Origin of the sequence: Streptomyces sp. NPDC058632 (assembly GCF_042717095.1) — a bacterium.
In the GTDB taxonomy this organism is placed as follows: domain Bacteria; phylum Actinomycetota; class Actinomycetes; order Streptomycetales; family Streptomycetaceae; genus Streptomyces.
This window is the reverse complement of record NZ_JBHXQZ010000028.1, coordinates 1-57170: the sequence shown is the minus strand read 5'-3', so window position 1 is coordinate 57170 and position 57170 is coordinate 1. Positions and strand designations below refer to the sequence as shown.

At 71.6% G+C, this 57170-nt stretch carries 45 protein-coding genes, 1 tRNA gene and 1 pseudogene (1 of these 47 running past the window's edge); 22 read left to right on the top strand and 25 right to left on the bottom strand.

Annotated elements, in window-relative coordinates:
• From trpB to lgt, 4 genes are all read left to right on the top strand, one after another.
• Window positions 1–1076, top strand: partial view of a tryptophan synthase subunit beta gene (gene trpB / locus ACFWVE_RS13465; RefSeq protein WP_384012410.1) — the 3' portion only. It extends 211 nt beyond the left edge of the window; 1076 of the gene's 1287 nt are visible here — the last part of the coding sequence; the start codon falls outside the window, past its left edge; the stop codon is at window positions 1074–1076.
• On the top strand, window positions 1073–1942 hold the full coding sequence (trpA, locus tag ACFWVE_RS13460; RefSeq protein WP_384012408.1) for a tryptophan synthase subunit alpha: 870 nt from the start codon (window positions 1073–1075) through the stop codon (window positions 1940–1942). The genes trpB and trpA overlap by 4 nt, the downstream gene beginning before the upstream one ends.
• A 119-nt stretch (window positions 1943–2061) precedes the next feature.
• Window positions 2062–2838: a DsbA family protein gene (locus ACFWVE_RS13455; protein ID WP_384012406.1), complete on the top strand. Its 777-nt coding sequence runs from the start codon at window positions 2062–2064 to the stop codon at window positions 2836–2838.
• A gap of 82 nt (window positions 2839–2920) precedes the next feature.
• The gene (gene lgt / locus ACFWVE_RS13450) at window positions 2921–4030 is read left to right on the top strand and encodes a prolipoprotein diacylglyceryl transferase (RefSeq protein WP_384012403.1); all 1110 of its coding nucleotides are present in this window, start codon (window positions 2921–2923) and stop codon (window positions 4028–4030) included.
• 163 nt (window positions 4031–4193) lie between these two features.
• Here lgt and ACFWVE_RS13445 read toward each other — a convergent pair whose 3' ends face one another.
• The 6 genes from ACFWVE_RS13445 to ACFWVE_RS13420 are packed head-to-tail and all read right to left on the bottom strand — an operon-like array spanning window position 4194 to window position 11327.
• Window positions 4194–5036: an HpcH/HpaI aldolase/citrate lyase family protein gene (locus tag ACFWVE_RS13445; protein WP_384012399.1), complete on the bottom strand. Its 843-nt coding sequence runs from the start codon at window positions 5034–5036 to the stop codon at window positions 4194–4196.
• Window positions 5033–6268, bottom strand: coding sequence for a CaiB/BaiF CoA transferase family protein (locus ACFWVE_RS13440; RefSeq protein WP_384012395.1), 1236 nt, complete (start codon window positions 6266–6268; stop codon window positions 5033–5035). Before ACFWVE_RS13440 ends, ACFWVE_RS13445 begins: the two co-directional genes overlap by 4 nt.
• Window positions 6265–7704, bottom strand: coding sequence for an ADP-ribosylglycohydrolase family protein (locus tag ACFWVE_RS13435; RefSeq protein WP_384012392.1), 1440 nt, complete (start codon window positions 7702–7704; stop codon window positions 6265–6267). Before ACFWVE_RS13435 ends, ACFWVE_RS13440 begins: the two co-directional genes overlap by 4 nt.
• A complete protein-coding gene (locus ACFWVE_RS13430) occupies window positions 7692–8873 on the bottom strand; it encodes an ADP-ribosylglycohydrolase family protein (RefSeq protein WP_384012389.1) in 1182 nt (393 codons plus the stop codon). The genes ACFWVE_RS13435 and ACFWVE_RS13430 overlap by 13 nt, the downstream gene beginning before the upstream one ends.
• A 7-nt stretch (window positions 8874–8880) precedes the next feature.
• Window positions 8881–10305, bottom strand: coding sequence for an ADP-ribosylglycohydrolase family protein (locus ACFWVE_RS13425; protein WP_384012386.1), 1425 nt, complete (start codon window positions 10303–10305; stop codon window positions 8881–8883).
• Window positions 10302–11327: an ADP-ribosylglycohydrolase family protein gene (locus ACFWVE_RS13420; RefSeq protein ID WP_384012383.1), complete on the bottom strand. Its 1026-nt coding sequence runs from the start codon at window positions 11325–11327 to the stop codon at window positions 10302–10304. The genes ACFWVE_RS13425 and ACFWVE_RS13420 overlap by 4 nt, the downstream gene beginning before the upstream one ends.
• Before the next feature lie 309 nt (window positions 11328–11636).
• Between ACFWVE_RS13420 and ACFWVE_RS13415 the strand changes: the two genes are divergently transcribed.
• The 3 genes from ACFWVE_RS13415 to ACFWVE_RS13405 all read left to right on the top strand — a co-directional run bounded on the left by ACFWVE_RS13415 (window position 11637) and on the right by ACFWVE_RS13405 (window position 18963).
• Complete coding sequence (locus ACFWVE_RS13415; RefSeq protein WP_384012380.1) at window positions 11637–12368, top strand: VIT1/CCC1 transporter family protein; 732 nt, start codon at window positions 11637–11639, stop codon at window positions 12366–12368.
• Between the two features lie 465 nt (window positions 12369–12833).
• The gene (gltB, locus tag ACFWVE_RS13410) at window positions 12834–17507 is read left to right on the top strand and encodes a glutamate synthase large subunit (protein ID WP_384012476.1); all 4674 of its coding nucleotides are present in this window, start codon (window positions 12834–12836) and stop codon (window positions 17505–17507) included.
• Window positions 17500–18963, top strand: a complete 1464-nt coding sequence (locus tag ACFWVE_RS13405) for a glutamate synthase subunit beta (protein WP_384012377.1) — start codon at window positions 17500–17502, stop codon at window positions 18961–18963. The genes gltB and ACFWVE_RS13405 overlap by 8 nt, the downstream gene beginning before the upstream one ends.
• Window positions 18964–19141: 178 nt before the next feature.
• Here ACFWVE_RS13405 and ACFWVE_RS13400 read toward each other — a convergent pair whose 3' ends face one another.
• Both ACFWVE_RS13400 and ACFWVE_RS13395 read right to left on the bottom strand, forming a co-directional pair.
• On the bottom strand, window positions 19142–20047 hold the full coding sequence (locus tag ACFWVE_RS13400; protein ID WP_384012374.1) for a chitosanase: 906 nt from the start codon (window positions 20045–20047) through the stop codon (window positions 19142–19144).
• Window positions 20044–20973, bottom strand: a complete 930-nt coding sequence (locus ACFWVE_RS13395; RefSeq protein WP_384012371.1) for a rhomboid family intramembrane serine protease — start codon at window positions 20971–20973, stop codon at window positions 20044–20046. The genes ACFWVE_RS13400 and ACFWVE_RS13395 overlap by 4 nt, the downstream gene beginning before the upstream one ends.
• 145 nt (window positions 20974–21118) lie before the next feature.
• Here ACFWVE_RS13395 and ACFWVE_RS13390 point away from each other — a divergent pair, with 145 nt between their 5' ends.
• A complete protein-coding gene (locus ACFWVE_RS13390; RefSeq protein WP_384012368.1) occupies window positions 21119–21880 on the top strand; it encodes a vWA domain-containing protein in 762 nt (253 codons plus the stop codon).
• Here the strand turns inward: ACFWVE_RS13390 and ACFWVE_RS13385 are convergent.
• A pseudogene (locus ACFWVE_RS13385) lies at window positions 21874–22080 on the bottom strand (hypothetical protein); the annotation flags it as partial. The gene ACFWVE_RS13390 and the pseudogene ACFWVE_RS13385 sit on opposite strands and share 7 nt — an antisense overlap.
• Window positions 22081–22192: 112 nt before the next feature.
• On the opposite strand from ACFWVE_RS13385, the gene ACFWVE_RS13380 reads away from it, so the two are divergent.
• From ACFWVE_RS13380 to pyk, 3 genes are all read left to right on the top strand, one after another.
• Window positions 22193–22546, top strand: a complete 354-nt coding sequence (locus ACFWVE_RS13380) for a chorismate mutase (RefSeq protein WP_384012365.1) — start codon at window positions 22193–22195, stop codon at window positions 22544–22546.
• 263 nt (window positions 22547–22809) lie between these two features.
• Window positions 22810–25440 carry an aminopeptidase N gene (pepN, locus tag ACFWVE_RS13375; RefSeq protein WP_384012362.1) on the top strand — a complete coding sequence of 877 codons (2631 nt, stop codon included), beginning with the start codon at window positions 22810–22812 and terminating at the stop codon, window positions 25438–25440.
• A 184-nt stretch (window positions 25441–25624) separates the two neighbouring features.
• Window positions 25625–27061: a pyruvate kinase gene (gene pyk, locus ACFWVE_RS13370; RefSeq protein ID WP_384012359.1), complete on the top strand. Its 1437-nt coding sequence runs from the start codon at window positions 25625–25627 to the stop codon at window positions 27059–27061.
• A gap of 18 nt (window positions 27062–27079) precedes the next feature.
• Here pyk and ACFWVE_RS13365 read toward each other — a convergent pair whose 3' ends face one another.
• Both ACFWVE_RS13365 and ACFWVE_RS13360 read right to left on the bottom strand, forming a co-directional pair.
• On the bottom strand, window positions 27080–27859 hold the full coding sequence (locus tag ACFWVE_RS13365) for a helix-turn-helix domain-containing protein (RefSeq protein ID WP_384012356.1): 780 nt from the start codon (window positions 27857–27859) through the stop codon (window positions 27080–27082).
• Between the two features lie 82 nt (window positions 27860–27941).
• Window positions 27942–28025 (bottom strand) — tRNA-Leu (locus ACFWVE_RS13360).
• Window positions 28026–28126: 101 nt separating this feature from the next.
• On the opposite strand from ACFWVE_RS13360, the gene ACFWVE_RS13355 reads away from it, so the two are divergent.
• Complete coding sequence (locus ACFWVE_RS13355) at window positions 28127–28783, top strand: ANTAR domain-containing response regulator (RefSeq protein ID WP_384012354.1); 657 nt, start codon at window positions 28127–28129, stop codon at window positions 28781–28783.
• A 75-nt stretch (window positions 28784–28858) separates the two neighbouring features.
• On the opposite strand, the gene ACFWVE_RS13350 is transcribed toward ACFWVE_RS13355, so the two are convergent.
• The 9 genes from ACFWVE_RS13350 to ACFWVE_RS13310 form a co-directional block, all read right to left on the bottom strand.
• On the bottom strand, window positions 28859–29575 hold the full coding sequence (locus ACFWVE_RS13350) for an ABC transporter ATP-binding protein (protein ID WP_384012352.1): 717 nt from the start codon (window positions 29573–29575) through the stop codon (window positions 28859–28861).
• Window positions 29572–30525 carry an ABC transporter ATP-binding protein gene (locus ACFWVE_RS13345; protein ID WP_384012349.1) on the bottom strand — a complete coding sequence of 318 codons (954 nt, stop codon included), beginning with the start codon at window positions 30523–30525 and terminating at the stop codon, window positions 29572–29574. The genes ACFWVE_RS13350 and ACFWVE_RS13345 overlap by 4 nt, the downstream gene beginning before the upstream one ends.
• 3 nt (window positions 30526–30528) lie before the next feature.
• Window positions 30529–32355 carry a branched-chain amino acid ABC transporter permease gene (locus ACFWVE_RS13340; RefSeq protein WP_384012346.1) on the bottom strand — a complete coding sequence of 609 codons (1827 nt, stop codon included), beginning with the start codon at window positions 32353–32355 and terminating at the stop codon, window positions 30529–30531.
• A gap of 5 nt (window positions 32356–32360) precedes the next feature.
• Window positions 32361–33293: a branched-chain amino acid ABC transporter permease gene (locus tag ACFWVE_RS13335; RefSeq protein ID WP_384012343.1), complete on the bottom strand. Its 933-nt coding sequence runs from the start codon at window positions 33291–33293 to the stop codon at window positions 32361–32363.
• Between the two features lie 109 nt (window positions 33294–33402).
• The gene (locus tag ACFWVE_RS13330; RefSeq protein ID WP_384012340.1) at window positions 33403–34638 is read right to left on the bottom strand and encodes a branched-chain amino acid ABC transporter substrate-binding protein; all 1236 of its coding nucleotides are present in this window, start codon (window positions 34636–34638) and stop codon (window positions 33403–33405) included.
• A gap of 289 nt (window positions 34639–34927) precedes the next feature.
• The gene (locus ACFWVE_RS13325; RefSeq protein WP_384012335.1) at window positions 34928–35551 is read right to left on the bottom strand and encodes a Tat pathway signal sequence domain protein; all 624 of its coding nucleotides are present in this window, start codon (window positions 35549–35551) and stop codon (window positions 34928–34930) included.
• Window positions 35548–36042 (bottom strand): hypothetical protein, encoded by a 495-nt coding sequence (locus tag ACFWVE_RS13320; protein WP_384012333.1) that lies wholly within the window; start codon window positions 36040–36042, stop codon window positions 35548–35550. The genes ACFWVE_RS13325 and ACFWVE_RS13320 overlap by 4 nt, the downstream gene beginning before the upstream one ends.
• A gap of 101 nt (window positions 36043–36143) precedes the next feature.
• Window positions 36144–36638 (bottom strand): PaaI family thioesterase, encoded by a 495-nt coding sequence (locus tag ACFWVE_RS13315; protein WP_384012330.1) that lies wholly within the window; start codon window positions 36636–36638, stop codon window positions 36144–36146.
• A gap of 71 nt (window positions 36639–36709) precedes the next feature.
• Window positions 36710–38989 carry an FdhF/YdeP family oxidoreductase gene (locus ACFWVE_RS13310; RefSeq protein ID WP_384012327.1) on the bottom strand — a complete coding sequence of 760 codons (2280 nt, stop codon included), beginning with the start codon at window positions 38987–38989 and terminating at the stop codon, window positions 36710–36712.
• 262 nt (window positions 38990–39251) lie between these two features.
• On the opposite strand from ACFWVE_RS13310, the gene polA reads away from it, so the two are divergent.
• Both polA and ACFWVE_RS13300 read left to right on the top strand, forming a co-directional pair.
• Complete coding sequence (polA, locus tag ACFWVE_RS13305; RefSeq protein WP_384012325.1) at window positions 39252–41978, top strand: DNA polymerase I; 2727 nt, start codon at window positions 39252–39254, stop codon at window positions 41976–41978.
• Between the two features lie 199 nt (window positions 41979–42177).
• The gene (locus ACFWVE_RS13300; RefSeq protein WP_384012322.1) at window positions 42178–42621 is read left to right on the top strand and encodes a hypothetical protein; all 444 of its coding nucleotides are present in this window, start codon (window positions 42178–42180) and stop codon (window positions 42619–42621) included.
• On the opposite strand, the gene ACFWVE_RS13295 is transcribed toward ACFWVE_RS13300, so the two are convergent.
• A complete protein-coding gene (locus ACFWVE_RS13295; RefSeq protein WP_384012319.1) occupies window positions 42539–43399 on the bottom strand; it encodes a DUF4184 family protein in 861 nt (286 codons plus the stop codon). The genes ACFWVE_RS13300 and ACFWVE_RS13295 overlap by 83 nt on opposite strands.
• 344 nt (window positions 43400–43743) lie before the next feature.
• Here ACFWVE_RS13295 and ACFWVE_RS13290 point away from each other — a divergent pair, with 344 nt between their 5' ends.
• A complete protein-coding gene (locus tag ACFWVE_RS13290; RefSeq protein WP_384012316.1) occupies window positions 43744–45555 on the top strand; it encodes a lytic transglycosylase domain-containing protein in 1812 nt (603 codons plus the stop codon).
• 102 nt (window positions 45556–45657) lie between these two features.
• On the opposite strand, the gene hrpB is transcribed toward ACFWVE_RS13290, so the two are convergent.
• Both hrpB and ACFWVE_RS13280 read right to left on the bottom strand, forming a co-directional pair.
• Window positions 45658–48210, bottom strand: a complete 2553-nt coding sequence (hrpB, locus tag ACFWVE_RS13285) for an ATP-dependent helicase HrpB (RefSeq protein WP_384012313.1) — start codon at window positions 48208–48210, stop codon at window positions 45658–45660.
• Between the two features lie 4 nt (window positions 48211–48214).
• Window positions 48215–49045: a class I SAM-dependent methyltransferase gene (locus tag ACFWVE_RS13280; protein WP_384012309.1), complete on the bottom strand. Its 831-nt coding sequence runs from the start codon at window positions 49043–49045 to the stop codon at window positions 48215–48217.
• Between the two features lie 428 nt (window positions 49046–49473).
• On the opposite strand from ACFWVE_RS13280, the gene rpsA reads away from it, so the two are divergent.
• The 4 genes from rpsA to ACFWVE_RS13260 all read left to right on the top strand — a co-directional run bounded on the left by rpsA (window position 49474) and on the right by ACFWVE_RS13260 (window position 53308).
• Entirely contained in the window at window positions 49474–50991 is a 1518-nt protein-coding gene (rpsA, locus tag ACFWVE_RS13275) for a 30S ribosomal protein S1 (RefSeq protein WP_384012306.1), read from the top strand.
• Window positions 50992–51220: 229 nt separating this feature from the next.
• Window positions 51221–52159 (top strand): PAC2 family protein, encoded by a 939-nt coding sequence (locus tag ACFWVE_RS13270; RefSeq protein WP_384012300.1) that lies wholly within the window; start codon window positions 51221–51223, stop codon window positions 52157–52159.
• An 82-nt stretch (window positions 52160–52241) separates the two neighbouring features.
• Window positions 52242–52862 carry a dephospho-CoA kinase gene (gene coaE / locus ACFWVE_RS13265; RefSeq protein WP_384012297.1) on the top strand — a complete coding sequence of 207 codons (621 nt, stop codon included), beginning with the start codon at window positions 52242–52244 and terminating at the stop codon, window positions 52860–52862.
• A gap of 50 nt (window positions 52863–52912) precedes the next feature.
• Window positions 52913–53308 (top strand): tetratricopeptide repeat protein, encoded by a 396-nt coding sequence (locus ACFWVE_RS13260; RefSeq protein ID WP_384012295.1) that lies wholly within the window; start codon window positions 52913–52915, stop codon window positions 53306–53308.
• Between the two features lie 31 nt (window positions 53309–53339).
• On the opposite strand, the gene ACFWVE_RS13255 is transcribed toward ACFWVE_RS13260, so the two are convergent.
• A complete protein-coding gene (locus tag ACFWVE_RS13255; RefSeq protein WP_384012292.1) occupies window positions 53340–53603 on the bottom strand; it encodes a DUF6343 family protein in 264 nt (87 codons plus the stop codon).
• 155 nt (window positions 53604–53758) lie between these two features.
• On the opposite strand from ACFWVE_RS13255, the gene ACFWVE_RS13250 reads away from it, so the two are divergent.
• A complete protein-coding gene (locus ACFWVE_RS13250) occupies window positions 53759–54448 on the top strand; it encodes a class I SAM-dependent methyltransferase (protein ID WP_384012290.1) in 690 nt (229 codons plus the stop codon).
• Between the two features lie 42 nt (window positions 54449–54490).
• On the opposite strand, the gene ACFWVE_RS13245 is transcribed toward ACFWVE_RS13250, so the two are convergent.
• Window positions 54491–55153, bottom strand: a complete 663-nt coding sequence (locus tag ACFWVE_RS13245) for an RNA-binding S4 domain-containing protein (RefSeq protein ID WP_384012288.1) — start codon at window positions 55151–55153, stop codon at window positions 54491–54493.
• Between the two features lie 126 nt (window positions 55154–55279).
• On the opposite strand from ACFWVE_RS13245, the gene ACFWVE_RS13240 reads away from it, so the two are divergent.
• The gene (locus ACFWVE_RS13240) at window positions 55280–56053 is read left to right on the top strand and encodes a uracil-DNA glycosylase (protein WP_384012285.1); all 774 of its coding nucleotides are present in this window, start codon (window positions 55280–55282) and stop codon (window positions 56051–56053) included.
• Window positions 56054–56089: 36 nt separating this feature from the next.
• On the top strand, window positions 56090–57070 hold the full coding sequence (gene pip / locus ACFWVE_RS13235) for a prolyl aminopeptidase (RefSeq protein ID WP_384012282.1): 981 nt from the start codon (window positions 56090–56092) through the stop codon (window positions 57068–57070).
• The last annotated feature ends 100 nt before the right edge of the window (window positions 57071–57170 follow it).

Below are 57170 nucleotides of genomic sequence, written 5' to 3'. Positions count from 1 at the left end.
TCACCGAGGTGCCCCGGTTCGCCGGACACGCCGGACACGCCCGGGTCTTCCTCAAACGCGAGGACCTCAACCACACCGGCTCCCACAAGATCAACAACGTGCTCGGCCAGGCCCTGCTCACCCGGCGCATGGGCAAGACCCGGGTCATCGCCGAGACCGGCGCCGGCCAGCACGGCGTCGCCACCGCCACCGCCTGCGCCCTGTTCGGCCTCGACTGCACCATCTACATGGGCGAGATCGACACCGAGCGCCAGGCCCTCAACGTGGCCCGGATGCGCATGCTCGGCGCCGAGGTCATCGCCGTGAAGTCCGGCAGCCGCACCCTCAAGGACGCCATCAACGAGGCGTTCCGCGACTGGGTCGCCAACGTCGACCGCACGCACTACCTCTTCGGCACCGTCGCCGGACCCCATCCCTTCCCCGGCATGGTCCGCGACTTCCACCGCGTCATCGGCGTCGAGACCCGCCGCCAGCTGCTGGAACGCACCGGACGGCTGCCCGACGCCGCGATCGCCTGCGTCGGCGGCGGCTCCAACGCCATCGGCCTCTTCCACGCCTTCATCCCGGACACCTCGGTCCGGCTCGTCGGCTGCGAACCCGCCGGACACGGCATCGAGAGCGGCGAGCACGCGGCCACCCTCACCGCGGGCGAGCCCGGCATCCTGCACGGCTCGCGTTCCTACGTCCTCCAGGACGACGAGGGCCAGATCACCGAGCCGTACTCCATCTCGGCCGGGCTCGACTACCCGGGCATCGGACCCGAGCACTCCTACCTCAAGGACTCCGGCCGCGGCGAATACCGCGCGGTCACCGACGACGCCGCCATGCAGGCCCTGCGGCTGCTGTCGCGCACCGAGGGCATCATCCCGGCCATCGAGAGCGCCCACGCGCTGGCCGGCGCCCTGGAGGTCGGCAGGGAACTGGGCAAGGACGGGCTGATCGTGGTCAACCTGTCCGGCCGCGGCGACAAGGACATGGACACCGCCGCCCGCTACTTCGGCCTGTACGACACCGACAGCGAGGTCGCCGCCGACGCGGACGCCGGCACCGCCGAGATCGAGGGAGACGTCAAGTGAGCGGCACCGCACAGACCGGCACCACGGCACGGACCGGCACCACGGCGACCGGTGGAAACCGCAGACTGCTGACGGACACCCTCGCCGCGGCGAAGTCCGAGGGCCGCGCCGCGCTGATCGCCTACCTCCCGGCCGGGTTCCCCACCGTCGACGGCGGCATCGACGCCGTCAAGGCCGTCATCGACGGCGGCGCCGACGTCGTGGAGGTGGGCCTGCCGCACAGCGACCCCGTGCTCGACGGGCCCGTCATCCAGACCGCCGACGACATCGCGCTGCGCGGCGGCGTGCGGATCGCAGACGTGCTGCGCACGGTCCGGGAGGCCCACCGGGCCACCGGGAAGCCGATCCTCGTCATGACGTACTGGAACCCCATCGACCGCTACGGAGTCGAGCGGTTCACCGCCGAACTCGCCGAGGCGGGCGGCGCCGGCTGCATCCTGCCCGACCTGCCCGTCCAGGAATCGGCGCTGTGGCGGGAGCACGCCGACAAGCACGGGCTCGCCACCGTCTTCGTCGTCGCACCCAGCAGTAAGGACGAGCGGCTCGCCGAGATCACCGCGGCGGGCAGCGGCTTCGTCTACGCCGCCTCCCTCATGGGCGTCACCGGCACCCGCGAGTCGGTCGGCGCGCAGGCCGAGAACCTCGTCGCGCGGGCTCGGGCAAGCCGCGCCGACCTGCCGGTGTGCGTCGGGATCGGCGTCTCCGACGCCACCCAGGCCGCCGAGGTCGCCCGCTTCGCCGACGGTGTGATCGTCGGATCCGCCTTCGTCAAGCGGCTGCTGGACGCCCCCGACCCGGCCGCGGGCCTCCAGGCCGTGCGGGCCCTCGCGGGCGAGCTGGCCAAGGGCGTGCGCGGCCGGACATGACGGCGGCACCGATGCCCAGGCCTCGGCAGGCGCTCCGCAATTAGTCGTACGAATCCCTCGTACGGGTGGACCTAGGGCCGGGGAGGCGCGTTGCGCCTCCCCGGTTCGTTCTGCGGGGTGTGAGCGAGAAGAACCGTGAGGGAAAGCGCACCGCTCGTGAGCGGCTGGCGGTCGAGCGTGAGAAGCAGAAGGCGGCGGACAGGCGGCGCCGCACCCTGATCGTGGGTGCGAGCGTGGTCTGTGTCCTGGCACTCGCGGCGGTGATCGGCCTCGTCGCCGCCAACGCGGGCAAGGACGACGGCAGCGAGGAGGCAGGCCCGGTGGTGGCGCCCTCGGGGGCGCTCGGCAAGGACGGTCTGGCCATCCCGGCCGGCAAGGAGAGCGCCAAGTCCACCCTCACCGTGTGGGAGGACTTCCGCTGCCCCGCCTGCAAGTCCTTCGAGCTGACGTACCGGCCCACGCTCCACGAGCTGACCGAGTCCGGTCAGCTGAAGATCGAGTACCACCTGGTCACGCTCATCGACGGAAACATGGGCGGCACCGGCTCCCGCAACTCCGCCAACGCGGCGGCCTGCGCCCAGGACGCCGGCAAGTTCACCGAGTACCACGACGTGCTGTTCGACAACCAGCCCCCGGAGCCGGACGACGCCTTCGCCGACAACGCCAAGCTCATCGAACTGGCCGGCAAGGTCGAGGGCCTCGACACCCCCGCCTTCCGCAGCTGCGTGGAGGACGGCACACACAACAGCTGGGTCGCGAAGTCCAACGAGGCCTTCCAGAAGGGCGGCTTCTCCGGCACACCGACCGTCCTGCTCGGCGACAAGAACATCTACCAGGACCAGTCGATGACCCCGGCGAAGCTCAAGGAGATGGTGGAGGAGGCCAATCGGCAGTAGGGCTGCGCGCCTTCCCGTTATGGACCCGTAGCCGGGCCGCCCGCCGTGCGGCCGGTCCGGCTACGGTAGCGTCGACCCTGCCATGGAACTTGCCTACATTCCCAGCCCGTCGAGCGGGGTGCTGTATCTCGGCCCCGTTCCGCTCCGCGGCTACGCCTTCAGCATCCTCGCCGGCCTCTTCGTCGCCCTCTGGATCGTCGACCGCCGGTGGGTGGCGCGCGGCGGCCAGAAGGGCACCGCCTGGGACATCGCGTTCTGGGCCGTCCCGTTCGGCCTGGTCGGTGGTCGCCTCTACCACGTGATCACCGACTACCAGCTCTACTTCGGTGAGGGCCGGAACCCGGTCGACGCCTTCAAGATCTGGGAGGGCGGCCTCGGTATCTGGGGCGCCGTCGCGCTGGGCGCGGTGGGTGCCTGGATCGGCTGCCGGCGCCGGGGCATCGCCCTGCCGCCGTACGCCGACGCCCTGGCCCCCGGTCTGGCGCTGGCACAGGCGATCGGACGCTGGGGCAACTGGTTCAACCAGGAGTTGTACGGGCGGGAGACGGACCTTCCCTGGGCCCTGCACATCACGTCCACGGACGGCGGCCGGGTACCGGGGTACTACCACCCGACGTTCCTGTACGAGTCGCTGTGGTGCGTCGGTGTCGCCCTGCTGGTCATCTGGGCGGACCGCCGCTTCAAGCTCGGACACGGGCGGGTGTTCGCGCTGTACGTCGCCGCGTACTGCGCGGGCCGGTTCTGGATCGAGTACATGCGCGTCGACGAGGCCCACCACATCCTCGGCCTGCGGTTGAACAACTGGACCGCGTTGATCGTGTGTGTGCTCGCGGTCGTGTACTTCGTGGTGTCGGCGAAGCTGCGTCCTGGACGCGAGACCGCGGTGGAACCGGACGCGGCCGCCGCCGGTGGTACGGCAGTGGGCGCGGCGGACGGTTCCGCCGGGGGCGACGGGTCGGAGGCCGCCGGCAAGGACGGCAAGGCGGACTCCCCGGAGGCGGAGCAGGAAAAGGGAGAGGCCGAGCCGAAGAAGCCGGACACCGGGCCGGGTGACGCGAAGGCCGAGGACGCCAAGGCGGAGACGGCCCGGGTGGATTCCGAGGACGGTGATTCAGCGGACACGGACTCCGGACCCGCGGAATCCGGGGATGTGCGGTCCAAGGACGATGCCGGGTCGGCGAAGAAGAGCTGACGGTCCGCCCGGCCGGCCGTTGTGCCGCCGACCGGCGGCCCGTTGCACAGGTACGACGCCGTGGGGGGGGGGTGGGGGCCCCCGCCGGGGGGCCTGTTCCACTGGTCCCCGGGGGGGGGGGGCCGGGTCGCCCGGGCCCCCCCACGGCGTGTGTGCGGGGGCCTCAGACGCGGCGGGCCAGGGAGAGCACCCGCTGGGCGGCCGTCACCACCGCCACGTCGATGAAGCGGCCGTCGGGAAGCGCCTGGGCGCCCCTCTCGCCGGCCGCAGCCTTGACGACCGTCTCCGCCCGTTCGATCTCCTCCTCCGTGGGCAGAAAGGCGCGCTCGATGACCGGCAGCTGACGCGGGTGGATGGCGGCGCGGCCCAGAAAGCCCAGGGAGCGGCCACGGACGCAGGAGGCGAGGAGACCCTCCAGGTCGCGGGTGTCGGGATGGACGGACTGGGCGGGCGGGGCCAGACCCGCCGCCCGCGCGGCGACGACCACGCGGGAGCGGGCCCAGTCGAGGCCCGCGTCGTCGCGTACACCCAGGTCGGTCCGCAGGTCCTCCTCGCCGATCGAGATGCCGCGCAGGGACGGGTGGGCGGTGGCCACGTCGTGCGCCCGCTCGATGCCGAGGGCCGTCTCCAGCAGCGCGTACAGGGCGAGCGCGCCGCCGTGGGCGGACACGGTCCGCCGCGCGACCCGGACGACGTCGGCGGGCGAGGACACCTTGGGCAGCCGCAGACCGGCCAGGCCCGCCAGGCCCCCGGCCGGGGCGACGGCCGCCAGGTCTGCCTCGCCCCAGGGGCAGGCCGGGGCATTGACACGGACGTGGACCGGGACCGGCTGCGGGTCGCGCAGCAGCTCGGCGGTGGCGGCACGGGCGTACGCCTTGCGGTCGGGGGCGACCGCGTCCTCCAGGTCGATCACCACCACGTCGGCCCCGGACACGAGCGCCCTCGCCACCACACGCGGCCGGTCGCCCGGCGCGTACAGCCAGGTCAGCGGGGACTCCGCCGTCACAGCGCGCCCTGTTCGCGCAGGGCCGTCAGCTCGGCCGGGGTGAGCCCCAGTTCGGTCAGGACCTCGTCCGTGTCCGCGCCGTGCGGGCGGCCCGCCCAGCGGATCGCGCCGGGGGTGTGGGAGAGCCGGAAGAGCACGTTCTGCATGCGCAGCGGGCCCAGCTCCGGGTCGTCGACCGTGGTGATGGTGTTCAGGGCCTGGTACTGCGGGTCGGCCATCACGTCCCGTACGTCCTGCACGGGGGCCACCGCGGCCTCGGCCTTCTCGAAGGCCGCGAGCACGTCGGTACGGGTGCGGCGGGCGATCCAGCCGCCCACCGCCTCGTCCAGGACGTCCGCGTGCCGGGCGCGGCCGGCGCCGGTGGCGAACCACGGTTCGTCGATCAGTTCGGGCCGCCCCACCAGCCGCATCACCCGCTCGGCGACCGACTGGGCCGAGGTGGAGACGGCGACCCAGGTGCCGTCGGCGGTGAGGTAGGTACCGCGCGGGGCGTTGTTCTGGGAGCGGTTGCCGGTCCGCGGCTGGACGTGGCCGAGCTGGTCGTACCAGGTCGGCTGGGGGCCGAGCGCGGTGAGGATCGGTTCGATGAGGGCCATGTCGACGACCTGGCCCTCGCCGGTGCGCTCCCGCCCGGCGAGCGCCGTCATCACCGCGTACGCCGTGGTCAGGCCCGCGATGGAGTCGGCCAGGCCGAACGGCGGCAGGGTCGGGGGCGCGTCCGGCTCACCGGTGATGGCGGCGAAGCCGCTCATCGCCTCGGCGAGCGTGCCGAAGCCGGGACGGTGCGCGTACGGGCCGAACTGGCCGAAGCCGGTGACCCTGACCAGGACGAGACGGGGGTTGACGGCGGACAGTTCGCTCCAGCCCAGGTCCCACTTCTCCAGGGTGCCGGGCCGGAAGTTCTCGATGACCACGTCGGCGGTCCCGGCGAGGCGCAGCAGGGTCGCCCGGCCGCCGCGGGTGGACAGGTCGAGGGTGATGGTCCGCTTGTTGCGGCCGAGCATCTTCCACCACAGCCCCACGCCGTTCTTCGACGGGCCGTGCCCGCGGGAGGGGTCGGGCTTTTTCGGGTGCTCGACCTTGACGACCTCCGCGCCGAAGTCGCCGAGCAGGGTCGCGGCGAGGGGGCCGGCGAAGAGGGTGGCGAGGTCCAGGACGCGCAGGCCGGCCAGCGGGGGCGGGGGAGCAGTGGTGGTGGGGGAGGGGGCGGTGGGTGTGGTGGGCCGGGTCATGGGCGGGAGGCCTCCAGACGGGTCAGACGGGCCAGGGTGTCGAAGCCGACGCCGTTGAAGTCGCCGACGGAGGTGGCCAGCCGGTTCTTCAGCGGGGCCGTCCAGCGCTCGGGGAGCGCGGCGGGGGAACCGGCGAGCAGGCCGGCGATGCCGCCGGCCGTGGCACCGTTCGAGTCCGTGTCCCAGCCGCCGGACACCGCACGGCAGACGGCGCCGGTGAAGTCGCCGTCCGCGTGGGTGAGGGCGGCGGCGATCAGGGCGGTGTTGGGGACGGCGTGCACCCAGTGGATACCGGCGTGCAGGGCGTGGAGCCGGTCGACGACGTCGGCGAAGTCGTCGTGCTCGTGCGCCAGTCGTACGGCCTCGCGCACGGCGCGGGCGAGCCGGGAGCGCGGTGGTACGACGGTGAGGCCTGCGCGCACGCAGGCGTGGATGTCAGGGCGGCCCGTGCCCGTGCCTGTGTCCCTGCCTGTGCCTGCGGCGGTGGCGATGACGGCCGCGCCGAACATCGCGGCGTGGACGCCGCCCGCGGTGTGCGTGAGGGTGGCGTCGCGGTGGGCCTGTTCGGCGGCGCCCGCCGGGTCGCCGGGGTGGGTCCAGCCGTGCACGTCGGCGCGGATCAGGGCGCCGATCCACTCGCGGAACGGGTTGCGGTGGCGGGCGGTGCGCGGGGGCTCGAGACCGTCGAGGAGGTTGCGGTAGGCGACGCGTTCGGCGGTGAAGGCGCGGCCCGCGGGGAGTTCGTCCAGCCAGATCCGGGCCACGTCCGCAGTGGTGAACGCCTTGCCGTACCGCTGGAGCAGCAGCAGGTTGAGGAGCGGGTAGTCGAGGTCGTCGTCCTCGGGCATCCCGTCGATGTTCTCGGCGAGCGAGGTGGCCGCCGAGCGACGGTTCCAGGGGTAGCGCGCGGCCAGCTCCTCGGGGACTCCGCGGGCGGTGAAGTAGCCGTTCAGAGGCCAGTTCCCGGTGGCCCGGGCGAGTTGGCGGATGCCGTCGAGGGGGAGCTTCTCCACCGGCTTGCCGAGCAGGCAGCCGACGGCACGGCCGAGCCAGGCGGCTTCCAGACGGCCGGTCTCGAGGTGCTCGGTGGTGAGGTCGGCTTCGAGCTGGTCAGGGACGGCCGGGGGAGCGGCGTCGACGGGCGAAGGCCAGTGAGGGCAGAGGGACTTGATGGCGGTGAGGTCCGTCGGTTCGTCGTCCGCCAGGCCGCTGGGCAGGTCGGCGAGTTCGTCCAGCAGGTCCCCGGCCAGCAGCCGGAGGTAGCCGGACACCGGCCGCGGGGAGGCGCCCGCACGGGGCGGGGCCTCGGGGCCGCCCGCCGCGCGCCACCGGGCCGCGACGGCGGCGACGGCCGTGGCCGCCCGGCCGTCCTGGGCGGCCTGGCGCAGCTCGTGCCCGATCAGGTCCTCCGGCTGGACCCAGGTCAGTCGGAGCATCCCGCGCCTCCCAGCCCGGCGAACGCCCTCTCGTGTGCCCGGCGTCGGGACACGTCGCGCGCGAAGACCTCGCGGGCCACCTCCGTCAGCGCGGCCGCGGGTTCCAGGAGGTCGAGACGGCTGGCCTCCGCCACCGTCTTCGCCCAGTCCTCGGGGACCGGCGAACCGAGGGCACCCGTCACGGCGCCGGCCATCGTGGCGATGGAGTCGCAGTCCCGGCCGTAGTTCACCGAGCCCAGCACCGCGTGCCGGAAGTCGCCGCCGGCCACCACCACCATGCCCAGCGCGACCGGGAGTTCCTCGATCGCGTGCAGCCGTGACGGACGGCGGGCACCCAGCGAGGGCGCGCGGTAGTCGGGGCCCACGGTGTCGTACGGGGTCACCGCCTCCCGCAGCGGGCGCAGCGCGGACTCGAAGTCCGTATGGCGGGACGCCACTTCGCAGACCCGCTCGATCGCCGTCCGCGTGCCGTCCTTCGCCAGGGACAGGCAGGCCGTGACGACCGAGTCCGGTGTCGCCCCCGGTGCGCACGCCGCCGCCACGGCCGCCGCGAGGACGCCGGCCGCCTCCCGGCCGTACGACGACTGGTGGGCCCCCGCGACATCCAGCGCCTCGGCGTAGGCGGCCGCCGGGTGGGCCACGTTGACCAGGCCGACCGGGGCCATGTACATCGCGGCACCGCAGTTGACGATGTTGCCGACGCCCGCCTCGCGCGGGTCGACATGGCCGTAGTGGATCCGGGCCACCAGCCACTTCTCCGCGAGGAAGATCCGCTGCAGGGGGAGCGCCTCCGCCTCCAGCTCCGGGATCCAGCGCGGGTGCGTCATCAGGTCCGGGACCAGGTGGTCGGCGACGGCGTGGGCGTCCAGATGGTCCCGGACCCGCGCGTACACCCGGACCAGGGCGTGCGTCATGAGGGTGTCGTCGGTGACGTGACCGTCGCCCTTGTGGTACGGGGCGACGGGGCGGGCGGTGCGCCAGGCGTCGCCGTGCCAGGGGCCGACGACGCCCTGGACACGGCCGCCGTGGCGCTCGGCGATCTGCTCGGGGGAGTACCCCTCGACCGGGCCGCCGAGCGCGTCGCCGACCGCGGCACCCACCAGCGCGCCGGTGATCCGCTCGTCCAGGGAGGCACCCCGGACCTGATTTTCCTGCTCTTTGAGCGTCATGTCCGAATCATCCTCCGGGAGGAGGCGGTTGTGCCGCTTCCAGGAGCCCGGCGAGTTCCACCAGGTCGGTGCCGGTGAGCCGGGGGAGCGTGCAGCCGGAGAGGGTGCGGCAGCTCTCCCGCCAGGACTCCGGGATCGCCGTGCCGCCGCCGAGCGCGCCGGTCAGCGCGCCGACGAGGGCGGGTGCCGAATCCGCCACCCGGGACAGACAGGCCGCCGCGGGGACCGCCTCCGCGATCCGGCCGTGCGCGGCGGTCGCCAGCGCGAGGGCCACGGGGACGGTCTCGGCGGCGGCGATGCCGTAGCTGTAGACATGATCGACGATCTGGTGCTCCAGGAGCGGTACGAGAGCGAAGGCGGCGTCGGCGTCCGCGGCGAGCCGCAGCGCGTGCCGGGTGTTGCGGCCGATCTCCGTCTTCTCGGGCAGCTCGGCGACCGCGGCCGCCACGCATGCCTCCACGTCCGCTCCGGCCAGCGCGAGGGCGACGGCGGCGGCCATCGCGCGGGCACCGTGCACACCGTCGCCGTCCTGGGTGTAGCGGGCGTCGAACTCGGCGAGCGCGGCGGCGCCTTTGGGATCGCCGGGGTGGGCCACGGCCAGGACGCAGGCCCGTACGCAGGCCGCGTCGTCGAAGTAGTGCGGGTTGTCGTGGCCGGTGGCGGGCGGGCGCAGACCGGCGGCGAGGTTGCCGAGCCCGGCCCGTACGGAGATACGGGCGCGCAGCGGGAGGACGGCCGACTCGATCTCGGGTGCCCGCTCCGCCGCCGCGGCGACCTCGCTGGCCACGGCGTTCCAGGTGAGGTCGATGGCCGCCCGGGTACGGCGCTCGCGGCTCAGGTCGCCGAGCGCGCCGTCGTCGCCGGCCCGCAGGACCGCCTCGGCGGCGAACACCGCCCACTCGGCGTCGTCGGAAGGGCCGAGGCGCAGGGGTTCCGAGGGCTGGTTGAGCGCGATGGGCACGGGAAGGGTGGTGGTCGCGTTCTGCTCGGCGAAGGTGTCCAGCTCCCGGGTGAGGCGCCGGGTCCACTCGGGCATCCGGGCGGCACGGTGCCGTGCGGCGGGCCAGCCGGCGGCGTCTCCGGCGGCGAGACCGAGGAGGAGGCCCTCGATCCGGAGCGCCTGCGGCGGCGGGACGGGGGGTGTGGTGCGGGTCCGGCGGGTTGTGGAGGCCTCGGCTTCGCCTTCGGCCCGGTGTTTTTCGCCCGCACCGCCCGTGCGGGTTTCGTGGCCGGGCGCGGGTGGCCCCGGTGGGGCTTGGCCGTGGGCGGCGGCCCCGGGGGCGCCTTCGGGGAGGGGGGGCCCGGCCGGGCCGGTCGTGCGGGGTTCGTGGTCGGACGGGGGCGGTCCCGGCGGGGGGTTTTCGGCCGGGGGCGCCGGCGGCTGGTCCGGTGGTGTGGATGTGGAGGTCGTTGCTGGTGGGGAGAGGGTCATGACGGGGTCTCCGTGGCGTTGTCGGCCGGTGTCGGAGTGAGCAGGTCCGCGATGTCCAGGACGTGGTGGCCCGCCATCGCCGGGAGGCAGCTGCCGCGGGCCGGGCCGATGGCGGCCGCCCATGCCTCCGGGATCGCGGCGGCGCCCCGGGTCGCGCCCGCGAGGGCGCCCGCCACCGCCGCCGTGGTGTCCGCGTCGCGGCCCATGTTGACGGCCGTCAGCACGGACTGCTCGAAGTCCCCGTCCGCCGCCGCGTACGCGCCGAAGGCGAGGGCGACGGCCTCGGGGGCCAGGTCGGTCCAGGGGTAGCCGCCGATCACGACCGCGGAGCGGACCGCGCGTTCGCCCCGGTGGGCGGCGGTGACGGCGCGGCGCAGGGAACGGGCGGTCCAGGAGTCCTCGGGCACCAGCGCCAGCGCGGTGGCCACGACGGTGACCACCGGTGCTCCCGCCATCGCCGCCGCCACGCCCGCCGCGACCGCCTGGCCTCCGTAGATGCCCTCGCCGTCGTGGCTGACCGAGCCGTCGACCGCCGCCAGCCGGGCCGCCTCGGCGGGACGGCCGGCCGCGAAGACGCCGTGCGGTGCCGCCCGCATCGCCAGCCCGTCGCTCCAGGCGTGGCGGTGCTGGGCGGAGACCGGGGCGGCCAGTCCCCGGCGGAGGTTCTCCAGGGTGCCGCGCTCGCTGAAGCCGGCCCCGCGGAACCGCCCCTCGGCGCGGTCCGCGATCCACTCGTGCCAGGCCGCCCCGACCTGTGCCGGGGTGAGCGCCGACCCGTGCCGGGCCAGCAGCAGACCGGAGAGGATCGCGTACTCGGTGTCGTCCGTGCCCGCGGGATGCTCCGCCACGTACCCGGTGATGCGGCCCCACCGGGCGCGGATCTCGGAGGGTTTCATGTTCTCGGCCGGGGCGCCCAGCGCGTCGCCGACGGCCAGGCCGAGCAGCGCGCCGCGTGCCCGTTCGCGGTGCCCGAGGCAGTCCCCGGGGACCGGGGCCGAGGGGATGCGGGCGATCGATGCCATACGCGGCTCTCCTCTCAGGGGCGCCCCGAGAGGCGCGAAGCCCTTTGCGGAACTGTCCCCGGTGTGATGTCCGGCACAGCCTCACAGGCCTCGGTGTCACCCGGTCGACATCGGTGCGGGCCTTCCCGCACGCGAGCGGCGATGGGGGCAAAGCCGCAGGTTAGCGCAGCCTTTCCTGGCTGGCGGGAGGGGATCGGGGAACGTAGATTGGGTACAGTCGAGAAGTGGAAACTGTCTAAAACTGGGTCTGTACCGGCCGTTTTCACCGGCGGTTTTGCAGGCGCTTTCGCGAACTCCCTGGGGGACGGCATGGCGATCATCGAGACCGAGGCGACGCTGCACGAGGCGCACCGCGACAACCACACGCACCGCGATGTCAGCGGCGGCTGGCTGCGCCCCGCCGTGTTCGGCGCGATGGACGGCCTGGTCTCCAACCTCGCGTTGATGACCGGCGTCGCCGGCGGCTCGGTCGGCCAGCAGACCATCGTCATCACCGGTCTCGCGGGCCTGGCGGCCGGCGCCTTCTCCATGGCCGCCGGCGAGTACACCTCCGTCGCCTCCCAGCGCGAGCTCGTCGAGGCCGAGCTGGACGTCGAGCGACGCGAGCTGCGCAAGCACCCCAAGGACGAGGAGGCCGAACTCGCCGCCCTCTACGAGGCCCGGGGCGTCGAGCCGGGGCTCGCCGCCGAGGTGGCCCGGCAGCTGTCGCAGGACCCCGAGCAGGCACTGGAGATCCATGCCCGCGAGGAACTGGGCATCGACCCCGGCGACCTGCCCTCTCCCACCGTGGCCGCGGTCTCCAGCTTCGGCGCCTTCGCGCTCGGCGCGCTGCTCCCCGTCCTGCCGTACCTGCTCGGCGCGAGCGCTCTGTGGCCCGCCGTGCTGGTGGCGCTGCTGGGGCTCTTCCTGTGCGGCGCGGTGGTCGCCAAGGTGACCGCGCGGACCTGGTGGTACAGCGGTCTGCGGCAGCTCGCCCTCGGTGGCGCGGCGGCCGGTGTGACGTACGCCCTGGGCACATTGCTCGGAACGGCCGTAGGATGAACCGGATCGGACGACTGTGCTCGCACGGCCCGGCACGGCTGCCCCGACCGGGCACCGGCACGGCGCCCGTACGGACGGGCGGCACCGACGCCCCGGCTCCGCTTCTGCGCGAGGGACCGCACAAGTAGTTGTTACTCGTTGGTTTCGACCGCGTGACGACGGGGCATGAGCCGAAAACACTGTGGGCAACGAGGCCCACGACGCAGCCGCGGGAGTGGGCGAAACCGCCCGCCCCCGCCCCCGGACCGGCGGACACCGATCTGCCCGCCCCGGTCCCCCCAGCTTCCACCGCCAGGCGCGGAACCTCCGCCGTGACCTGCATGGTGTCCACATGGTGGAACGGAATATCCCGCTTACCGGGAACCGGTCCATCGTGTAACCTGCACGAAATTTTGCAGTCACGCAGAGGGCCAACGTCGTCCCTCGGCACTTTGCACATGCCACATGACGACGACGGGAGAGCCGATGCGTACGCCGCGCCAGCCGTCCCAGCATTTCGCGCAGGGCCAGAACTGGTCCTTCATGGATGCTCGCCCTGCCCCGCAGGGCATGTACGACCCCCGCGACGAGCACGACGCCTGCGGCGTCGGCTTCGTCGCCACTCTCACCGGCGAGGCGTCCCACACCCTGGTCGAGCAGGCCCTCACCGTCCTGCGCAACCTGGAACACCGCGGTGCCACCGGCTCCGAGCCGGACTCCGGTGACGGCGCGGGCATCCTCTCCCAGGTCCCCGACGCCTTCTTCCGCGAAGTGGCCGGATTCGACCTGCCCGAGGCCGGCGCCTACGCCGTCGGTACCGCCTTCCTCCCCGCGGCCGCCACCGACGAGACCGTCGCCCGCATCGAGGAGATCGCCGCCGCCGAGGGCCTGACCGTCCTCGGCTGGCGCGAGGTGCCCGTCGCGCCCGACCTGCTCGGTGCCACCGCCCGCTCCACGATGCCGGTCTTCCGCCAGATCTTCGTCACGGACCACGCGTCCCGCGGCATCGACCTCGACCGGACCGCCTTCGTGCTGCGCAAGCGCGCCGAGCGCGAGGCGGGCGTCTACTTCCCGTCGCTGTCCGCGCGGACCATCGTCTACAAGGGCATGCTCACCACCGGTCAGCTCGAGCCCTTCTTCCCGGACCTGTCCGACCGCCGCTTCGGCTCCGCGCTCGCGCTGGTGCACTCCCGGTTCTCCACGAACACCTTCCCCTCGTGGCCCCTCGCACACCCCTACCGCTTCGTCGCCCACAACGGTGAGATCAACACCGTCAAGGGCAACCGCAACTGGATGCGCGCCCGCGAGTCCCAGCTGGCCTCAGATCTGTTCGGCTCCGCCGACCGTGGGCACAGCGGCTCCGCCGACCGTGGGCACAGCGGCTCCGCCGGCCGTGGGCACAGCGGCTCCGCCGGCCTCGAGCGGACCTTCCCCGTCTGCACCCCCGACGCCTCCGACTCGGCGTCCTTCGACGAGGTCCTCGAACTGCTGCACCTCGGCGGCCGCTCCCTGCCGCACTCGGTGCTCATGATGATCCCCGAGGCGTGGGAGAACCACGGCTCCATGGACCCCGCACGCCGCGCCTTCTACCAGTACCACTCCACGATGATGGAGCCCTGGGACGGCCCCGCCTGCGTCACCTTCACCGACGGCACCCAGGTCGGCGCCGTACTCGACCGCAACGGCCTGCGCCCCGGCCGCTACTGGGTCACCGACGACGGCCTCGTCGTCCTCGGCTCCGAGGTCGGCGTCCTCGACATCGACCCCGCGAAGGTCGTCCGCAAGGGCCGCCTGCAGCCCGGCCGCATGTTCCTCGTCGACACCGCCGAGCACCGCATCATCGAGGACGACGAGATCAAGGCCCAGCTCGCCGCCGAGCACCCCTACGCCCAGTGGCTCGAGGCCGGCGAGATCGAGCTGTCCGACCTGCCCGAGCGCGAGCACATCGTGCACACCCACGCCTCGGTCACCCGACGCCAGCAGACCTTCGGCTACACCGAGGAGGAACTGCGCGTCCTGCTCGCCCCGATGGCCAAGGCCGGCGCCGAGCCCATCGGCTCCATGGGCACCGACTCGCCCATCGCCGCCCTGTCGGAACGGCCCCGGCTCCTCTTCGACTACTTCACCCAGCTGTTCGCCCAGGTCACCAACCCGCCGCTGGACGCGATCCGTGAAGAACTGGTCACCTCCCTGCGCAGCCCGCTCGGCCCCCAGGGCAACCTGCTCGAACCGAGCGCCGCGGCCTGCCGCACCGTCGTCCTGCCCTTCCCCGTCATCGACAACGACGAGCTCGCCAAGCTCATCCACGTCAACGCCGACGGCGACCTGCCCGGCTTCAAGGCCGCCACCCTCTCCGGCCTCTACCGCGTCTCCGGCGGCGGCGACAGCCTCGCCGCCCGCATCGACGAGATCTGCGCCGAGGCCGACGCCGCCATCGACAACGGCGCCCGCCTGATCGTCCTGTCCGACCGGCACTCCGACGCCGAGCACGCGCCGATCCCGTCGCTGCTGCTCACCTCGGCCGTCCACCACCACCTCATCCGCACCAAGCAGCGCACCCAGGTGGGCCTCCTCGTCGAGGCCGGAGACGTCCGCGAGGTCCACCACGTGGCCCTCCTCATCGGCTTCGGCGCCGCCGCCGTCAACCCCTACCTGGCGATGGAGTCCGTCGAGGACCTCGTCCGCGCCGGCACCTTCCTGTCCGGCATCGAGTCCGAGCAGGCCATCCGCAACCTGATCTACGCCCTCGGCAAGGGCGTCCTGAAGGTCATGTCCAAGATGGGCATCTCCACCGTCGCCTCCTACCGCGGCGCCCAGGTCTTCGAGGCCGTCGGCCTCGACGCGGCCTTCGTCGAGAAGTACTTCCACGGCACCGCCACCAAGATCGGCGGCGTCGGCCTCGACGTCGTCGCGAAGGAGGTCGCCGCCCGCCACGCCAAGGCGTACCCCGCCACCGGCATCGCCCCCGCGCACCGCGCACTCGACATAGGCGGCGAGTACCAGTGGCGCCGAGAGGGCGAACCGCACCTGTTCGACCCCGAGACGGTCTTCCGCCTCCAGCACTCCACGCGCTCCGGCCGCTACGACGTCTTCAAGCAGTACACCGACCGCGTCAACGAGCAGTCCGAGCGCCTGATGACGCTCCGCGGCCTCTTCGGCTTCGCCTCCGGCCGCAAGCCGATCCCCCTCGACGAGGTCGAGCCGGTCTCCGCGATCGTCAAGCGCTTCTCCACCGGCGCCATGTCGTACGGCTCCATCTCCCAGGAGGCGCACGAGACCCTCGCCATCGCCATGAACCAGCTCGGCGGCAAGTCGAACACCGGTGAGGGCGGCGAGGACCCGGAGCGCCTGTACGACCCGGCCCGCCGATCCTCCATCAAGCAGGTCGCCTCCGGCCGCTTCGGTGTGACCTCCGAGTACCTCGTCAACGCGGACGACATCCAGATCAAGATGGCCCAGGGCGCCAAGCCCGGCGAGGGCGGCCAGCTGCCCGGCCACAAGGTCTACCCGTGGGTCGCCAAGACCCGCCACTCCACGCCCGGCGTCGGCCTCATCTCCCCGCCCCCGCACCACGACATCTACTCCATCGAGGACCTCGCCCAGCTCATCCACGACCTGAAGAACGCCAACCCCCAGGCGCGCATTCACGTCAAGCTGGTCTCCGAGGTCGGCGTCGGCACCGTCGCCGCGGGCGTCTCCAAGGCCCACGCCGACGTCGTGCTCATCTCCGGCCACGACGGAGGCACCGGCGCCTCCCCGCTGACCTCCCTCAAGCACGCCGGCGGCCCCTGGGAACTCGGGCTCGCCGAAACCCAGCAGACCCTGCTCCTCAACGGCCTGCGCGACCGGATCGTCGTCCAGACCGACGGCCAGCTCAAGACCGGCCGCGACGTCGTCATCGCCGCCCTCCTGGGCGCCGAGGAGTTCGGCTTCGCGACCGCCCCGCTGGTCGTCTCCGGCTGCGTCATGATGCGCGTCTGCCACCTGGACACCTGCCCGGTCGGCATCGCCACGCAGAACCCGGTCCTGCGCGACCGGTTCTCCGGCAAGGCCGAGTACATCGTCAACTTCTTCCGCTTCGTCGCCGAAGAGGTCCGCGAACTCCTCGCCGAACTCGGCTTCCGCTCCATCGAGGAGGCCGTCGGCCACGCCGAGGTCCTCGACGTCGCCCGCGCGGTGAACCACTGGAAGGCACAGGGTCTCGAACTCGCCCCGCTGTTCCACGTGCCCGACCTGCCCGAAGGCGCCGTCCGCCACCGGACCGTCACCCAGGACCACGGCCTGGCGAAGGCCCTCGACAACGAGCTGATCAAGCTCGCCGCCGACGCACTCGCCGCCGACGGCGCGAGCGAGGCCCAGCCCGTACGCGCCCAGGTCGCCATCCGCAACATCAACCGCACCGTCGGCACCATGCTCGGCCACGAGGTGACGAAGAAGTTCGGCGGCGCCGGCCTGCCCGACGACACCATCGACATCACCTTCACCGGATCCGCCGGCCAGTCCTTCGGCGCCTTCGTGCCGCGCGGCATCACGCTGCGCCTGGAGGGCGACGCCAACGACTACGTCGGCAAGGGCCTCTCCGGCGGCCGGATCGTCGTCCGCCCCGACCGGGGCGCCGACCACCTCGCCGAGTACTCCACCATCGCCGGCAACACCCTCGCCTACGGCGCCACCGGCGGCGAGATGTTCCTGCGCGGCAAGGTCGGCGAACGCTTCTGCGTCCGCAACTCCGGCGCGCTCGTCGTCTCCGAGGGCGTCGGCGACCACGGCTGCGAGTACATGACCGGCGGCCAGGCGGTCGTCCTCGGCGAGACCGGCCGCAACTTCGCGGCCGGCATGTCCGGCGGCACCGCCTACGTCATCGACCTCGACCGGGACAACGTCAACCCCGGCCACCTGGACGCCGTCCACGAGCTCGACGACACCGACCGAGCCTGGCTGCACGACGTGGTGCGCCGGCACCAGGAGGAGACGGGTTCCACCGTCGCCGCCAAGCTGCTGGCCGAGTGGGACAGCCCCGACGGGGGCGCCACCCGCTTCAGCAAGATCATCCCCAGCACGTACCAGGCAGTGCTCGCCGCCAAGGACGCCGCCGAGCGAGCCGGACTCTCCGAGTCCGACACCCACCGGAAGATGATGGAGGCGGCGACCAATGGCTGATCCGAAGGGCTTTTTGAACCACGGCCGCGAGGTCGCCACCTCCCGACCGGTCACCGAACGCGTCAAGGACTGGAACGAGGTCTACGTCCCCGGCTCCCTGCTGCCGATCATCAGCAAGCAGGCCAGCCGCTGCATGGACTGCGGCATCCCGTTCTGCCACAACGGCTGCCCGCTCGGAAACCTCATCCCCGAGTGGAACGACTACGCCTACCGCGAGGACTGGTCGGCGGCGAGCGAGCGCCTGCACGCCACCAACAACTTCCCGGAGTTCACCGGCCGCCTGTGCCCCGCCCCGTGCGAGTCGGCGTGTGTGCTCGGCATCAACCAGCCGCCGGTCACCATCAAGAACGTCGAGGTCTCGATCATCGACAAGGCGTGGGAGACCGGCGACGTCGCCCCGCAGATCCCCGAACGCCTCTCCGGCAAGACCGTCGCCGTCGTCGGCTCGGGCCCGGCCGGCCTCGCCGCCGCCCAGCAGCTGACCCGGGCCGGCCACACCGTCGCCGTGTACGAGCGGGCGGACCGCATCGGCGGCCTCCTGCGGTACGGCATCCCCGAGTTCAAGATGGAGAAGCGGCACATCAACCGCCGTATCGAGCAGATGCGCGCGGAGGGCACCAAGTTCCGCACCGGTGTCGAGATCGGCCGGGACATGCCGGCCACCGCGCTGCGCAAGCGGTACGACGCCGTCGTCCTCGCCGTCGGCGCGACGACCGCGCGCGACCTGCCGGTACCGGGCCGCGAACTGAGCGGCATCCACCAGGCCATGGAGTACCTGCCGCTGGCCAACAAGGTCCAGGAGGGCGACTACGTCGCCCCGCCGATCACCGCCGAGGGCAAGCACGTCGTCGTCATCGGCGGCGGCGACACCGGCGCCGACTGCGTGGGCACCGCCCACCGCCAGGGCGCCGCCTCCGTCACCCAGCTCGAGATCATGCCCCGCCCGAACGAGGAGCGGGACGCCCTCTCCCAGCCGTGGCCGACCTTCCCCATGCTCTACAAGGTCACCTCCGCGCACGAGGAGGGCGGCGAGCGGGTCTACTCCGTCTCCACCACCCACTTCGAGGGCGACGAGGACGGCAACGTGCAGTGGCTGCACCTGACCGAGGTCGAGTTCGTCGACGGCAAGCTCACCCAGAAGCCCGGCACCGAGCGCAGGATCCCGGCCCAGCTGGTCACCCTCGCCATGGGCTTCACCGGCACCGACCGGGACAACGGCCTGGTCGAGCAGTTCGGCCTGGAACTCGACGCACGGGGCAACATCGCCCGCGACGCCGACTTCCAGACCAGCGTGCCGGGCGTCTTCGTCGCCGGTGACGCCGGACGCGGCCAGTCGCTCATCGTCTGGGCGATCGCCGAAGGCCGCTCCGCCGCGCGCGGCTGCGACCGCCACCTCACCGGGACGAGCGAACTGCACGCACCGATCCGCCCGACCGACCGCTCCCTGATGGTGTGACCGGCCGCCCCGCACCCCACCACGCGCTCCGGACCGCACCGGCCCGGACCGCGCACCACGGGACCTGACGGTCCCCCGCAGAGGTCCCGTACAACGGCGTACGGAACAACAGGTGGCGCCTGCCCGCCAGTCCCCGACCGGACGAACCGGGCAGGCGCTGCCGCATGCGCTCACACGCTCAGGGAACCCGGAAGGTCTCCCCGTACACCTGCCACGTCAGCGGCGCGGACAGCTCCAGGTTCCCCTCCCGCAGGAACCGGCGCTGTGCGGTGTCGATCCGCGACGTGTCGGCGCCCGCGTCCCGCGCCAGCACGGCGGTGCGGCGCACCTCGAGGAACGCCTCCAGATACGCCTTCTCACCGCCGCCCCCGTCCGGCGCCTTCGCCTCGCGCAAAGCCTGCTCCCGGATGCCGTAGAAACCCTCGGGGCCGGTGTCGGGGCCGTGCGTGACCATCGCGTCGTAGTACACGAACTGGCCGAGCGTGCCGAGTCCGTCGAGCTTCGCCATCCGCACCGCCGGGTCGAAGTAGACCCGGTCGCGCTCGGCCTCCTGAGCCGCCCGGAACGCCGGCACGCCCGCCTCCGCCCGCCAGGCGTCCGTGAAGCCCGGGTCCAGACCCTCGTGCGAGTCCGTGCCGTCCACCTCGCGCAGTGCCGGCAGATACCCCGCCAGACCGTTGTCCGGGTGGTCCTCGGTGTAGCGCTCGACGAGGGCGAGCAGGTCGTGGGTGCCGCTGCAGAAACCGACGATGCCGGCCGTGTAGCCGTCCCCGTCACCGGCGTCCCCGATGACACCGTAGGTCTCGCGCCAGCGCAGCGTCGCGTTCTCGGCGCTCGCCAGGATCTGCTGGGCGAGTTCCTTCTTCGCCGGGTCGGCCAGCCCCGGCGGCCGGCTCGCCACCAGCCTGTCGTCCTTGGCCGACTCCGACTCGGCGCGCTCCTTGGCCGCCTCGCCCGCACGCGGCGAGGCGGACATGGCCGGGCCCCGGCCCACGGCCGCGCCGTCGGAGCCCCCGGGCACCAGCAGGTACACGGCCGTCGCCACCACGGGCACGGCCGCGACCAGCAGGGCTGAACGTTTCACCGGGGAACACCTCCACCCTTCAGTTCCGCCACCTTGACCACCGCCAGGACGACGAGCAGCCCGAGCAGCACCAGACAGGCTCCCGCCTGCAGCACCATACGGCGCCCGCCCCTGGGCACGTACGCGAAGACCGCCGCCACCGCACCGCCCGCCAGCAGCCCGCCGAGATGCCCCTCCCAGGACGTGACCACCGCGGAGATCACCAGCCACAGCAGCAGTCCGCCCATGAACCGGTTGACCGCCCGCATGTCGGCACCGATCCGACGGGCCAGCACGTAGTACCCGGCACCCAGCCCGAAGATCGCCCCGGACGCGCCCACCACGGAGTCCTGCGGAGCCAGCAGCAGCACCAGCACCGAACCGCCCAGCGCCGACAGCAGATACAGGGCGAGATAGTGGCCCCGGCCGAGCATCGGCTCGACGGCCCGGCCCAGGTTCCACAACGCCACCATGTTCATGACGATGTGCAGGATGCCGAACGTGCCCTCGGTGGGCGGCAGATGCAGGAAAGCACCCGTCAGCAGCCGGTACCACTCCCCGTTCACCAGGCCCTCCGGACGGAAGTCCCCGAACAGCGGCCCCTCGACCCACAGATAGTGACCGCCGTCCGGCCCGACCAGCCCCGCACCCAGCATCGCGAACCGGTCCACGACCTCCGGCCGCGCCAGCTCCGCCAGATACACCAGCACGCTGACGGCGATCAGTACGTACGTCACCACCGGCACCGCCGAAACACGGCCACCGACCACGGTACGGGCCTGCCGTACCGACCGCATGCCCTCCTTCACACAGTCCGGACACTGGTGGCCGACGGCCGCCTCGCGCATGCAGTCCGGGCAGATGTACCGGTCGCAGCGCACGCAGCGGACACGGCACTCCACCTTGGCATGGCGGTAACAGGTGGTGACGGTGGACTCGGAATCCACGAGCCGGCTCCTAGCGAAGAACGGGACGGACGAGCCGGTGGGGACGGCGGCGAACAAAATAGCGAACAAGGGGGGAGCGGCACGGAGGCGGGGTCGGGATGCCGTACCCTCGGGGCCGGTTCCGGTGACCGGGAGAGGAGCGCGCATGGCCGCGATCAGCCTGACCAGGATCGAGGAAACCGCGCCCAAGCTGGTCAGCCTGTACAAGACCGCAGGGCACGCCGTGTCCGGACACGGACTGGACGGCCTGCGCGCCGCGGTCTACCTCGTGCTCGACTACTCCGGATCGATGAGGCCGTACTACAAGGACGGCAGCGTCCAGGCGCTCGCCGACCGGGTACTGGGCCTGTCCGCCCACCTCGACGACGACGGCATCGTGCCGGTGGTGTTCTTCTCCACGGACGTCGACGCCGTCACCGACATCGCCCTCGCCGACCACGACGGGCGCGTCGAACGGATCGCGGCCGGCCTCGGCCACATGGGAAGGACCAGCTACCACCTGGCCATGGACGCCGTCATCGACCACTACCTCGACAGCGGACCGACCGAACCGGCCCTCGTCGTCTTCCAGACCGACGGCGGCCCCGTCAACCGGCTCGCCGCGCAACGGTACCTGTGCAAGGCGGCGAAACTACCGCTGTTCTGGCAGTTCATCGGCTTCGGCGACCCGGACAGCCGGCAGTTCGACTACCTGCGCACACTGGACGACCTGGCCGTGCCGGACAAACGGGTCGTCGACAACGCCGGGTTCTTCCACGCGGGCACCGCCCCCCGCAAGGTGCCCGACGCCGAACTGTACGACCGGCTGCTGGACGAATTCCCCAAGTGGCTGGCGGACGCGCGGACGCGCGGGATCGTGCAGCCACAGGGCGGCGGCCGCGGCCCCGGGCACCAGGCACACCGGTAGTGCCGCACCATCTCCCGCGCCACCCGCTGCCCCCCCAGATGCAGATCCTCCGTGTCGCGGAACGCCACATCGACAGGCGCCACACTCACCGAGAACGTCCGCACCGTGTCGCACGACAAACGCCGGTACACCGCGGTCACCGCCGACCGCACCGTCTCCAGATGCGGAAAGCCCCGCTCCACCACCCCGTCGCCCACCACGCCTCACCCCCAAGACGCCCAAAAACCCCTTCCACTGTACGAGCCCACCCCGAAAACCGACCCCGACCGCGGACACCCGGCACCCCGCCACCGCCCCGTAGGCTGACTCCCCATGACCACCAGCAGCACCGGTACCGGTGACGTCGACCCCGCAGTCCGCGAGGAACTCGCCGCGTTGCGCGACAGCATCGACAACATCGACGCCGCCGTCGTCCACATGCTCGCCGAACGCTTCAAATGCACCCAGCAAGTCGGCCGCCTCAAAGCCGAACACCGGCTGCCCCCCGCCGACCCGGCCCGCGAAGCCCGCCAGATCACCCGGCTGCGCACCCTCGCCGAGAACGCGAAACTCGACCCGGCCTTCGCCGAGAAGTTCCTGAACTTCATCATCGCCGAAGTGATCCGTCACCACGAACGCATCGCCGACGGCAGCCCCACCGGCGCCCCCGCACCCACCACCCACTGACCCCCCGCCCCCCACACCGGGGCGTGATCACGAACACCACGACCTGCCGGGCCGGACCCCGCCGCACCCCTCGCGTGCGCACCCCCCCACGCGGCCCGGCAGGCCCCGCCCCCCACGTGACGGCACTCACATGCCGCACCCTCCGCACGCCCCGCACACCCCAAAACCCCCGCACGCGGGCGCACATCCGGAACCCCGGCCCAGGGCCGGACATAAGCCGTGTACCGATCCGCCTCTGTGCCACACCACCGCCATCAGGCAGCATGGCCCGCATGTCCGTACTGACGCGCGACGAAGCGCAGAGCCGAGCACAGCTCCTCCACGTCCACCGCTACGCGATCGAACTCGATCTCACCACCGGTGACGACACCTTCGACTCCCGCACCGTGATCCACTTCACCGTCCTCCCGGACCAGGACAACACGGACACCTTCGTCGAAGTCAAGCCCGCCGAGCTGCGCTCCGTCACCCTCGACGGACACCCCCTCGACCCCGAGACCCTCGACGGCAACCGCCTGCCGCTCAAGGACCTCGCCCCCGGCGAACACGAACTCCACATCGACGCCGCCATGCACTACTCCCGCACCGGCGAAGGCATGCACCGCTTCACCGACCCCGCCGACGGCGAGACCTACACCTACACCCAGCTCTTCCTCGACGACGTCCAACGCGTCTTCCCGGCCTTCGACCAGCCCGACCTCAAGGCCGTCTTCGACCTCACCGTCACCGCCCCCCACACCTGGACCGTCCTCGCCAACGGCATCACCGAACACCTCGGCGACGGCCGCTGGAAAGCGGCAACCACCCCCCTCATCTCCACCTACCTCGTCGCCGTCGCCGCCGGACCCTGGCACTCCGTACGCACCGAACACCACGGCCTCCCCTTCGGCCTCCACTGCCGCCGCTCCCTCGCCCCCCACCTCGACGCCGACGCCGACGAACTCCTCGACGTCACCCGCGCCTGCTTCGACCGCTACCACGAGAAATTCGCCGAGCCCTACCCCTTCGACTCCTACGACCAGGCATTCGTCCCCGAATTCAACGCCGGCGCCATGGAAAACCCCGGCCTCGTCACCTTCCGCGACGAATTCGTCTTCCGGTCCGCCGTCACCGACACCCAACGGCAGACCCGCGCCATGGTCATCGCCCACGAAATGGCCCACATGTGGTTCGGCGACCTCGTCACCCTCACCTGGTGGGACGACATCTGGCTCAACGAGTCCTTCGCCGAATACATGGGCTACCAGATCACCGCCGAAGCCACCCTCGGGAGGTCTGGAGGGATCCCCCCCAGAAAATGGGGCACCGACACCTGGACCGACTTCGGAGTCACCCGCAAACCCTGGGGCTACGACGCCGACCAGCGCCCCTCCACCCACCCCGTCGCCCCCGAAGACGTCCAGGACACCGCCTCCGCCCTCCTCAACTTCGACGGCATCTCCTACGCCAAGGGCGCCTCCGCCCTACGCCAACTCGTCGCCTGGCTCGGCCAGGACGCCTTCCTCGCCGGCATCAACACCCACATCGACCGGCACAAATTCGCCAACGCCACCCTCACCGACTTCATCGACTCCCTCGCCTCCGCCACCGACCGCGACGTCCAGGCATGGGCCACCGCCTGGCTCACCACCACCGGAGTCGACACCCTCACCCCCCACCTCCACACCGAACACGGCCACTGGCACCTCACCATCCAGCACGAACCCAGCCCCTCCCAACCCTCCGAACCCGCCCCGGCCAAGGACCGCGACGGCCGCGAACCCCTCACCACCCCCAAGCCGGACGCCGGCATCCGCCCCCACCGCATCACCCTCGGCCTCTACGACCACGACCTCCACGACGCCCACGGCCTCACCCTCCGCAAACACCTCGACGTCGACCTCCCCACCACCGACGGCATCGACATCAGCGCCGCCGGCCCCCGCCCCGCCCTCCTCGTCCTCAACGACGGCGACCTCACCTACGCCAAAATCCGCTTCGACCACGAGTCCACCCACACCCTGCGCACCCGCCTCTCCGGACTTCCCGACCCCCTCACCCGCGCCGTCGTCTGGAACGCCCTGCGCGACGCCGTCCGCGACGGCGAACTCCCCCCCACCGACTACCTCGACATCGCCCGCACCCACCTCCCCCACGAAACCGACCTCGCCCTCGTCCAGGGCGTCCTCGCCTTCGCCGCCACCCACGTCACCGACCACTACCTCACCCCCGGCGGGCGGCCCGCCGCCCTCGCCACCCTCACCGACCTGTGCCGCGACCTCATCCGCCGCACCGAGGACGGCGACAACCCCGGCCTGCGCCTCATCGCCGTACGCCACCGCATCGACACCGCCGCCCACCCCCACACCATCGCCGCCTGGCTCACCGAGGGCACCGTCCCCGGCGGCCCCGAACTCGACCCCGAACTGCGCTGGCGCATCCTCACCCGACTCGCCGTCCTCGACGCCACCGACGAAGCCGCCATCACCGCAGAACTCGCCAACGACCCCAGCGCCGCCGGCCAGGAAGGCGCCGCCCGCTGCCGCGCCGCCCTGCCCCACGAAGACGCCAAAAACCGCGCCTGGGACGCCATGTTCCACACCGACAACCTGTCCACCTACCTGTTCACCGCCACCGCCCAAGGCTTCTGGCAACCCGAACAGGCCGACCTCACCCGCCCCTACGTCGCCCGCTACTACAAGGACGCCGTCGCCCTCGCCGCCCGCCGCGGCCCCGCCATCGCCGAAGCCGCCGGCCACTGGGCCTTCCCCGCCCACGCCATCGACCCCGAAACCCTCCGCCTCGGCCAGAAATGCCTCCGCAAGGCCGACCCGACCCCCGCCCTCCACCGCAAACTCGTCGACCAGCTCGACGACCTGGCCCGCGCACTGCGCATACAGCAGACACAGGCATGAACCGGCAGACACACCGCACGACCGGGGGTGCCGCGCCACGCGGCACCCGGCCCGCGATCCGGTGTGCTCACCGGAGCACCCGGTCGCGCAATTCAACACCTGTCAATAACCATTCATACCCAGTCCGTCGAATGGTCACGTGTGACCTAATCGCTACCCGTCGGTAAGCCCCTAGGGTCGAACCATGCGCCGAGCAAAAATCGTCTGCACACTGGGGCCCGCCACCCACACGTACGACCAGATCAAAGACCTGGTCGACGCCGGAATGGACGTCGCCCGATTCAACCTCAGCCACGGCACCCACGCCGAACACGAGGAGCGCTACCACCGGGTCCGAAAAGCCGCCGACGAAACCGGCCGCAGCGTCGGCCTCCTCGCCGACCTCCAAGGCCCGAAAATCAGACTCGGCCACTTCACCGAAGGCCCCGTACTCCTCGAACGCGGAGACACCTTCACCATCACCGTCGAAGACGGAACCCAAGGCGACCGCCACACCTGCGGCACCACCCACGCAGGCCTCGCCGACGACGTCACCACCGGCGAACGCATCCTCATCGACGACGGCAGAGTCACCCTCCACGTGGACGCCGTCGACGGCCCCCGCGTCCACACCACCGTCATCGAAGGCGGCATGGTCTCCGACCACAAAGGCCTCAACCTCCCCGGCGTCGCCGTCTCCGTCCCCGCCCTCTCCAAAAAGGACGAGGACGACCTCCGCTGGGCCCTGCGCACCGGCTTCGACACCATCGCCCTCTCCTTCGTACGCAGCGGACACGACATCAAAGACGTCCACCGCATCATGGAAGAAGAAGGCCGCCGCCTCCCCGTCATCGCCAAAATCGAAAAACCCCAAGCCGTCCAGAACATCGACGACATCGTCGCCGCCTTCGACGGCATCATGGTCGCCCGCGGAGACCTCGGCGTCGAAATGCCACTCGAACAAGTCCCCATCGTTCAAAAGCGCGCCATCAAACTCGCCAAACGCAACGCCAAACCGGTCATCGTCGCCACCCAAATGCTCGACTCGATGATCGACAACGCCCGCCCCACCCGCGCCGAAGCCTCCGACGTCGCCAACGCCGTCATCGACGGCACCGACGCCGTCATGCTCTCCGGCGAAACCAGCGTCGGCAAACACGCCATCAGCGCCGTCCGCACCATGGCCCGCATCGTCGAAGCGGCCGAAGAGGACATCCTCGCCAAGGGCCTCCCACCCCTCACCGAGACCGACAAACCCCGCACCCAGGGCGGCGCCGTCGCCCGAGCCGCCGCCGAAATGGGCGACTTCCTCAACGCCACCCACCTCATCGCCTTCACCCAGTCGGGCGACACCGTCCGCCGCCTCTCCCGCTACCGCTCACCCATCCCCCTCCTCGCCTTCACCCCCGACCCCGCCACCCGCTCCCAGCTCAGCCTCACCTGGGGCGTCGAAACCTTCCTCGGCCCCCACGTCGACTCCACCGACGCCATGGTCGACCAGGTCGACGAACTCCTCCTGACCTACGGCCGCTGCAAGAAGGGCGACATCGTCGTCATCACCGCCGGCTCCCCGCCCGGCGTCTCCGGCACGACCAACCTCGTCCGCGTCCACCGCATCGGCGAGGACGACAGCCCCAAGTGACCCGAGCGGGGCCCCGGTTCAGTACTTGGGACCCACGTGAAGATCCATCAGGGCGACGGACGCCTTCTTGGCGACGGATATGTTGAACGGCACACCGTCACGCGTGCAGTGCGTCCACTCGACGCCGAGGCGGTCGAGGGTGTCGGTGTAGAGGGTCCGGATGTCGTCGGACTTGTTGGCGAAGAAGTACCGCGGGTATTCGTAGCGTTTGTGTTCGCCGCGGACCACTTTGGTGGTCCAGTTGGTGATTCGACATCCATCGGAGTGGATTAGACCCCGAACGAACTTCCAGGGGTGAATGTCGACAATGACCCGTTGCCATGGGGCGAGGGTGATCGACCGATCGTGCTTCTTGCCAGGACCGTGCTGGGGGAACATGCAGACCCAGTGCCTGGTGAAGGACTGCACCTCGACACAGCCGGGCTTGGGCCGCAGCGCCACACTGGTCGACGGCATCACCCTGCGCTGGGCATCCGCCGCAGCGGCGATCAGGCCGCCCTGGGTGGCGTTGCAGTAGATCGACAGATGATGTTGCTTGCGCTTCGAGATGATGTGCCCGTCGCCGAGGTACAGCCCCAGCAGGTATGCGTACGCTTCTTCGTCGAGCGTGCGGCCGGTGCACCTGGGGCAGTCATTCGGTGGCTGATACAGCTCGCCCCGCGCTTTGCGGTCCTCGCTGCGCCACCAGCCAACAGTTCCCCCGGGAATGCTGAGCCGCTCCGCGACGACACGGTTCGGAACGCCTTGGCGCATCATGGTGACAGCCTGTGCGCGGATCGAAGGGCCGTGCTGATCCATGTGGCCACCGTGTGTGACTGCCCGCAGCTAGGTGCAGCAAAAAGTGGAGAACCACGCGAACGTGATCCTCCACTTCTGGGAGTGCCCGGTGTGGGATTCGAACCCACATGCCCAAAGGGCACGGCATTTTGAGTGCCGCGAGTCTGACCAGTTCCTCCAACCGGGCGGGTCATAGGGACCGGGCAAAAGTGTACCGGTTCACGGACTCTCCCCGCTGCTGGGTACCCTGCTGGAAGCAGTACGTCTGCCCCGCACCAAGGAGCCCACGTGAGCGTCCCCGAGTCGCCCCAGCCAGTAGACGCGTCCGACGACGACAAGTCGCACGTGCCTCCGATGACGACGCGCGTCGTCATCGCCGAGGACGAGGCGCTGATCCGGCTCGATCTCAAAGAGATGCTGGAGGAGGAGGGGTACACCGTCGTCGGTGAGGCCGGTGATGGTGAGCGGGCGGTGGAGCTGGCCCGTGAGCACCGTCCTGACCTGGTGATTCTCGATGTGAAGATGCCGAAGCTGGACGGTATCTCGGCGGCGGAGAAGATCGCTGAGGAGAGTATCGCGCCGGTGTTGATGCTGACGGCGTTCTCGCAGCGTGATCTGGTGGAGCGGGCGCGGGACGCGGGAGCGATGGCGTATCTGGTGAAGCCGTTCTCGAAGAGTGATGTGGTGCCGGCGATCGAGATGGCGGTGTCGCGGTTCACGGAGTTGCGGGAGCTGGAGCGTGAGGTCGCGGATCTGAGTCTGCGGTTGGAGACGCGGAAGCTGGTGGACCGGGCGAAGTCGGTGTTGCAGACGGTGTACGGGTTGTCGGAGCCGGCGGCGTTCCGGTGGATTCAGAAGACGTCGATGGATCGGCGGATGTCGATGCAGCAGGTGGCGCAGGCGGTTATTGATGACGCGGCGGAGAAGAAGGCGTCGAAGGAGTAGGTGTCGGTGGTGTTGCCGAGGCCCGCGTCCCTCCTGGGGGGGCGCGGGCCTCGGTGCTGTGTCGTGTGGGGTGGGTCAGTCGACGCCGAGGTAGGCGTTGCGGACGGATTGGTCGTGGAGGAGGTCCTGTCCGGTTCCGGAGAGGACGATTTTGCCGATTTCCATGACGTGGGCGTGGTCGGCGAGGGAGAGGGCGGCTTGGGCGTTCTGTTCGACGAGGAGGATGGTGGTGCCTTGGGATTTTAGTTCGGTGATGGTGGTCATGATTTTCTGCATCATGATCGGTGAGAGGCCCATGGAGGGTTCGTCGAGCATGAGGAGTTTGGGTCGGGACATGAGTGCTCTGCCCATGGCGAGCATTTGTTGTTCTCCGCCGGAGAGGGTTCCGGCGGCTTGTTTGCGGCGTTCTCCGAGGATGGGGAAGAGGTCGTAGGCGCGCTGGATGTCCTTTTCGATGCCTGTTTTGTCGTTGCGGAGGAAGGCTCCGAGGCGGAGGTTGTCCTCGATGGTCATGCGGGGGAAGATGTGGCGGCCTTCGGGGGAGTGGGCGAGGCCGTGGGCGACGATTTGGTGGGCGGGGATTTTTTTGAGGGATCTGCCGTTGAATTTGATGTGGCCGCCGACGGGCTTGAGGAGGCCGGAGAGGGTGCGGAGTGTGGTGGTTTTGCCTGCGCCGTTGGTTCCGATGAGGGTGACGACTTCGCCGGCTTCGACCTTGAAGGAGATGCCTTTGACGGCTTCGATTTTGCCGTAGGCGACTTTGAGGTCTTCGACTTCGAGGAGTGCGGTCATCGGTCGTTCTCCTTGCCGGGTGCTGCGTCCGTGCCGGGTGCCGTGTCCTTGTGGGGGGTTTCGGCGGTGGTGGCGGCTTTGGCTGCTGCGGCTTCGGCGGCTTCCACTTCGGCTGCTTCTTCGGCGCCGGGGTCGTTGTCGAGGGGTTCGCCGAGGTAGGCGGCGATGACGCGTTCGTCGTTCTGGACGGTGGTTGCGTCGCCTTCGATGAGTTTTTGTCCTTGGACGAGGACGGCTACGCGGTCGCAGAGGTTCATGATGAACCGCATGTCGTGTTCGATGACGAGGATGGCGATGCCCATGTCCCGGATGGCGAAGATGAGTTCTTCGGCGGCGCGGGTTTCCTGGGGGTTCATGCCGGCGGTGGGTTCGTCGAGGAGCAGGAGGCCGGGTTCGCTGGCGAGGGCGCGGGCGATCTCGAGTTTGCGTTGTTCGCCGTAGGAGAGGTTGCGGGAAAGGTGTTCGGCTTTGTCGGCGAGGCCGATGAACTCGAGGAGTTCCATGGCGCGTGCGCGGGACGCGGCTTCTGCTTTGTGGAAGCCGGGGCCGCGGAGGAGGGCGGACCAGAGTCCTTCTTTGGTGCGGGTGTGGCGGCCGACGAGGACGTTTTCCAGGACGGTCATGTTGCTGAAGAGGCGGATGTTCTGGAAGGTGCGGGCGATGCCGGCGGCGGTGACTTTGAAGGATTTGGGCGGCAGTATGTTGCCTTTGTAGCGGACTTCGCCTTCGGTGGGGATGTAGAGGCCGGTGAGGCAGTTGAAGAAGGTGGTTTTGCCGGCTCCGTTGGGTCCGATGAGGCCGACGATTTCGCCGCTGTTGACGGTGAGGTCGACGTCGCGGACGGCGGTGAGGCCGCCGAAGCGCATGGTGACGCCGCGGGCGTCGAGGACGGTTTCGCCGGGGGCGGGGGTGCCTGGGGTGGTGTCCTTGGTGGTGGTGTGGGTGGTCATGTGTCAGGCCCCTGTCTTGCTCAGGACTGCGGGCGCGTCGTCCTCTGTGTGGAATTCCAGTTTGCGGCGGCGGTTGGGGATGAGTCCTTCGGGGCGGAAGCGCATGATGAGTACGAGTGCGAGTCCGAAGGCGAAGAGCTGGTAGTCGCCGAGGAATTGGAGTTTGTTGGGGATGAGGAAGAGGAGTGAGGCGCCGATGAGGGGTCCGGCGATGGTGCCCATGCCGCCGAGGACGACTGCGGCGAGGAGGAAGGCGGAGTTGGGTGGGGTGGTGCCGGCGAAGAGGTACTGCTCGGGTGTGACGGTGTAGGTGACGTGTGCTTGGACGGTGCCGGCGAGGCCGGCGAGGGTGGCGCCGAGGGCGAAGGCGATGAGTTTGACGCGGAAGCCGTTGATGCCCATGGCGAGGGCGGCGGTTTCGTCTTCGCGGATGGCGACCCAGGCGCGGCCGATGCGGGAGTCGCTGCTGCGTCGGAAGACGAGGACGACGACGGCGGTGATGGCGAGCATCAGGAAGAAGTAGTTGGCGAATCGGCCGATGGTGAAGCCGGCGATGTCGTGGGGGATGCCGAGGTCGAAGCCGAGGATGGTGAGGTCGGGGATGGAGGAGATGCCGTTGGAGCCGTTGGTGAGGTCGGGTCCTGAGGTGCCGTCGAGGTTGTTGACGGTGATGCGGAAGATTTCGCCGAAGCCGAGGGTGACGATGGCGAGGTAGTCGCCGCGGAGGCGGAGGGTGGGGGCGCCGATGAGGACGCCGAAGATGAGGGAGGCGATGGCTCCGACGAGTACGGCTGCCCAGAAGGGGAAGTGGACGCCGAAGGGGGAGCTGGGGGAGCCGGAGACGAGTGAGGCGGCGTAGGCGCCGACGCCGAGGAAGGCGACGTAGCCGAGGTCGAGGAGGCCTGCGAGGCCGACGACGATGTTCAGGCCGAGGGCGACGGTGGCGAAGATGAGGATGTAGACGCCGAGGGTGGCGTACTGGTCGTCGGTCTGGGTGAAGGGGAAGCAGGCTGCGGCGATGAATGCGCCGCAGACGGTGATGTTCTGGTGCCGGGCGGTGATGTAGGAGGCCTGGGTGATGAGTCCGGACTTGTTGAGTGCGGCGAAGCCGAAGCCGGCGGTGATGAGGAAGCCGACGAAGAGTTCGTCGTATTCGGTGCCGATGCCGTAGGTGAAGACGGTGAGGGCGAGGGCGAGGACGCCGACGATGATGAGGATTTCGGCGTAGGAGGGCAGGGGGGGTACGGGGCGTGGGGTGCCGGTGGTGAAGGCTGCCTTGATGGTCTGCCAGGTGTGGCCGGCGTTGTGTTTGAAGTGTGCCCAGCCGTTTTCGTCGGGGTCGATGGGGTCGGGTTCGGGGCGTTCGAAGGGGAGGGCGAGTGCGCCGAGGAGGGTGAGGAGGGTGGCGGCGGCTGCGAGGTAGCCGCCGGGTTCGAGGTTGACGAGGCCGCCGAGCTGGAAGCTGATGGCGAGGATCGTGTACCAGGTGGTGGTGAAGGCGGCGAGTGCGGCGAGTTTGATGGCGGCGTCGGCGCCGGCGGGGGTGAGCCAGCGTAGTCCTCGGGTGCCGTAGGAGGAGAGGGCGAGGAGGGTGGTGAGGGTGCCGGCGATGAGGACGAGGACTTGGAGTCCGCCGGGGTAGCCGTAGTAGGTGAGGTCGCCGGGGAATTCGGAGGTCCAGGTCCAGGCGAGGAAGGTGGAGACGATGGTGAGGGCGGCGCCGCCGGTGGTGAGGGCGCGGCCGGTGTGCGGGGGGATGCCGATGAGGCCGGTGGGGGTGTTCGCCGCGGAGGGGGCGGGGTTTTTCGTGGTGCTGGTCTGTGTGGTCATGGGTGTCACGCCCTGTCCGCAACGCGTTCGCCGAGCAGGCCTTGGGGCCTGAGCAGCAGTACGAGGATGAGGAGGATGAAGGCCCAGACGTCGGCCCAGGACTGGCTGCCGAACTGGTCGAGGCCGGGTACGTCGGCGATGTAGGCGGTGGCGAGGGTTTCGGCGAGGCCGAGGACGAGGCCGCCGATCATGGCGCCGTAGATGTTGCCGATGCCGCCGAGGACTGCTGCGGTGAAGGCTTTGAGGCCGAGGATGAAGCCCATCTTGAATTCGATCTGGCCGTACTTGAGGCCGTAGGCGACGGATCCGACGGCGGCGAAGATGGCGCCGAGGGCGAAGGCGACCACGATGATGCGGTCGGTGTTGACGCCCATGAGTTTGGCGGTGTCGGGGTCCTGTGCGGTGGCCTGCATGCCGCGTCCGGTGCGGGTGCGCATGACGAAGTAGGCGAGGATGCCCATGCTGATGGGGGCGGCGATGAAGAGGAAGATGTCGCCGGTCTGGAGGGTGACGCTGCCGATGTGGAAGGGGCCGCCGTCGATCTGGGGGAAGGTGCGGGCCGATTTGGCTTCGGGGTACCAGGCCCATACGGCTTGTTGGAGGGCGAGGGAGAGGCCGATGGCGGTGATGAGGGGGGCGAGGCGGGGTGAGCCGCGGAGGGGGCGGTAGGCGAATCGTTCCGCGCCGACGGCGACGGTGGTGGAGATGAGCATCGCCCCGAGGAGCATGAGGGGGAGGGCGATGAGCATGGAGGTGCCGTCGGGCAGGATGTAGAGGTAGACCGTGAGTGCGCCGAAGGCGCCGGTCATGAAGATCTCGCCGTGGGCGAAGTTGATGAGCTGGATGATGCCGTAGACCATTGTGTAGCCGATGGCGACCAGCCCGTACATGGATCCCAGTAGCAGGCCGTTGACCAGCTGCTGCGGCAGTTCGTTCACCGCATGTCCTCCGAGACGTTCGGAAAGTCAGACGAATGGGGCCGGATGTGAGTGAGCGCGGGGCGCCTGTGGTGCGGCGCCCCGCGCGGCTCGTGTGGTGCGGGGTGGGTCAGCCGGTGTAGGTGCCGGAGTCGACGGCCTTCCAGTCGCCGTTCTCGACGGCGTAGACGGTGAGCTGCTTGTTGGTGGCGTCGCCGAATTCGTCGAAGGAGACCTTGCCGGTGACTCCGTCGAAGGAGACGTTCTGCATGGCGGCGGTGACCTTGGCGCGGGCGTCGTCGGGGAGTTTGCCGTCGTTGTCCTCGACGACCTTCTTGACGGCTTCGATGATGGCCCAGGCGGAGTCGTAGCTGTAGCCGCCGTAGGCCTCGTAGTCCTCCTTGTAGCCCTCGGCGTCGTAGTTGGCGACGAATTCCTTGGCGGAGGGGAGGTCTTCGACGGGGGCGCCGACGGAGGTGGCGAGGTCGCCGGTGCCGGTGGTGCCGGCGAGCTTGATGAAGTCGGCGCTGTAGATGCCGTCGCCGCCGACGAGGGGGATCTTGGCTCCGGCGGCCTTGATCTGCTTGCTGAGCGGGCCGGCCTGCGGGTATTCGCCGCCGTAGTAGACGACGTCGGCGCCGGACTGCTTGACCTTGGCGGCGACGGCGTTGAAGTCCTTGGTGTCGGGGTTGATGTGTTCGGTGCCGACGACTTCGCCGCCGAGCTTCTTGAAGGCTTCGGTGAAGGTGCCGGCGAGGCCGGCGCCGTAGGTCTTCTTGTCGTCGATGACGAAGACCTTGCGCTTCTTGGAGTCGTTGTAGAGGTACTCGGCGGCGAAGGGGCCCTGGACGGCGTCGGTGGTCGCGGTGCGGAAGTACGACTTGTAGGGGCGGACCTGCTTGGTCTGCCAGTCGACGCCCTGGGTGAGTGCGGGGTTGGTGTTGGCGGGGGAGACCTCGACCAGCTGGGCGGCGTCGAAGACCTTCTGCATGGATTCGCCGACGGAGGAGTTCAGCGGTCCGACGACGCCGAGGACGTCGTCGTTGGCGACGAGCTTGGTGGCGTTCTGCTGGCCTACGGAGGGCTGGCCCTGGTCGTCGAGGGCTTCGACCTCGAAGGTGACGCCTTCGACGGTCTTTTCCTTGTTGGCGGTCTTGGCGGCGAGGTCCACGGAGTTCTTGATGCCGAGGCCCAGCGCGGACAGGTCGCCGGTCAGTGGCGCGTCGACGCCGATGACGACGGTGGTGCCACCGTTGCCGGAGTCCGAGCTGCCGCCGCCGTTCTCGTCGCGCGAACCGCAGGCGGTGAGGGTGAGTGCTCCTGCCGCCAAAGCAGCGGTGACGGCGATGAGTGAACGTTGACGCACGATCCAGTCCTTTCCCCTGACGGCTGTTTCCCGGTGGAAACGGCCGAGTCGAGCGCTGGGCCGAAGTGAGAATCGGGAGGCGCGGTGACTGGCCGTGACTCTAAGCGGGTGGGGGTAACGGGGAGGAGGGTCTGGCCAATGCTGTGACTCTCTTGTTATGACACGGCGTATTGCAGAGCGGTACCGAGTGGGGGGAACGATGGAATTCAAGCCGTTTTGACCTGTCCGGATGGTGAGAAACCGCAGGACCGGGCGGGGTGTGTTCAGGTGTATGAGGGGGTTTTGGTGATTACCGGGAATCGTTGCCGCAGGCGACCTGCAGGGCCAGGGAGAGGTCCTGCGTGTAGCGCTGTCCGAGGATGAAGCTGTGTGCCTGCATTGCGTGTGTGTTACGCAGAGTTACATCCAGGAAAGGGAGTCCGGCGTTCTCCGGCAATCCTTCGCATTCCGTGGCGCGCAGGGTGACGGCGATCTTGTGGGGGGATCCTGCTTTTGTCCGGAAAGGGGTGCGCGGGCTGGAGGTCGTGGAAAGGCCCGCGTACGGCTGGGAAATGCGGGTGACGGTGACCGGAGGGCCTGATTCCACGGTGAGTTCCACGGTGAAGGTGAAATTCCGTTTGTCTGTTTCCGGGTCTTTGGCCTGCGGTTCCAGGTAGGTGATGAGGGTCACCTGGGACGGGAGCGGCGGTGCGGGTGGCGGGGGTTGCCGGGGGCGGGTGGCGTGCAGGAGGACACCGGCCGTGAGGACGGTCGCCGCGGTGAGGGCGGTGAGTACGGTCCGGCGGTGACGCCCGTACAGCCGGGCGAGGCGCTCGTGGCGGGAACCGAGAGGGCCGCGGGGGGCGCGGGGGAACGGCGGGGTGGCCAGGGGGCGGGTCCCGTCGCCGGGTTCGACGGGGCCGACCGCGTTCATCGCCAGGCGCCTTCGTCCGGTCCGCCGGTGCGGTACCGCTCGGCGCAGGCCTTGCGGACGTGACGGGCGATCACGTCGTGGGCGGCCGCGGCGCCTCGGCGCTCACGGACGGGGCGGGCGGCGTCCACGGCGTCGCGCAGGATGTCGTACTGGCCGTTGGACAGGCCCATCGACTGGTAGTCGCCGTAGGTGGTGCCGTCCAGCACCTCGCGGGCCCAGTGGGCGACGATCCGTACGCACACGTCCTCGGGGGCGGTGGCCGGGGGTGAGGGCGACGGGGACGCCGGCGGGGAGGGTGCCGGGGTGCCGGTGCGTGCGGACGGGCCGCATCCGGCTGTCAGGAGGACGGCCACGAGGACAGCCGGTAACGCCGTGGTGAGGACCGGCGGGAGGGGCCCGGAGAGGGAGGGGGGCGACGGGAGCGGCACCGTCGTGCGCAGGGGGCGGCCGGCGCCCCGCGCGGCGGGCCGGGTGGCGCCTCCCCGTTCCATGCCCGAACGGTAGGGCGCCCACGGTTGCCGGGCAAGGGGCGGGTGGCGCGGGGGCGGTCACGTGCTCCGCACCACCCCTTGGCCGCGGCCGGCCCGTCGGGTCAGCCCGTCGCGGCGCCGGAGGTCTGCTGCGCGTCCTTCGGGTCGAGGTCGCGCAGCAGGCAGGTCAGGCGCGCGGTGCACACCCGCTTGCCGGCCTCGTCGCTGATGACGATCTCGTACGTGGCGGTGGACCGCCCCCGGTGCACCGGGGTGGCGACCCCGGTGACCAGGCCGGAGCGCGCGCCGCGGTGGTGGGTGCAGTTGAGGTCGACACCCACGGCGATCCTGGTGGCGCCGCCGTGCAGCATCGACCCCACCGACCCGAGGGTCTCGGCCAGCACGGCGGAGGCGCCGCCGTGCAGCAGCCCGTAGGGCTGGGTGTTGCCCTCCACCGGCATCGTCCCGACGACGCGCTCGGCCGAGGCCTCCAGGATCTGCACGCCCATGCGGATGCCGAGGTGGCCGGCGGAGAACAGGGCCCGCAGGTCCACGCCGAGCGCGGCGTACTCGTCGATGACCTCTTGCGGGAACGTGACGTGCTGCTGCTCTCCCATGGGGCCGGGCTCCGTTCGTCGTGATCACTGCGGCGGTACGGCTGCGGCACCGCACGGCACTGAGCAAACGCTCAGTCGGTTGCGGATTGTTCCAGACGGACCACGACGGACTTGCTGGCCGGGGTGTTGCTGGTGTCGGCGGTCGCGTCCAGCGGCACGAGGACGTTGGTCTCCGGGTAGTACGCGGCGGCGCAGCCGCGGGCCGTCGGGTAGTGCACGACGCGGAATCCGGGGGCCCTGCGCTCCACGCCGTCCTTCCACTCGCCGACCAGGTCGACGTACGAGCCGTCCGCGAGCCGCAGCTCGCGCGCGTCCTCGGGGTTGACGAGCACCACGCGGCGGCCGTTCCTGATGCCGCGGTAGCGGTCGTCGAGGCCGTAGATCGTGGTGTTGTACTGGTCGTGCGAGCGCAGGGTCTGCAGCAGCAGCCGCCCCTTCGGCAGGTGGGGGTACTCGACCGGGGCGGCGGTGAAGTTGGCCTTGCCGGTGGCGGTGGGGAAGCGCCGCTCGTCGCGCGGGGCGTGGGGGAGGGCGAAGCCCGAGGGGTCGGCCACGCGCGCGTTGAAGTCCTCGAAGCCGGGGACCACACGTGCGATGCGGTCGCGGATCGTCGCGTAGTCCTTCTCGAACTCCTCCCACGGCACCTTGCTGTCGGAGCCGAGGACGCGGCGGGCCAGCCGGCAGACGATGGCGGGCTCGGACAGCAGCTGTGCGCTCGCCGGTTCGAGGCGGCCGCGGGAGGCGTGCACCATGCCCATGGAGTCCTCGACCGTCACGAACTGCTCGCCGCCGCCCTGCAGGTCGCGTTCGGTGCGGCCCAGGGTCGGCAGGATGAGGGCGCGCGCGCCGGTGACGGCGTGCGAGCGGTTCAGCTTGGTCGACACGTGCACGGTCAGCCGGGCCCGGCGCATCGCGGCCTCGGTGACCCCGGTGTCGGGGGAGGCGGAGACGAAGTTGCCGCCCATGGCGAAGAAGACCTTCGCAGCTCCGTCGCGCAGTGCGCGGATGGCCCGTACGACGTCGTAGCCGTGTTCACGCGGCGGGCTGAAGCCGAATTCCTTCTCCAGGGCGTCCAGGAACGCCTCGGCGGGCCGCTCGAAGATGCCCATGGTGCGGTCGCCCTGCACGTTGGAGTGGCCGCGCACCGGGCAGACGCCCGCGCCGGGGCGGCCGATGTTGCCGCGCAGCAGCAGGAAGTTGACGATTTCGCGGATCATGGGCACGGAGTGCTTGTGCTGGGTGAGGCCCATCGCCCAGCACACGATGACGCGCTCGGATTCGAGGACCATGCGCAGGCAGGTCTCGATGTCCTCGCGCGTGAGGCCGGTCGCGGTGAGGGTGGCGTCCCAGTCGGCGGCGCGGGCGGCCTCGGCGAAATCCTCGTAGCCGTGGGTGTGTTCACGGACGAAGTCCTCGTCGACGGCGCCGGGCGTCTCGAGGACCAGCTTGTTGAGGATGCGGAAGAGGGCCTGGTCGCCGCCGAGGCGGATCTGCAGGAACAGGTCGGTCAGGGCGGCGCCGGTGGCGAGGCCCCTGGGGGTCTGCGGGTTCTTGAAGCGTTCCAGGCCTGCCTCGGGCAGCGGGTTGACGCTGATGATCCGTGCGCCGTTCCCCTTGGCCTTCTCCAGGGCGGAGAGCATGCGCGGGTGGTTGGTGCCGGGGTTCTGTCCGGCGACGATGATCAGGTCGGCCTTGTGGAGGTCCTCGAGCAGGACGCTGCCCTTGCCGACGCCGATCGTCTCGGACAGGGCGGAACCGGAGGACTCGTGGCACATGTTCGAGCAGTCGGGCAGGTTGTTGGTGCCGAGCTCACGCGCGAACAGCTGGTAGAGGAACGCGGCCTCGTTGCTGGTGCGTCCGGAGGTGTAGAAGACGGCCTCGTCGGGGGAGCCGAGGGCGTCGATCTCCTCGGCGACGATGTCGAAGGCGCGCTCCCAGGTGACCGGCTCGTAGCGGTCGCCGCCCTCCGGGAGGTACACGGGGTGGGTCAGGCGGCCCTGCTGGCCCAGCCAGTAGCCGCTGCGGCCGGCCAGGTCGGCGACGGGGTGCTCGGCGAAGAACTCGGGGGTGACCCGGCGCAGGGTGGCCTCTTCGGCCACGGCCTTCGCGCCGTTCTCGCAGAACTCCGCCGTGTGCCGGTGCTCGGGCTCGGGCCAGGCGCAGCCCGGACAGTCGAAGCCGTTCTTCTGGTTGACGCTGAGGAGGGTGAGCGCCGTGCGTTTCACGCCCATCTGCTGGTGGGCCATGCGCAGACTGTGGCCGATCGCCGTGAGGCCGGCGGCCGCGTGTTTCGGCTCGGTGACCCTCGGCGCGTCCTGGACCGGGTCACCCTTGGGCGGCTTGCTGGCCATCGCGCACTCCTCATTCGTGTACACGTGTGACGTACGCCTTCGATCCTCGCACGGGACGGTGACGACGACGGCGGCCGGGCGGGGTCCGGGCGGGAGCGGGGCGGGACATTCGTCGTGAACGGTTGTGAACGGCCGCGAACGGTGGTGGGCGGCTGTGCGTGAGGGGGATCGGTCGCGAGGCCCGGGTGCGGGGCGGCGGGCGCGACGTCCGGCGGTGCGGGGGCGGGGCCGAGTGTCGGTGGCGCGTGGCAGGATCGGGGGCGTGGCAGAGACAGCAGCGAAGAAGACCGACCAGACCTCCGGCGAGGCCCGACCGCGACTGATGCTCATGGACGGGCATTCGCTGGCCTACCGCGCGTTCTTCGCGCTGCCCGTGGAGAACTTCACCACCGCGACGGGCCAGCCGACGAACGCGATCTACGGCTTCGCGTCGATGCTGGCGAACACGCTGCGCGACGAGGCGCCCACGCACTTCGCGGTGGCCTTCGACGTTTCCCGCAAGACCTGGCGCTCGGCGGAGTTCGCCGAGTACAAGGCGAACCGCTCCAAGACCCCGGACGAGTTCAAGGGCCAGGTCGAGCTGATCGGTGAGCTGCTCGACGCGATGCACGCCCCGCGTTTCGCGGTCGACGGGTTCGAGGCGGACGACGTCATCGCCACCCTCGCCACCCGCGCCGAGGCCGAGGGCTTCGACGTGCTGATCGTCACCGGCGACCGGGACTCCTTCCAGCTGGTCTCCGAGCGCACCACGGTGCTGTATCCGACCAAGGGCGTCTCCGAGCTGACCCGGTTCACTCCCGAGAAGGTGTTCGAGAAGTACGGGCTGACGCCCGCGCAGTACCCCGACTTCGCGGCGCTGCGCGGCGACCCGTCCGACAATCTGCCCGGCATCCCCGGTGTCGGTGAGAAGACGGCCGCGAAGTGGATCAACCAGTTCGGTTCCTTCGCGGACCTCGTCGAGCGGGTGGACGAGGTCAAGGGCAAGGCCGGGCAGAACCTGCGCGACCACCTGGAGTCGGTCAAGCTCAACCGCCGCCTCACCGAGCTGGAGCGGCAGGTCGAGCTGGCCAAGGGCGTGACCGACCTGGAGCGGACCGCCTACGACCGCAAGGCCGTCACGATGATCCTGGACACCCTGGAGATCAGGAACCCGTCGCTGCGCGAGCGGCTCTTCGCCGTCGATCCCGGAGCGCAGGAGGCCGAGGCCGCCCCCGTCGTCGCGGACGGCGTGGAGCTGGACGGGACCGTCCTGCGCGCGGGTGAGCTGGCCGGCTGGCTCGCCGAGCACGCCCCCGGTCCCCTCGGCGTCGCCACGGTCGACACCTGGGCGCTGGGGACCGGCTCGGTCGCCGAGATCGCCCTGGCCGCGGCCGCCGGACCGGCCGCCTGGTTCGACCCGGCCGAGCTGGACGGGAGCGACGAGCAGGCGTTCGCCGCCTGGCTCGCGGACGCGGACCGGCCCAAGGTGTTCCACAACGCCAAGGGCGCGATGCGGGTCTTCGCCGAGCACGGCTGGAGCGTCGAGGGCATCCGGATGGACACGGCGCTCGCCGCCTACCTGGTCAAGCCGGGCCGTCGCTCCTTCGCCCTGGACGCCCTGTCCCTGGAGTACCTGCACCGCGAGCTGGCGCCCGCCGCCGCGGCCGACGGCCAGCTGGCCTTCGGCGCGGACGACGCCGCCGAGGCCGAGGCGCTGATGGTGCAGGCCCGCGCGGTCGTCGACCTGGGCGAGGCCTTCGAGGGCCGCCTGCAGGAGGTGGGCGCCGCGGACCTGCTGCGGGACATGGAGCTGCCGACGTCCGTCCTGCTGGCCCGCATGGAGCGGCACGGCATCGCGGCGGACCGGGCCCATCTGGAGTCCATGGAGCAGATGTTCGCGGGCGCCGTGCAGCAGGCCGTGAAGGAGGCGCACGCGGCGGCGGGGCACGAGTTCAACCTGGGCTCGCCCAAGCAGCTCCAGGAGGTCCTCTTCGGCGAACTCGGCCTGCCGAAGACGAAGAAGACCAAGACCGGTTACACGACCGACGCCGACGCCCTGGCCTGGCTGGCCGGCCAGACCGACAGCGAGCTTCCGGTGATCATGCTCCGCCACCGTGAGCAGGCGAAGCTGCGCGTGACCGTCGAGGGCCTGATCAAGGCGGTCGCCGCGGACGGCCGGATCCACACCACGTTCAACCAGACGGTCGCCGCGACCGGCCGCCTGTCGTCGACCGACCCGAACCTGCAGAACATCCCGGTCCGTACCGACGAGGGACGCGCGATCCGCCGGGGCTTCGTCGTCGGGGAGGGCTTCGAGTCCCTCCTCACCGCCGACTACAGCCAGATCGAGCTGCGGGTGATGGCCCACCTCTCCGAGGACGCCGGCCTCATCGAGGCGTTCACCTCCGGCGAGGACCTGCACACCACGGCCGCCGCGCAGGTGTTCGCGGTCGAGCAGTCCGCCGTGGACGCGGAGATGCGCCGCAAGATCAAGGCGATGTCGTACGGCCTGGCCTACGGGCTGTCGGCCTTCGGGCTCTCGCAGCAGCTGAACATCGAGGCGGCCGAGGCCCGCGCCCTGATGGACGCGTACTTCGAGCGGTTCGGCGGCGTACGGGACTATCTGCACCGCGTGGTCGACGAGGCGCGGGCGACGGGCTACACGGCGACCCTCTTCGGCCGCCGGCGCTACCTGCCCGACCTCAACAGCGACAACCGCCAGCGCCGCGAGGCGGCCGAGCGCATGGCGCTGAACGCGCCGATCCAGGGCACGGCGGCGGACATCGTCAAGATCGCCATGCTGAACGTGGACCGCGCGCTGCGCGAGGCGGACCTCACGTCCCGCATCCTCCTCCAGGTCCACGACGAAATCGTCCTGGAGATCGCCCCCGGCGAGCGCCCGGTCGCGGAGGAACTGATCCGCCGGGAGATGGCCGACGCGGTCCGGCTCCGCGTCCCGCTGGGCGTCTCGGTCGGCGCGGGCCCGGACTGGGAGTCGGCGGCACACTGACGACACCGGGCACGGCCGGGAGCGACGGGCGGTGGCGGAAGGCGACGGGAGGGCTGTCGGCAGGCGCCAGTCGTCACCGCCCGCCCCCGCGTGGTCCACAGTCCGCATCCCGCCCCGTCCGCCCGCTCCCGAAGGGCGCTTCACCCGCGTGGACCGTGCGGGCAAGCCGTCGGGTGGGCCGGGCGCCAGGATGCGGGTCATGGGTATACGCATGCTTCACCGCAGAGCGGCATCCCCGAGGGCCGCCGCCGACGGACCCACCACCGAGGCGCTGTCGCCGGTTCCGGTCTTCGCGGCCGACGCGAGTACCGCCCGCACCCCCGTACTCCCCCTCACCCACGCGCTGCGCCGTACCACCGCGGACCTCGGCCGCCGCATCGCCGACGGCCCCCGGAGCCCCGGCCGTGCCGCGGGCCCCGCACTCCCCCGCCCCGGCGAGCCGTTGCCGTGGCGGCTGTGGGCCGAACTCGCCCGCGGCTGTCTGTCGCTCGCGCTCACCCTGCTGCCCCGGCCCCGGCCGGTCCGTACCGTCACCGTGTTCGTGGCGGCGGGCGAGACCCTCAGCGTGCGGCCGTACGGCTCGGCCGCTCCGTCCCCACGTCCCCCGGGGCCCCGGGGGACGGGGCCGGCCGCCACGCCCTGACCGCCACGGCGTACACCGGCAGCGCGAGGACGAGCCCGGCGCCCGCCCCGAAACACACCGTGGGAATCAGCTCCCAGGGCTTCGCGGCCTCACCCCAGTGGGCCCACCAGCGTGAGGCCCGCTGCACGGCCCCCGCCAGCGCGCAGCCGCCGAGCAGCGCGGCGGCCGCCCACCGGTCGGCCGCGGACAGTACCGGCACTCCCGTCGGCCCCGGGCGGGGCGTCGCCCGCCGCAGTGCCCGCGCCAGGAACACGGCGAGCACCACCGCGGCCACCGCCGACCCGCCGTACTGCAGGTACCAGTACAGCGGTGAGCCCGCGATCTCCCGTCCCAGGACGGGGAAGACCCGCATCCCCCACCGGTCGAGGTGCGTGAACTCGTCCCAGACCACGTGCGTCAGCGCACCGAGAACGGCCGAGACGTACCAGCGCGCCGCCAAGGAGGCGCGGACGCGTGCGCGTGGCGTGCCGCAGCGCAGCAGGGCGGCCGTCCGCCCCTGCCGGGACCGCGGCAGCAGCGCGACGAGCGGTTCGCGGACCAGGAGCCAGAGACCCACCAGCGCCCAGGCGATGCACACATCGACGGTGAGAACGCCCGGGAACGAGTGGGTGACGTCCCCGAACCGCATCGCCCCGGACAGGACACTGGCCGCGTAGTAGGTCAGGTCCGGAGCGAGACTGCCCGCCACCAGCACGGCGGGTATCAGCGGGCCCCGGCCGGTCCCGTCGGTGCGTACGGCGGGCAGGACCGCCACCGCGTGGCTCAGTGTGAAAGGCAACCCGGCTCCTCGGGAGGGTGGTTGACCGGGCGGTTCGGCCCGTGTGCTCGGCGGACCCCAGTATGCGGGACGCGGTCGTCCGTGACCGGGCAGAGAACGAGTGTGGCCAACCGGTGAATACCGGGCATGAACGGGTGTCCGGGCAAAGGATGTTGCCGTAGGGTCGCGAGAGTTGCCGTGTCCGGTACAACCGGCGAGGCGGACCGCACCGTCGGAAAGAAAGATCGTGCACCAGATCATCGCACCGGTCATGACAGCCGATGGTCGCGGTCGATCGTCACCACAGGCGAGCGGGACAGACGTTGACGGACGCTCCGGCGTCCACCGGGGGAGGGATTCACTCTATGGCGGCGCATTTCGGCAGGAGGCTGCGCAAGGGAGCGGCAACCACCGCCGTGGCGGCGGCCGCGGTGGCGGCTCTGTCCGCGTCCCAGGCTCCGGGTGCGACGATCGACGGTCCGGGCGGCCGGACCTCGTCCGACGCCGCCCCGGCGCCCGAGGAGAGCACCGGTGACCCCGGCGCGACCGGCAACTCGCCGTACTACACGGACCTGCCGCCGCTCAACAGCCCCAACCCCGCGCCGTCCGCGAGCTCCGGCCCGGTCACCTCGGGCATCTCCGAAGCGGGCATACCCGCGACCGTCCTCGACGCCTACAAGAAGGCCGAGGCCGCGCTGCGCGCGTCCAAGCCCGCCTGCAACCTGCCCTGGCAACTGCTCGCCGCCATCGGCAAGGTGGAGTCCGGCCAGGCCCGCGGCGGACGCGTCGACACCGAGGGCACGACGACCTCCCCGATCATCGGCCCACAGCTCGACGGCAACGGCTTCGCGCTCATCGAGGACACCGACAACGGCGAGTACGACGGCAACAGCGCCTACGACAACGCCGTCGGCCCCATGCAGTTCATCCCGTCCACCTGGGCGTGGGCCGGCCGCGACGGCAACAACGACGGCCGCGAGGACCCCAACAACATCTACGACGCCGCGCTGGCGGCCGGCCACTACCTGTGCCGCTTCGACTGGAACCTGTCCGACCAGGCGGACCTCGACAAGGCGATCCTCAGCTACAACAACTCGACGGAGTACCTGAACACCGTCCTGTCGTGGCTGGAGTACTACCGCAAGGGCACGCACGAGATCCCGGACGGCACCGGCACCCTGCCCGACAACCGCAGCGACGACAGCACCACGAACCCCACCCCGTCGACGCCGGGCGCCGGCCCGTCCGCCCCGGGCACGCCGTCGACGAAGCCCGGCACCGGACCCGGCAAGCAGGGCGGCGGCAGCACCGAGCCGCCGGCCTCGCCCGGCACGCCGAGCACCCCGCCGGCCACGCCCCCGCCGCCGTCGACGACCCCGCCGCCCACCACGTCCCCCACGCCCACCGACACGGTGGACCGCCTGGAGAACGCCGGCACCGGCAGGCTCACCGCGACGGCGGGCGAGACGTTCGCCGGGCGGATCAGCGCCCGCGCGGAGACGGACGGGGGCAGGACCGTCGCGAAGGTGCGGATCCGCTTCACCGTCGTCGGCGACACCGACACCGCCTTCACCGGCGGCGAGAGCGTGGCCACCGTCCTCACCAACAGCTCCGGGGTCGCCGTCGCGCCCGCGCTCCGGGCGGGCGAGAAGACCGGCGACGTCACCGTCCGTGCCACCGTCGTCGGCCGCGTGGTGCCGGGCCTCGACTACCGGGCCACCGTCACCGAGCGCGTCGCCGACACCGTCGTGCGCACCGACGACGAGGCGCTGACCTGCACGCCGGGCGGCGAGTTCGCCCACCGCGTCGAGGTACGGGCCACCCGCGACGGCGCCGCCGCCGACAAGGTCGCGGCCACCGCCACCCTGATCGCATCGGCCGACGACCCGACCGCCAACGGCAAGGGCCCCTACTTCAAGGACGCCGACGACAAGGCCGTACGCACCCTCGGCGGCCTGAGGACGGACGCGGACGGCCGGCTGAAGCTGCCCCGGCTGTACGCGGACGACACCACCGGCACCTTCCTGCTCCGCATCACCACCGCGGGCGGCGCCACCCTCACGGTCGAACTCACCGTGGCCGCGGACGAGACGGAGTCCCCGGACGAGGCGGAGTCCCCGGACGAGACCGCGTCCCCCGGCCCGTCGACGTCCCCCAGCCCCACCGCCGGCGCGTAGCCGCACCCGCGGGCACCCGCACGAACACAGGGCGTCCCCTCCGTCACCGGCGGAGGGGACGCCCTTCCGTATACGTGCGACGCGCTCTCCTCCCGCCCGCCGTCACCGCCTGAGCCGCGCGTTGGTGTGCCGGGTCGGCTCGGCAGCGGCGGGGTCCTCGGGCCACGGATGCCGGGGATACCGGCCACGCAGCTCGGCCCGTACGCCCTTGTAGCCGTCCTTCCAGAAGGAGGCGAGGTCGGCGGTGACGGCGGCGGGCCGCCCGGCCGGGGACAGCAGGTGCACCAGCAGGGGCACCCCGGCCACCCGCGGCGACTCCTGAAGTCCGAACATCTCCTGGAGCTTCACCGCGAGCACCGGTTGCCCGGGGTCGGAGTAGTCGATCCGGATCGCGGACCCGCTGGGCACGGTGATCCGCTCGGGGGCGAGGCCGTCCAGGCGGGCGGCCTCCCCGGACGCCCACGGCAGCAACCGGCCGAGGGCCTGCCCGGCGTCGATCCGGGCCAGGTCGGCCCGGCGCCGGGCGCGGCTCAGCTCCGGCTCCAGCCACTCCTCCACGCGCGCGTGGAGCGCGTCGTCGGACACGTCGGGCCAGGGCTCGCCGGCCCGCCGGTGCACGAACGCCAGCCGCTGCCGCAGCACGGCCGCCCCGGCCGGCCACCGCAGCAGCCCGAACCCCTCCCGCCGCAGCCCCTCCAGCAGCGCGGCCCGTACGAGCGCCGGCTCCGGGTCGGTACGGGGCCGTACGGCCAGCTCGACGGCCCCCAGCCGCTCGACCCGCCGGGCGACGACGTCCCCGTCGGCCCAGCGCACCTCCTCGCGTGTCTCCAGCAGGGCGCCGGCCGCCCACCGCGCGGTGTCCTCGTCGACGGCCGCGCCGAGCTGCACGCGCGCGTGGCCCCGCCCCACGGGCCGGTCGGCCGCGGCGACCGCGATCCAGGGCGCGCCGCGCAGCCCGGTGCCCGCTTTGGCCTCGGCCCGCGTCCCGGACACCATCAGATACGAACCGCCGTCCGCGCGGGCGATCCGCTCGGGGAACGCGAGCGCGGCCACCAGCCCGATCCGCGCGTCCTCCCCGTCCAGGCGCGGCAGGCCGCCGCCCGTCGGTGAGGAGTCCCGCGCCGAGGCCCGTGCGGAGGTCCGCGCGGAGGCGTCCGGTGCGAGCGCGCGCAGCCGGCGCACCTCGGTCCGCCACCGCTGGGCGTAGGCGTCGTCCCCGCGCCGCGCGGCACGCAGCGCACCGGCGAGATCGTCCCCGTAGCTCCGCGGCGCCTCCTCGCCGATCAGCGCGACCACCTCGGCGGCGAGCCCGGGGCCCACGGCCGGTGCCGCGTCCAGCAGGGCCCGCCCGAGCCGGGGGTGCAGGCCCAGCCGGGCGAGCCGGGTGCCCCGCTCCGTGGCCCGCCCGTCGGCGCCGACGGCCCCGATCGCGGTCAGGACGGCCCCGGCCGCCGCCATCGCCCCGGCCGGGGGCGGATCGAGCAGGGCGAGCCCGGAGGCGTCGGGGTCGCCCCAGCAGGCCGCCTGGAGCGCGAACGCCGTCAGGTCGGCCACCTTGATCTCGGGGGAGGGGAACCGCGGCAGCCGGGCGTCCTCCGCCTGTGCCCAGCACCGGTACACCGCACCCGGCGCCTCACGGCCGGCCCGCCCCGCCCGCTGTCGGCCCGCCGCCTGCGAGGCCCGTACCGTCGTCAACGCGCTCAGCCCGCGCGCGTGGTCGACGCGGGGCTCACGCGCGAGGCCCGCGTCCACGACCACCCGGACCCCCGGCACCGTCAGCGACGACTCCGCCACCGAGGTCGCCAGCACCACCCGGCGCCGCCGTCCGGGCGCCAGCACCGCGTCCTGCACGGCGGCCGGCGCCCGCCCGTGCACCTGGAGCACCTCGACGTCCGGGAGCGGCCCCAACTGCGCGGCGACCCGGGCGATCTCGCCCACGCCCGGCAGGAACACCAGGACGTCCCCGTCCTGTTCGGCCAGCGCGCGCCGCACCACCGACGCCACATGCGTCAGCAGCGCCGGGTCGACCCGCATGCCGTGCGGCGGCCGCGGCGGACGTGCGGGCGGCGCCCACACCACCTCCACCGGGTGCGCGGTCCCGCGCGCCTCGACGACGGGCGCGTCGCCCAGCAGCCGCGCCCAGCCCGCCGCGTCGGTCGTCGCCGACGCGGCCACCAGACGCAGCTCCGGACGCAGCGTCTCGCGCACGTCCCACAGGAACGCCGCCGCCGTGTCCGCGTCCAGATGCCGCTCGTGGCACTCGTCGAGGACCACGACGTCCACACCGGTCAGCTCCTGGTCGCGTTGCAGCCGCTGCAGGAGCACGCCGGTCGTGACGACCTCCACACGCGTGTGCCGCCCGGTCACCCGCTCCCCGCGGACCGTGAAGCCGACCGACTCGCCGGGCTTCTCACCCAGCAGCCAGGCCATCCGCCGGGCCGCCGCGCGCACCGCGATCCGCCGGGGCTCGGCGACCAGGACCCGCCGCGCGGGACCGTCACCGACCAGTCCCGCCAGCACCAGCGGCACCAGGGTCGTCTTGCCGGTGCCGGGCGGTGCGACCAGGACGGCGGTGCCGCGTTCCCGAAGGGCGTCGGTCAGCGGGGGAACCGCCTCGCGCACGGGGAGGGCGCCGAGCGCGTCGTAACGGATCACGCACTCAGTCCCGTACGCACACGAAGATCGCCGTCCCCGGGATCAGCCGGCCGCGCAGCGGGGACCAGCCGCCCCACTCGGAGCTGTTCCACTCCGGCCACTGGGGCTCCACCAGGTCCACCAGACGGAAGCCCGAGGCGGCGACGTCCCGGACCCGGTCGCCCAGCGTCCTGTGGTGCTCGACGTACACCGCGCGGCCCTCCTCGTCCTGCTCCACGTAGGGCGTGCGGTCGAAGTACGACCCGGAGACGCTCAGCCCCTCCGGACCGGGCTCGTCCGGGAACGCCCAGCGGATGGGGTGCGTGACGGAGAAGGCGAACCGGCCGCCGGGCCGCAGCACCCGGTGCACCTCGCGCAGCACCAGCCGCGGGTCGGCGACGAAGGGCAGCGCCCCGTACGCCGAGCAGGCCAGGTCGAAGGAGCCGTCCGCGAACGGCAGGGCGCCCGCGTCCGCGCACACCAGCGGGAACGGGCCCCCGATGCGCAGCGCGTGCTGCAGCTGCCGGTGGGAGATGTCCAGGGCCACCGGGCGCGCGCCCTGCGCGGCCAGCCAGCGCGAGCACTGGGCCGCGCCGGCGCCGAGCTCCAGGACGGCACGGTCCTTCAGTTCCTCCGGCGGGCCGAGCAGCCCGGCCTCCACCTCGTCCAGTCCCTCGGGGCACCACACGAAGCGGTCGTCGCCGAGGAACGTGCCGTGCTCGACCTGGTACTCGTCCGCGTTGCGGTCCCACCAGCCGCGGTTGGCGCGGGCGCTCTCGGTGACGCCGGCGCCCCGTCGGGTCGCCTCCGGTTCGGGCGCTCGGGGACCTTCGGGCTCTTGGATGATCGGCTCCATCGTCGTACTCTTCCGTCCAGTCGCCCCGGCTGTCACCACCGGGGCGCGCGGTGTCCTGCCGCGGGGTGCCCCCGGGATGTCCGCGGGGCGGGTTCCGCGTGGCCTCGAGGTGGCATCTGACGTGCGGCGCTACCCCCGGACGGGGGGAATTGTGCCGGTTTTGCGGCGATCCACCCCGGGTGGGGGACTTCGCACATTGACCCTGCCCGGCCGCCCCCGTATGCTACAAGTTGCGCTGCGAGCCTGCGCACCTCAGACATAGCAGGCTGTGCTCGCGTCTGTTGTATGTCCCCTCGGTTGTCGAGGCGCCACCGGGCACCCGGTGTCCGGTGACGGCGCTTCCTAGGCTGTCCGGCTTCTGCAGAGCGAAACGGGCTTGGGCGTAGCAGTACCTACGACTCACTGTCCGTACCGGAGCCCTTTCCCACATGACGAGCAGCACCGAGACCACCGCCACCACCCCGCAGGTTGCGGTCAACGACATCGGTAACGAGGAAGCCTTCCTCGCCGCGATCGACGAGACGATCAAGTACTTCAACGACGGCGACATCGTCGACGGCGTCATCGTGAAGGTCGACCGGGACGAGGTCCTGCTCGACATCGGTTACAAGACCGAAGGTGTCATCCCGAGCCGCGAACTCTCGATCAAGCACGACGTCGACCCCAACGAGGTCGTCGCCGTCGGTGACGAGATCGAAGCCCTTGTTCTCCAGAAGGAGGACAAGGAAGGCCGCCTGATCCTCTCGAAGAAGCGCGCCCAGTACGAGCGCGCCTGGGGCACCATCGAGAAGATCAAGGAAGAGGACGGCATCGTCACCGGTACCGTCATCGAGGTCGTCAAGGGTGGTCTCATCCTCGACATCGGCCTCCGCGGCTTCCTCCCGGCCTCCCTGGTCGAGATGCGCCGCGTCCGCGACCTCCAGCCCTACGTGGGCAAGGAGCTCGAGGCGAAGATCATCGAGCTGGACAAGAACCGCAACAACGTGGTCCTGTCCCGCCGCGCCTGGCTGGAGCAGACCCAGTCCGAGGTCCGCCAGACGTTCCTCACGACCCTCCAGAAGGGTCAGGTGCGTTCCGGCGTCGTCTCCTCGATCGTCAACTTCGGTGCCTTCGTGGACCTGGGCGGCGTCGACGGCCTGGTCCACGTGTCCGAGCTGTCCTGGAAGCACATCGACCACCCCTCCGAGGTCGTCGAGGTCGGTCAGGAAGTCACCGTCGAGGTCCTCGACGTCGACATGGACCGCGAGCGTGTCTCCCTGTCGCTGAAGGCGACCCAGGAAGACCCGTGGCAGCAGTTCGCCCGCACCCACCAGATCGGCCAGGTCGTGCCCGGCAAGGTCACGAAGCTGGTTCCGTTCGGTGCGTTCGTCCGCGTGGACGAGGGCATCGAGGGTCTGGTCCACATCTCCGAGCTGGCCGAGCGCCACGTGGAGATCCCGGAGCAGGTCGTCCAGGTCAACGACGAGATCTTCGTCAAGGTCATCGACATCGACCTCGAGCGCCGCCGCATCAGCCTCTCGCTGAAGCAGGCCAACGAGGCCTTCGGTGCCGACCCGTCGGTGGTCGAGTTCGACCCGACCCTGTACGGCATGGCCGCGTCCTACGACGACCAGGGCAACTACATCTACCCCGAGGGCTTCGACCCCGAGACCAACGACTGGCTCGAGGGCTACGAGACCCAGCGGGAGGCGTGGGAGACTCAGTACGCCGAGGCGCAGAACCGCTTCGAGCAGCACCAGGCGCAGGTCATCAAGTCCCGCGAGGCGGACGAGAAGGCCGCTGCCGAGGGTGTCGACACCGCGGGTGCGGCTCCGGCCGCGTCCGGTGGCAGCGGTGGTGGCGGCGGCGGCTCGTACTCCTCCGAGGGCGGCGACAACTCCGGTGCCCTGGCCTCGGACGAGGCGCTGGCCGCGCTGCGCGAGAAGCTGGCCGGCGGCCAGAGCTGAACTCCTCCGCAGGGGGAGGCCTCGGACTCTGAGGCTTGACCGGTAACTGAGGGGCCGCACCTTTCGAGGTGCGGCCCCTCAGTGCTGCGCTTCGGGGGCGGGGGCCGCCTGCGGGCCGCCGAGGGCTTGTCGCGCGGTTCCCCGCGTCCCTCGGGGAGTTGCCCTCACCCGGGAATGCCGGTGCCGTGCGTCACGTTGTCCCCTAGGAACACGAGGAGGAGCGGTCACTGTGCTTGATCCGCAGGGTTTGTACGCATGGGAGTCGAAGGGGCTGGCTGTCGTCGACACGGCGCTCGCCCAGGAATCGGCCGGTCTTGTCATGCTCTACCACTTCGACGGGTACATCGACGCGGGCGAGACCGGCGACCAGATCACCGAACGGCTGCTCGACTCGCTGCCCCACCAGGTCGTCGCCCGATTCGACCACGACCGGCTCGTCGACTACCGGGCCCGTCGCCCTCTGCTGACCTTCACCCGCGACCGCTGGACCGACTACGAGGTACCCGCGCTCGAGGTGCGGCTGGTCCAGGACGCCACCGGAGCGCCGTTCCTGCTGCTGTCCGGACCGGAACCGGACGTGGAGTGGGAGAGGTTCGCCGCCGCGGTGCGGCAGATCGTGGAACGGCTCGGCGTCCGCCTGTCGGTGAACTTCCACGGCATCCCCATGGGCGTCCCGCACACCCGCCCCGTGGGCCTCACCCCGCACGGCAACCGCACCGACCTCGTCCCCGGCCACAGCAGCCCCTTCGAGGAGGCACAGGTTCCCGGCAGCGTCGAGGCCCTCGTCGAGTACCGGCTCATGCAGGCCGGACACGACGTGCTCGGCGTCGCCGCGCACGTGCCGCACTACATCGCCCGCTCCCCGTACCCGGACGCGGCGCTGACCGTCCTGGAGACCATCACGGCCGCGACCGGCCTGGTCCTGCCCGGTGTGGCGCACGCCCTGCGCACCGACGCGCACCGCACCCAGACCGAGATCGACCGCCAGGTGCAGGAGGGCGACGAGGAACTCACGGCCCTCATCCAGGGCCTCGAACATCAGTACGACGCCGCCGCGGGTGCCGAAACCCGGGGCAACATGCTCGCCGAGCCGGTGGAGATCCCTTCGGCGGACGAGATCGGGCTCGAGTTCGAGCGGTTCCTGGCGGAGCGCGAAGGCGACGTCTGAGACGGCCGGGGTCCACCCGGCCACGGGCGGGGCCGGGGTTCCGCCCGGCCTGCCGCCGGCGGCGGGCCCTAAGCTTTCGGACATGCTGACCGTGGGACTGACCGGCGGGATCGGTGCCGGCAAGAGCGAGGTGTCGCGCCTGCTCGTCGAGTGCGGCGCCGTACTGATCGACGCGGACCGCATCGCGCGCGAGGCCGTCGCACCGGGGACACCCGGTCTCACGGCGGTCGTGACGGCCTTCGGCGAGGAGATCCTCACCGAGGACGGCGCCCTGGACCGGCCGCGGCTCGGCGCGATCGTCTTCGCCGACGCGGAGAAGCTGGCCCTCCTCAACTCGATCGTCCACCCCCTGGTGGGCGCCCGCTCCCGGGAGCTGGAGGAAGCCGCCGCCGAGGACGCCGTCGTCGTCCACGACGTCCCCCTCCTCACGGAGAACGGCCTCGCGTCCCTCTACGACCTCGTGATCGTGGTCGACGCGAGCACCGGGACCCGGCTCGACCGGCTCGTCGGCCGACGCGGCATGAGCGAGGAGGACGCCCGCGCGCGCATGGCCGCCCAGGCGACGCGCGAGCAGCGCCGGGAGATCGCGGACATCGTCATCGACAACGACGTGCCCCTGGACGAGCTGGAACGGCGGGTCAGGGACGTGTGGGCCGATCTCGTACGCCGGGCGGGGGCGGACCGGCGGCCCGCGCAGGAATAGAGGTCTCCGGCCGGGGCGTTGAACCGGTTCGGCGAGGGAAGGATGCGACTGTGCCCCAGAGCAGTGGTTCGACCGGACGTACGCCCGAGACGCATGTCATCGACTTCCGTGCCGCTGAGCACCTGCTCGCCTCACGGGACCCGCGGGGTGCGGTGAAGCTGCTGGACGGGGTCATCGACGCGTATCCGGAGAACACCGCCGCGCGGCTGCTGCGCGCGCGTGCGTTCTTCGCGGCCGCCCAGCTGCGTCCGGCGGAGCTCGAGTTCTCCATCGTCCTGGAGCGCGAGCCGGACAACGCCTTCGCACACTTCGCGCTCGCCCGTACCTACCAGCGGCAGCGGCGGCCCGACCCGGCCAGGCGCCACTTCCGGCTGGCCGCCGCCCTGGACCCGAACCCGGAGTACCTGAAGGCCGCGCGCTTCGACGACGGCCAGGACAAGGGCTGAGGCGACGACGCCCCGAGAGGGAGCACACGGGTCACCTCACGCCCCGGGGCGGATCGTACGGCGGCACATCACGGCCCGGCTGGTAGCGCGCTCCCTGGCGCATATGCCGGACGACCACGATCAGGTCGACGGTGACGACCAGCCACAGCAGCGCGCACACCAGGGCCCAGCCGGGATGCCCGGCGACCGCGAACGCCACCGTCCCGAGGACCGTCCAGACCTCGCCCCACACGCCCAGCCAGAACCGCATGCGCAGCGCACTGCGCGCGGTCCTCGGCTCACTGCCCGTCCGCATGCCGTCACCACCATTCCTCTTTCCACGGTACGTCCGGCCGGTGGGGAAGGGCCGCTGTCGCCTGCCGGAGGCGTGCCGTCACTCGATCGAGTGAACCGGGGGAGTGGGGGAACGGGCGTGCGGATCCGGTCCGTTGGGCGGACATGAAGCCGAGAATGCGTGAAGGGTACGAGGGGGCGGGCCCCGGGGCGATCACCCCGGACGGCTGCGCGGTGGAGCTGTACGCGCGGCTGCCCGTCGGGGACGAGCCGGACGTCATCGCCGCCGCGGTACCGGCGGGCGCGCGGGTCCTGGAGCTGGGCAGCGGCGCGGGCAGGATGACCCACGCACTGCTGGAACGCGGATTCACGGTCACGGCCGTGGACGAGTCCGCCGAGATGCTGGAGCGCGTGCGCGGGGCGCGGACCATATGCGGCCCCATAGAGAAGCTGCGGCTGGACGAGACGTTCGACGTGGTGCTGCTCGCCTCGTTCCTGGTGCACGCGGGCGACGCGGAGGTGCGGCGGGGGCTGCTGCGCACCTGTGTGCGGCACCTGGCGAAGGGAGGGTGCGTACTCATCCAGCGGGAGGGCGAGGACTACCACACGAACGTGCCGCGCGAGCGGGTGGACCCGGCGGGCTTCACCGTACGCATCATGTCGGCCGAGCCGGTGGGCGACGGGGTCGACGCGGTGCACGCCGAGTACGTGTTCCCGGACGCGGTGTGGACACAGACGTTCCGGTCGAGGGCGCTGACGAAGGCGCGGTTCGAGGAGGCGCTGGGGGAGGAGGGCCTGCGCGTGGACCGGTATCTGACGGAGGACGGGATGTGGGTGAGGGCGGTGGCGGCGACGGCCGAAGGCTGAGCGGAACGCGGTGCCCCCGTTCCGGCCGCTGCTGCGACGCGGTCACGGCCGCGCGGTGCCGCCGGAACGCCGGCCACGGTTCCTGCGACCGGTGGACCCTTCGTGACCTGCGAAGCCGCCGAGGCCCTCGGACCCGCCGCGGCCACCGGGCCCACCGGATCCGGCGGACCCTTCCGGAGCCCCGGGGATGCCGGGGCCACCCGGGCCGCCGCCCAGACCGCGCAGGCGTTCCAGTTCCCGGCGGTCGCGCTTGGTCGGGCGGCCCGCGCCGCGGTCCCGGATGCCGGCCGGGGCGACGGCGTCGCGGGGCGGGGGCGGAGGCGAGTTGTCGATGTAGCACTGGACCGCGACCGGGGCCCCCACCCGCTTGCGGATCAGGCGCTTGACGACCACGACCCGTTCCCGCCCGTCATGGCGCAGGCGCACCTCGTCGCCGACGCGCAGGGAGTGCGCGGGCTTCACCCGCTCGCCGTTCACGCGCACGTGGCCGCCGCGGCAGGCGTTGGCACCGAGGGACCGGGTCTTGACCAGGCGCACGGACCAGATCCAGCTGTCGGTCCGGACGGTCCCGCCGCTCTGCGGTCCGGCGGCCTCGGCAGCCGCCACAGCGGCGGCGGTGTCGGGCCCGGCGGGCCCGGCGGCCGTCGCCTCCGCCGTGTCCCCGTCGCCGCGCGTCCTGCCGTACTGAGCATCCTCGGAAGCCATGGTCCGACTCTAATCCTCCGGGGCGGCCCGGTGAGAAGGGATTTCGGCCGCCGCCGCACCGCCGGTGAGCAGGCCGAGCGGACGGGGCAGCCGCCGGACCCGGCCGGTCCGTCCTACCGTGGAGGGATGGACCACTCCAGTGGCCTCCCCGACGTCCACGGCCTCCCCGACCTCTCCGGTGTCCGCGACCCTTCCGGCCTTCCCGCCCTCGACCGGCGCATCAGCGGCTGTCGTGCCTGCCCGCGGTTGGTGGACTGGCGGGAGGAGGTCGCCCGTACCAAGCGCGCCGCGTTCACCGACTGGACGTACTGGGGCCGGCCGGTGCCGGGATTCGGGCCGCCGGACGCCCGGCTGCTGATCGTCGGGCTGGCGCCCGCCGCGCACGGCGGCAACCGCACCGGACGGATGTTCACCGGAGACCGGTCCGGGGACGTGCTGTACGAGGCGCTGTACGACGTCGGGCTCGCCTCGCAACCGGCCTCCACGCACACCGGGGACGGCCTGGAGCTGTACGGCGTACGCGTCACCTCGCCCGTGCACTGCGCCCCGCCCGCCAACAAGCCCACCCCCCGGGAACGGGACACCTGCCGGCCCTGGCTCGTGCGGGAACTGCGCCTCCTGCGGCCGACGGTGCGGGCCGCGCTCGTCCTCGGCGGCTTCGGCTGGCAGGCCTCGCTGCCCGCGTTCGACGAGGCGGGCTGGACCGTGCCCCGCCCCCGCCCGGCCTTCGCCCACGGCGCCCACGTCACGCTCCCCGCCCCGGACGGCGACGACCTGCGCCTCTTCGGCTGCTTCCACGTCAGCCAGCGCAACACCTTCACCGGCCGGCTCACCCCCACCATGCTCCGGGAGGTGCTGCGCACGGCGGCCGAGGCGGCGGGACTGCCCGCGCGAAAATGAGAGGAGCCCTCGCGTCACGCGCGCTACGGTGCCCCGATGGGCCGCTATCCGGACATCGAACCGTACGACCACGGCATGCTCGACGTCGGCGACGGCAACCGCGTGTACTGGGAGACCTGCGGGAACCCGCACGGCAAGCCCGCACTGGTGCTGCACGGCGGCCCGGGAAGCCGCGCGAGCCCCGGCCTCCGCCGCTACTTCGACCCCGACGCCTACCGCATCGTGCTCCTCGACCAGCGCGGCGCCGGACGGTCGACACCGGGCGCCGCCGACCACACCACCGACATGGGCGTCAACACGACCGCCCACCTCATGGCCGACCTGGAGCGCCTGCGCGCCCACCTGGGCATCGAGCGGTGGCTGGTGTGGGGCGTCTCCTGGGGCTCGGCGCTGGGGCTGCGGTACGCGCAGACGCACCCCGGTGTGGTGTCCGAGCTGGTGCTCACCGGTGTGACCACCGGTTCCGCCCCCGAGGTGGCCCTGCTGACCCGGGGACTGGGAAAACTCTTCCCGGAGGCCTTCGAACGCTTCGTCGGCGAACTGCCCGCCGGTGAGCGCGACGGCGACCTCGCCGCCGCCTACAACAGACTGCTCGAGTCCCCCGACCCCGACGTCCGGGAACGGGCCGCGCGGGCCTGGACCGACTGGGAGACGGCGATCATCCCCGCGCCGCCGGGCTCGGTCGAGCGTTTCCAGGACCCCGAGTTCCGCAGGGGCTTCGCCCGCACCGTCACCCACTACTGGGGCAACGACCACTTCCTCGGCGACGGCGAGGGCGACAGCGAGGGCAACGACGAGGGCGTCGTCCTCCGCGACGCCCACCTCCTGAAGGGCATCCCCGGCACTCTGGTCCAGGGCAGCCTCGACCTCGGCAACCTCCTCGGCATCGTCTGGCGGCTCCACCACGCCTGGCCGGACAGCGAGTTGACGATCGTGGACGAGGCCGGCCACGACGCCGGTGCCGTCGGCGACGACGCACTGGTGGCGGCGACGGACCGGTACGCGCGGGGCGGGTGAACGCCCCCGCGCGCCGACACCATGGGGGGGGATTGCGGCGGACCGCCCGCGGGTAATAAGCCGCGGACCAACGCATACCCCCAAGGGGGGGGAACCCCGC

What these genes read in the sequence shown, in the direction of transcription:
- pip (WP_384012282.1), top strand. Translation starts at nt 56,090, where the DNA reads ATGGGCCGCTATCCGGACATCGAACCGTACGACCACGGCATGCTCGAC.
- gltB (WP_384012476.1), top strand. Translation starts at nt 12,834, where the DNA reads ATGCGTACGCCGCGCCAGCCGTCCCAGCATTTCGCGCAGGGCCAGAAC.
- coaE (WP_384012297.1), top strand. Translation starts at nt 52,242, where the DNA reads ATGCTGACCGTGGGACTGACCGGCGGGATCGGTGCCGGCAAGAGCGAG.
- ACFWVE_RS13390 (WP_384012368.1), top strand. Translation starts at nt 21,119, where the DNA reads ATGGCCGCGATCAGCCTGACCAGGATCGAGGAAACCGCGCCCAAGCTG.
- ACFWVE_RS13425 (WP_384012386.1), bottom strand. Translation starts at nt 10,305, where the DNA reads ATGACCCTCTCCCCACCAGCAACGACCTCCACATCCACACCACCGGAC.
- ACFWVE_RS13310 (WP_384012327.1), bottom strand. Translation starts at nt 38,989, where the DNA reads ATGGCCAGCAAGCCGCCCAAGGGTGACCCGGTCCAGGACGCGCCGAGG.
- ACFWVE_RS13255 (WP_384012292.1), bottom strand. Translation starts at nt 53,603, where the DNA reads ATGCGGACGGGCAGTGAGCCGAGGACCGCGCGCAGTGCGCTGCGCATG.
- ACFWVE_RS13280 (WP_384012309.1), bottom strand. Translation starts at nt 49,045, where the DNA reads ATGGAGCCGATCATCCAAGAGCCCGAAGGTCCCCGAGCGCCCGAACCG.
- ACFWVE_RS13240 (WP_384012285.1), top strand. Translation starts at nt 55,280, where the DNA reads ATGGACCACTCCAGTGGCCTCCCCGACGTCCACGGCCTCCCCGACCTC.
- ACFWVE_RS13350 (WP_384012352.1), bottom strand. Translation starts at nt 29,575, where the DNA reads ATGACCGCACTCCTCGAAGTCGAAGACCTCAAAGTCGCCTACGGCAAA.
- ACFWVE_RS13250 (WP_384012290.1), top strand. Translation starts at nt 53,759, where the DNA reads ATGCGTGAAGGGTACGAGGGGGCGGGCCCCGGGGCGATCACCCCGGAC.
- ACFWVE_RS13315 (WP_384012330.1), bottom strand. Translation starts at nt 36,638, where the DNA reads ATGGGAGAGCAGCAGCACGTCACGTTCCCGCAAGAGGTCATCGACGAG.
- ACFWVE_RS13320 (WP_384012333.1), bottom strand. Translation starts at nt 36,042, where the DNA reads ATGGAACGGGGAGGCGCCACCCGGCCCGCCGCGCGGGGCGCCGGCCGC.
- ACFWVE_RS13430 (WP_384012389.1), bottom strand. Translation starts at nt 8,873, where the DNA reads ATGACGCTCAAAGAGCAGGAAAATCAGGTCCGGGGTGCCTCCCTGGAC.
- pyk (WP_384012359.1), top strand. Translation starts at nt 25,625, where the DNA reads ATGCGCCGAGCAAAAATCGTCTGCACACTGGGGCCCGCCACCCACACG.
- ACFWVE_RS13420 (WP_384012383.1), bottom strand. Translation starts at nt 11,327, where the DNA reads ATGGCATCGATCGCCCGCATCCCCTCGGCCCCGGTCCCCGGGGACTGC.
- ACFWVE_RS13415 (WP_384012380.1), top strand. Translation starts at nt 11,637, where the DNA reads ATGGCGATCATCGAGACCGAGGCGACGCTGCACGAGGCGCACCGCGAC.
- pepN (WP_384012362.1), top strand. Translation starts at nt 22,810, where the DNA reads ATGGCCCGCATGTCCGTACTGACGCGCGACGAAGCGCAGAGCCGAGCA.
- ACFWVE_RS13340 (WP_384012346.1), bottom strand. Translation starts at nt 32,355, where the DNA reads ATGACCACACAGACCAGCACCACGAAAAACCCCGCCCCCTCCGCGGCG.
- ACFWVE_RS13245 (WP_384012288.1), bottom strand. Translation starts at nt 55,153, where the DNA reads ATGGCTTCCGAGGATGCTCAGTACGGCAGGACGCGCGGCGACGGGGAC.
- ACFWVE_RS13440 (WP_384012395.1), bottom strand. Translation starts at nt 6,268, where the DNA reads ATGACCCGGCCCACCACACCCACCGCCCCCTCCCCCACCACCACTGCT.
- ACFWVE_RS13405 (WP_384012377.1), top strand. Translation starts at nt 17,500, where the DNA reads ATGGCTGATCCGAAGGGCTTTTTGAACCACGGCCGCGAGGTCGCCACC.
- ACFWVE_RS13345 (WP_384012349.1), bottom strand. Translation starts at nt 30,525, where the DNA reads ATGACCACCCACACCACCACCAAGGACACCACCCCAGGCACCCCCGCC.
- ACFWVE_RS13380 (WP_384012365.1), top strand. Translation starts at nt 22,193, where the DNA reads ATGACCACCAGCAGCACCGGTACCGGTGACGTCGACCCCGCAGTCCGC.
- lgt (WP_384012403.1), top strand. Translation starts at nt 2,921, where the DNA reads ATGGAACTTGCCTACATTCCCAGCCCGTCGAGCGGGGTGCTGTATCTC.
- ACFWVE_RS13300 (WP_384012322.1), top strand. Translation starts at nt 42,178, where the DNA reads ATGGGTATACGCATGCTTCACCGCAGAGCGGCATCCCCGAGGGCCGCC.
- ACFWVE_RS13435 (WP_384012392.1), bottom strand. Translation starts at nt 7,704, where the DNA reads ATGCTCCGACTGACCTGGGTCCAGCCGGAGGACCTGATCGGGCACGAG.
- ACFWVE_RS13325 (WP_384012335.1), bottom strand. Translation starts at nt 35,551, where the DNA reads ATGAACGCGGTCGGCCCCGTCGAACCCGGCGACGGGACCCGCCCCCTG.
- ACFWVE_RS13290 (WP_384012316.1), top strand. Translation starts at nt 43,744, where the DNA reads ATGGCGGCGCATTTCGGCAGGAGGCTGCGCAAGGGAGCGGCAACCACC.
- ACFWVE_RS13365 (WP_384012356.1), bottom strand. Translation starts at nt 27,859, where the DNA reads ATGGATCAGCACGGCCCTTCGATCCGCGCACAGGCTGTCACCATGATG.
- rpsA (WP_384012306.1), top strand. Translation starts at nt 49,474, where the DNA reads ATGACGAGCAGCACCGAGACCACCGCCACCACCCCGCAGGTTGCGGTC.